The 41,434-nt window shown below is 62.1% G+C and carries 38 protein-coding genes; 20 read left to right on the plus strand and 18 right to left on the minus strand.

Features of this window, described 5'->3' with window-relative positions:
- Positions 1 to 106 precede the first annotated feature (106 nt).
- The 4 genes from AC1DX0_RS06180 to AC1DX0_RS06195 are packed head-to-tail and all read left to right on the plus strand — an operon-like array spanning position 107 to position 3,439.
- On the plus strand, positions 107 to 844 hold the full coding sequence (locus tag AC1DX0_RS06180; protein ID WP_477222870.1) for an ABC transporter ATP-binding protein: 738 nt from the start codon (positions 107 to 109) through the stop codon (positions 842 to 844).
- Positions 825 to 1,553 (plus strand): ABC transporter ATP-binding protein, encoded by a 729-nt coding sequence (locus AC1DX0_RS06185; protein ID WP_477222869.1) that lies wholly within the window; start codon positions 825 to 827, stop codon positions 1,551 to 1,553. The genes AC1DX0_RS06180 and AC1DX0_RS06185 overlap by 20 nt, the downstream gene beginning before the upstream one ends.
- On the plus strand, positions 1,550 to 2,446 hold the full coding sequence (locus AC1DX0_RS06190; RefSeq protein WP_477222868.1) for a branched-chain amino acid ABC transporter permease: 897 nt from the start codon (positions 1,550 to 1,552) through the stop codon (positions 2,444 to 2,446). Before AC1DX0_RS06185 ends, AC1DX0_RS06190 begins: the two co-directional genes overlap by 4 nt.
- Positions 2,447 to 2,467: 21 nt before the next feature.
- Positions 2,468 to 3,439, plus strand: a complete 972-nt coding sequence (locus tag AC1DX0_RS06195) for a branched-chain amino acid ABC transporter permease (RefSeq protein WP_477222867.1) — start codon at positions 2,468 to 2,470, stop codon at positions 3,437 to 3,439.
- 92 nt (positions 3,440 to 3,531) lie between these two features.
- Here the strand turns inward: AC1DX0_RS06195 and AC1DX0_RS06200 are convergent, their stop codons facing one another.
- The 5 genes from AC1DX0_RS06200 to AC1DX0_RS06220 form a co-directional block, all read right to left on the minus strand.
- The gene (locus AC1DX0_RS06200; protein ID WP_477222866.1) at positions 3,532 to 5,103 is read right to left on the minus strand and encodes a pilus assembly protein TadG-related protein; all 1,572 of its coding nucleotides are present in this window, start codon (positions 5,101 to 5,103) and stop codon (positions 3,532 to 3,534) included.
- A gap of 171 nt (positions 5,104 to 5,274) precedes the next feature.
- Positions 5,275 to 6,342 (minus strand): DUF3658 domain-containing protein, encoded by a 1,068-nt coding sequence (locus AC1DX0_RS06205; protein ID WP_477222865.1) that lies wholly within the window; start codon positions 6,340 to 6,342, stop codon positions 5,275 to 5,277.
- An 84-nt stretch (positions 6,343 to 6,426) separates the two neighbouring features.
- Positions 6,427 to 6,657, minus strand: coding sequence for a hypothetical protein (locus AC1DX0_RS06210; protein ID WP_477354656.1), 231 nt, complete (start codon positions 6,655 to 6,657; stop codon positions 6,427 to 6,429).
- Positions 6,658 to 6,836: 179 nt separating this feature from the next.
- Positions 6,837 to 7,961 carry a non-hydrolyzing UDP-N-acetylglucosamine 2-epimerase gene (wecB, locus tag AC1DX0_RS06215; RefSeq protein WP_477222863.1) on the minus strand — a complete coding sequence of 375 codons (1,125 nt, stop codon included), beginning with the start codon at positions 7,959 to 7,961 and terminating at the stop codon, positions 6,837 to 6,839.
- 58 nt (positions 7,962 to 8,019) lie between these two features.
- The gene (locus AC1DX0_RS06220; protein WP_477354659.1) at positions 8,020 to 11,316 is read right to left on the minus strand and encodes a glycosyltransferase; all 3,297 of its coding nucleotides are present in this window, start codon (positions 11,314 to 11,316) and stop codon (positions 8,020 to 8,022) included.
- A 357-nt stretch (positions 11,317 to 11,673) separates the two neighbouring features.
- Here AC1DX0_RS06220 and AC1DX0_RS06225 point away from each other — a divergent pair, with 357 nt between their 5' ends.
- The 3 genes from AC1DX0_RS06225 (at position 11,674) to AC1DX0_RS06235 (ending at position 14,482) form a co-directional block, all read left to right on the plus strand.
- The gene (locus AC1DX0_RS06225; protein WP_477222861.1) at positions 11,674 to 12,618 is read left to right on the plus strand and encodes a class I SAM-dependent methyltransferase; all 945 of its coding nucleotides are present in this window, start codon (positions 11,674 to 11,676) and stop codon (positions 12,616 to 12,618) included.
- A 182-nt stretch (positions 12,619 to 12,800) separates the two neighbouring features.
- Complete coding sequence (locus tag AC1DX0_RS06230; RefSeq protein WP_477222860.1) at positions 12,801 to 13,559, plus strand: SDR family NAD(P)-dependent oxidoreductase; 759 nt, start codon at positions 12,801 to 12,803, stop codon at positions 13,557 to 13,559.
- Positions 13,556 to 14,482, plus strand: coding sequence for a sigma-70 family RNA polymerase sigma factor (locus tag AC1DX0_RS06235; protein WP_477222859.1), 927 nt, complete (start codon positions 13,556 to 13,558; stop codon positions 14,480 to 14,482). The genes AC1DX0_RS06230 and AC1DX0_RS06235 overlap by 4 nt, the downstream gene beginning before the upstream one ends.
- An 84-nt stretch (positions 14,483 to 14,566) precedes the next feature.
- Here the strand turns inward: AC1DX0_RS06235 and AC1DX0_RS06240 are convergent, their stop codons facing one another.
- Complete coding sequence (locus AC1DX0_RS06240; RefSeq protein ID WP_477222858.1) at positions 14,567 to 15,601, minus strand: class I SAM-dependent methyltransferase; 1,035 nt, start codon at positions 15,599 to 15,601, stop codon at positions 14,567 to 14,569.
- 281 nt (positions 15,602 to 15,882) lie between these two features.
- Between AC1DX0_RS06240 and AC1DX0_RS06245 the strand changes: the two genes are divergently transcribed.
- Entirely contained in the window at positions 15,883 to 17,883 is a 2,001-nt protein-coding gene (locus AC1DX0_RS06245; protein WP_477354662.1) for a putative bifunctional diguanylate cyclase/phosphodiesterase, read from the plus strand.
- 16 nt (positions 17,884 to 17,899) lie between these two features.
- On the opposite strand, the gene AC1DX0_RS06250 is transcribed toward AC1DX0_RS06245, so the two are convergent.
- Together AC1DX0_RS06250 and AC1DX0_RS06255 are read right to left on the minus strand one after the other, a co-directional pair.
- On the minus strand, positions 17,900 to 19,048 hold the full coding sequence (locus tag AC1DX0_RS06250; protein WP_477222856.1) for an amidohydrolase: 1,149 nt from the start codon (positions 19,046 to 19,048) through the stop codon (positions 17,900 to 17,902).
- A gap of 367 nt (positions 19,049 to 19,415) precedes the next feature.
- Positions 19,416 to 19,859 (minus strand): SRPBCC family protein, encoded by a 444-nt coding sequence (locus AC1DX0_RS06255; protein ID WP_477222855.1) that lies wholly within the window; start codon positions 19,857 to 19,859, stop codon positions 19,416 to 19,418.
- Positions 19,860 to 20,118: 259 nt separating this feature from the next.
- On the opposite strand from AC1DX0_RS06255, the gene AC1DX0_RS06260 reads away from it, so the two are divergent.
- The 4 genes from AC1DX0_RS06260 to AC1DX0_RS06275 are packed head-to-tail and all read left to right on the plus strand — an operon-like array spanning position 20,119 to position 23,985.
- Entirely contained in the window at positions 20,119 to 20,979 is an 861-nt protein-coding gene (locus AC1DX0_RS06260) for an FAD binding domain-containing protein (RefSeq protein ID WP_477222854.1), read from the plus strand.
- Positions 20,979 to 21,455, plus strand: a complete 477-nt coding sequence (locus AC1DX0_RS06265; RefSeq protein ID WP_477222853.1) for a (2Fe-2S)-binding protein — start codon at positions 20,979 to 20,981, stop codon at positions 21,453 to 21,455. The genes AC1DX0_RS06260 and AC1DX0_RS06265 overlap by 1 nt, the downstream gene beginning before the upstream one ends.
- Positions 21,456 to 21,457: 2 nt before the next feature.
- Positions 21,458 to 23,719 (plus strand): xanthine dehydrogenase family protein molybdopterin-binding subunit, encoded by a 2,262-nt coding sequence (locus AC1DX0_RS06270; protein WP_477222852.1) that lies wholly within the window; start codon positions 21,458 to 21,460, stop codon positions 23,717 to 23,719.
- Between the two features lie 20 nt (positions 23,720 to 23,739).
- Positions 23,740 to 23,985 carry a MoaD/ThiS family protein gene (locus AC1DX0_RS06275; RefSeq protein WP_477222851.1) on the plus strand — a complete coding sequence of 82 codons (246 nt, stop codon included), beginning with the start codon at positions 23,740 to 23,742 and terminating at the stop codon, positions 23,983 to 23,985.
- 161 nt (positions 23,986 to 24,146) lie between these two features.
- Here the strand turns inward: AC1DX0_RS06275 and AC1DX0_RS06280 are convergent, their stop codons facing one another.
- From AC1DX0_RS06280 to AC1DX0_RS06310, 7 genes are all read right to left on the minus strand, one after another.
- Positions 24,147 to 25,400, minus strand: coding sequence for an alpha/beta hydrolase (locus AC1DX0_RS06280; RefSeq protein ID WP_477222850.1), 1,254 nt, complete (start codon positions 25,398 to 25,400; stop codon positions 24,147 to 24,149).
- 71 nt (positions 25,401 to 25,471) lie between these two features.
- Positions 25,472 to 25,798, minus strand: coding sequence for a hypothetical protein (locus AC1DX0_RS06285; RefSeq protein WP_477222849.1), 327 nt, complete (start codon positions 25,796 to 25,798; stop codon positions 25,472 to 25,474).
- Between the two features lie 59 nt (positions 25,799 to 25,857).
- Positions 25,858 to 26,640, minus strand: a complete 783-nt coding sequence (locus AC1DX0_RS06290; protein ID WP_477222953.1) for a transporter — start codon at positions 26,638 to 26,640, stop codon at positions 25,858 to 25,860.
- 73 nt (positions 26,641 to 26,713) lie between these two features.
- Entirely contained in the window at positions 26,714 to 27,241 is a 528-nt protein-coding gene (locus AC1DX0_RS06295) for a hypothetical protein (RefSeq protein ID WP_477222848.1), read from the minus strand.
- A gap of 217 nt (positions 27,242 to 27,458) precedes the next feature.
- Entirely contained in the window at positions 27,459 to 28,430 is a 972-nt protein-coding gene (locus tag AC1DX0_RS06300; RefSeq protein WP_477222847.1) for a SphA family protein, read from the minus strand.
- 50 nt (positions 28,431 to 28,480) lie between these two features.
- Positions 28,481 to 29,473 carry a formylglycine-generating enzyme family protein gene (locus AC1DX0_RS06305; protein WP_477354680.1) on the minus strand — a complete coding sequence of 331 codons (993 nt, stop codon included), beginning with the start codon at positions 29,471 to 29,473 and terminating at the stop codon, positions 28,481 to 28,483.
- A gap of 170 nt (positions 29,474 to 29,643) precedes the next feature.
- The gene (locus AC1DX0_RS06310) at positions 29,644 to 32,142 is read right to left on the minus strand and encodes an arylsulfatase (RefSeq protein WP_477222846.1); all 2,499 of its coding nucleotides are present in this window, start codon (positions 32,140 to 32,142) and stop codon (positions 29,644 to 29,646) included.
- 420 nt (positions 32,143 to 32,562) lie between these two features.
- Between AC1DX0_RS06310 and AC1DX0_RS06315 the strand changes: the two genes are divergently transcribed.
- A complete protein-coding gene (locus AC1DX0_RS06315) occupies positions 32,563 to 33,462 on the plus strand; it encodes a helix-turn-helix domain-containing protein (protein ID WP_477354665.1) in 900 nt (299 codons plus the stop codon).
- Positions 33,463 to 33,659: 197 nt separating this feature from the next.
- A complete protein-coding gene (gene greA, locus AC1DX0_RS06320; protein ID WP_477222844.1) occupies positions 33,660 to 34,142 on the plus strand; it encodes a transcription elongation factor GreA in 483 nt (160 codons plus the stop codon).
- A 37-nt stretch (positions 34,143 to 34,179) separates the two neighbouring features.
- Here the strand turns inward: greA and AC1DX0_RS06325 are convergent, their stop codons facing one another.
- Both AC1DX0_RS06325 and AC1DX0_RS06330 read right to left on the minus strand, forming a co-directional pair.
- Positions 34,180 to 35,352, minus strand: coding sequence for an NAD(P)/FAD-dependent oxidoreductase (locus AC1DX0_RS06325; RefSeq protein WP_477354668.1), 1,173 nt, complete (start codon positions 35,350 to 35,352; stop codon positions 34,180 to 34,182).
- Entirely contained in the window at positions 35,349 to 35,840 is a 492-nt protein-coding gene (locus AC1DX0_RS06330; RefSeq protein ID WP_477354683.1) for a hypothetical protein, read from the minus strand. Before AC1DX0_RS06330 ends, AC1DX0_RS06325 begins: the two co-directional genes overlap by 4 nt.
- On the opposite strand from AC1DX0_RS06330, the gene AC1DX0_RS06335 reads away from it, so the two are divergent.
- The 6 genes from AC1DX0_RS06335 (at position 35,736) to AC1DX0_RS06360 (ending at position 41,120) form a co-directional block, all read left to right on the plus strand.
- A complete protein-coding gene (locus AC1DX0_RS06335; RefSeq protein WP_477354686.1) occupies positions 35,736 to 36,245 on the plus strand; it encodes a hypothetical protein in 510 nt (169 codons plus the stop codon). The two genes, AC1DX0_RS06330 and AC1DX0_RS06335, sit on opposite strands and share 105 nt — an antisense overlap.
- Before the next feature lie 117 nt (positions 36,246 to 36,362).
- A complete protein-coding gene (locus tag AC1DX0_RS06340) occupies positions 36,363 to 37,433 on the plus strand; it encodes a type III polyketide synthase (protein WP_477222842.1) in 1,071 nt (356 codons plus the stop codon).
- Complete coding sequence (locus AC1DX0_RS06345) at positions 37,433 to 38,641, plus strand: sulfotransferase family protein (RefSeq protein WP_477222841.1); 1,209 nt, start codon at positions 37,433 to 37,435, stop codon at positions 38,639 to 38,641. Before AC1DX0_RS06340 ends, AC1DX0_RS06345 begins: the two co-directional genes overlap by 1 nt.
- A 9-nt stretch (positions 38,642 to 38,650) precedes the next feature.
- Complete coding sequence (locus AC1DX0_RS06350; RefSeq protein ID WP_477222840.1) at positions 38,651 to 39,265, plus strand: ABC transporter substrate-binding protein; 615 nt, start codon at positions 38,651 to 38,653, stop codon at positions 39,263 to 39,265.
- 16 nt (positions 39,266 to 39,281) lie between these two features.
- Complete coding sequence (locus tag AC1DX0_RS06355) at positions 39,282 to 39,995, plus strand: ABC transporter ATP-binding protein (RefSeq protein WP_477354671.1); 714 nt, start codon at positions 39,282 to 39,284, stop codon at positions 39,993 to 39,995.
- 3 nt (positions 39,996 to 39,998) lie between these two features.
- Positions 39,999 to 41,120 carry an ABC transporter permease gene (locus AC1DX0_RS06360; RefSeq protein ID WP_477354674.1) on the plus strand — a complete coding sequence of 374 codons (1,122 nt, stop codon included), beginning with the start codon at positions 39,999 to 40,001 and terminating at the stop codon, positions 41,118 to 41,120.
- 24 nt (positions 41,121 to 41,144) lie between these two features.
- Here AC1DX0_RS06360 and AC1DX0_RS06365 read toward each other — a convergent pair.
- On the minus strand, positions 41,145 to 41,434 hold a 290-nt coding region (locus AC1DX0_RS06365; protein WP_477354677.1), incomplete at its 5' end, for a hypothetical protein.

Here is a 41,434-nt window from a genome sequence, read left to right on the forward strand (position 1 = left end):
GCGCTGAGCGGCTGAAAAGCAGCGGGCGGGGGAGGCGGGTGCCTGATCGCGAAGCCAGGCGCCCGCCTGCCGACCTGCAAAACCTGATCGGAGACACGGAAACACGATGCAGCCTGACGAAACCCTGCTTCGCCTCGAGGCGGTCCAGAAGCGGTTCGGCGGGCTTGTCGTGCTGGACAATATCGACATCGCCGTCGGCGCCAATGAGCTGATCGGGCTGATTGGTCCGAATGGCGCCGGCAAGTCGACGCTGTTCAACCTCGTCACCGCGCTCTACACGCCGACGCAGGGGCGCATCCACTTCCGTGGCCAGGACATCACCGGCACGGCACCGCATCGCATCTGCCGGCTCGGCATTGCCCGCACCTTCCAATTGGTGCGCACGTTTCTCACCATGACCGCCTTCGAGAACATCATGGTCGGCGCCGTCTATGGCGGTGGCGGGCGTGTCAGGCATGCCGCGGCTGCCGCCGAGGAGGCGCTGGAACTGGTGGGGCTGACCGCCAAGCGCGATATCCGCACCGCGCATATGACGCTATCCGACCGGCGCCTCCTGGAGATCGCGCGGGCGGTGGCCTCCAGCCCCGCGCTGCTCCTGCTCGACGAGCCGATGGCCGGGCTGAACCCGACCGAGATCCAGCGCATGGTCGATGTCATCCGCCGGGTGCGCAGCGAGCGGGGCGTGTCGATCCTGTGGGTCGAGCACAAGGTCGACGCCATCATGAAAGTCTGCAGCCGGGTGATCGTGCTCGACCATGGCGAGAAGATCGCCGACGGCAGCCCGCGCGAAATCGTCGCCAACCGCAAAGTGATCGAGGCCTATCTTGGCGAACCGGCTGCTTGAAGTCACCAATCTCGAAGTCGCCTATGGCGATGTCGGCGCGCTGTGGGGCGTGTCGATCCATGTCGACCCCGGCAGCATCGTCGCCATCGTCGGCGCCAATGGCGCGGGCAAGACGACGCTTCTGAAGACCATCTCCGGCCTGCTCAAGCCGAAGCGCGGCGAGATTTTTCTCTCAGGCGTGCCGCTGGCCGGCAAGGCACCGGAGGAGATCGCCGGCATGGGCATCGCGCATGTGCCGGAAGGGCGCGGCCTGTTCCGGCAGATGACGGTACTGGAAAACCTCGAACTCGGCGCCTTCCAGCCCAAGGTGCGCAAGCGCTTCAAGCAGTCGCTGGAGAAGGCCTACACGCTGTTTCCGCGGCTGAAGGAGCGGGCAGGGCAGAAGGCCGGCTCGCTCTCCGGCGGCGAGCAGCAGATGCTGGCGATCGCACGCGCCACCATGTCGGACCCATCGCTGCTCATCCTCGACGAGCCATCGCTGGGCCTGAGCCCGATCGTGGTGCAGCAGATGTTCGCGCTGATCGAGACGCTGCACAAACAGGGCGTCACCATCCTGCTGGTCGAGCAGAACATCCACCAGGCGCTGAAAGTGGCCGATTACGGCTTCGTGCTGAAGACCGGCGAACTCGCCATGCAAGGCACGGGCTCCGAACTGATCGCCGATCCCGAAATCCAGAAGGCCTATATGGGCGTGTTGGAGGTGCAATGATGCAGGCCATTCCGCCTCCCGAAATCCTGCTGCAGCTGTCGCTCAACGGCGCGCTGGGCGGCGCCATGTATGGCGTCGCCGCCGTGGGCTTGAGCCTCATCTTCGGCACGATGCGGCTGATCTTCCTGGCGCAGGGCGCGATGATCATCCTCGCCGCCTATTTCGTGCGGGCGCTGTTCTATGGGCTGGGCATCGACCCGTTCCTGTCGCTGCTGATCGTCATTCCGGTCGGGCTCGTCGTCGGCTGGCTGATCTACCAGGGCCTGTTCCGCCGCGCCGCGGCCGCGGAGGACCGCAACATCTCGCTGCTGATTGCGGTCGGCCTGATGTTCCTGGTCCAGAATTTGATGACCGTGGTGTGGGGCGGCAACACCGCCGCAATCGTCACCTCCTACACGGCGAGCGGCATCGAGATTTTGGGCGTGCGCACCTCGTTCACGCGCTCGATGGGCTTTTTGATCGCGCTCGCCGGCACCGGGCTGGTGGTGCTGTTCCTGCGCAAAACGATTGTCGGCAAGGCGGTGCGCGCGGCCTCCGAGGACATGGAAGCGGCGACGCTGATGGGCATCAGCCCGCACCGGGTCAATGCGATTGCCTTCGCCATCGGTATCGCGCTGGCGGGAGCCGCCGGCGTCGCGGTGGCCACCACCTTCCCGTTCAACCCGTTCGCCGGGTTCATCTTCAGCCTCAAGGCGCTGGTGGCGCTGGCGCTGGGCGGCATCGGCAATGTCGCGGGCGCGCTGGCCGGCGGCATCCTGCTCGGCCTGATCGAGGCCTATGTGCAGTATTTCATCTCAGGCGGCTGGACCAACGCCATCGCCTACGGCGTGTTCCTGGCGGTGCTGATGTTCAAGCCGGAAGGCCTGTTCAGCCGGCCCTACAAGAAGGCTTGAGCGAAGATGTTGAAGCAAGCCTTGCCGAAACAAGCCTGGATGTGGATCGCAGCAATTGTTGTCGTGGCATTGGCGTTGCTGCCGCTGCTGCCCGGGGCGATCGACTCTTACACCTTCTCGTTCCTGTTCTTCGTCTTCATCTACGCTATCATGGCGCAGGGCTGGAACCTGGTCGCCGGCTTCGGCGGCCAGATCAGCCTCGGCAACCACGCCTTCTTCGGCCTCGGCGCCTACACCACCGCCATCCTGTGGACCAGCAATTATCTCTGGGGCTCGCTCTATGATGCGTATCCGCGCATCTACTATTTCGACCCGGTGACGATGGTGCTGGGCGGGCTGGTCGCGGCGCTCGCCGCCATCATCATCGGCCTGCCGCTGTTGTCCAAATTGCGCGGCGACTATTTCGCGCTCGGAACGCTCGGCTTCGGCGAGATCGTCAAGGTGATGTTCATCAATGGTGGCGACTTCACCGGCGGCGCCTTCGGCGTCGTCGCGCCCGCCGGCACCTTCGACACGCTGTTGCCGCACTATCTGGTCGGCCTCGGCCTGATGGTCGGCACGGCACTTGCCATCCACCTGTTGATGCGCTCGCGCTACGGGCTAGCGCTGATCGCGGTGCGCGACGACGAGATGGCGGCGTCGGCCAACGGCATCGATGTGCTCAAGGTCAAGGTCGCCGCCTTCGCCGGCAGCGCCTTCATCGCCGGCATCGCCGGCAGCCTCTACACCTACTACATCTTCCATGTCGGCCCGGACTCGGTGTTCGACCTCGACTGGATGCTGTTGCCGCTGATGATGACCGTGGTCGGCGGCACCGGCACGCTGCTCGGGCCGATCCTCGGTGCCTTCGTGATGTACGCGGTGTTCGACCTGGCGCGCATCGTGGTGCCGGATTACCACCCGGTGATCTCAGGACTGACGATCATCCTGGCGATGCTGTTCTTGCCGAAGGGGCTGATGCGGAGTTTTGGCGGCAGGGCAAGGACAGCTTGAGGGGTTTAGCGCATCGGCGGCGATCGCCGTCGCCAAAGGCGGATGACCGTTCAATTCCCTTGGCATTTTTAAGGGGGCTATCCCCATCCACCCTAGTTAACCAGATGGAGTGTCGTGAATTTTCCAGCGATTGTCTGGAACACATTCGGCAATTTGCTGGGATCGTTGACAGCGTAGTAGTCGGTCGAGTTCGTCGCGCATTTGCCGTAGAGTGTCCGGTTCGCAGCCGTGTCGGATTGCAGCGTGATGGTGTAGATTTGGACCTGCTGCGCCTTCAATTTATCGCAGACGTCAAGCGTCCATCGATCTACGGCGCGCGCCGCGTCCGTCTGGCTGCTCGTCCCGAACCGGCCGGATGCGAGGTAGCCATAGGACGTGTAATCCGACTTTTCCGGCTCGGCGCTCGCTCCATAGACGACATTCTCGCCATCAGTAAGCAGAACGACGATTTTGCTCGTATTCGGGGCCTTCCAGGGCGCGCCGTCGGTGTAGGGCGCGTCCGGTGAAAGCACCCGCATGCCCCAGGAGAGCCCTTCGGAGACATTGGTGCCAGATCCGTTCCATTCCTGCATCTGGGCGGCGGCCGTCCGCAACTTGTCCAAATCAGTGGTCAGCGGCACCACCGGAGTCGGGCAGGCTCGGTTGGGACCGACTGTCAGGGGAGCATATTTGTCGTTGATCTTCTTCGCCTTGGGGGTCTCGTATTTGGCGATCTTTTTATCTTTTCCCTTCGTGTCAGCGCCGTCCTGAACGTCATCGGAAAGATATGAGTTGTTGTAGACCTTGGCGTCGTTGCCGTAGCTCGCGGACGGGCCGGTTGCATCGCCGGGGTCGTCCGGAGCGAAATAGGGCACGAACAGGGTGTTACCGTCAGCCTGGTCCGGCGTTACGTCAGAAATAGCAGCGCTTCCCGGACGCGCCTCGACGCAGCCCTTCCAGCCCGTGCCTTTCCAACCGGCCCCCTGTGCCAGGTCCTTGAACAGGTCCATGTGATTGACGCGCTTGCCATCGGGCAGCAGGGGAAAATTGGCGCCGTTGTTCGGCGATTTGCCTTCCATGTCTATCCAGGAAGGGTCGAATTCATCGCCATTCACGTTAACGGCGGTGACGAACGGCACAATCGCCGCGGTCACCTTGCGATCGGGTGACTTTGCTCCATCCAGATTATCGAGAAGTGCTTTGGTGGCGTCCCTGAGAGCCTTGATCTTGGCGCCGGCCATCGAGCCGGTGTTGTCCAGCACGAGCACGACTTCGAGGTTGTTCGTCGCCTCCACGCCGCCGGCATCCACTTCGATGTGCTGGTTATTGCCGAACAGGAAAGCAAAATTGAGGTTCACGTCCGCGGAAGCGACGGCCCTGGTCTTGACGTAGTTGAAGCCCTTGTCGACGGACAAGGTCACTTTCGCATTGGAGAGTTCAGGGTGATTTGCGACGTTGGCCTGAAAATAGCCGTCAAATGCCAGCCTGCGGTTCGCTTCGCCATCTGACAGGTGCGACGAGGACAGCGTCGCAGCGTCCAGAGAGTTCTGCAGGTTGACCTTTGCTCGCATGACTGTGGATACGTCCAGCGCGAAACCGACGGCCGCCAGGATTGCAGGCGCGGCCAACGCAAACAACAAGGCGAAATTGCCAGCTTCCGACCGCCAGAACCTATTGATGACCATGACCCGCCCCTCGACTGATACGGCATATGACGGAGTGGTGGTTTACGGGCGGTTGATTTGTTAGCACTCGCGCATAAGGCGAACGAACTTGGTAAACTAAGTTCTGAGGCGGCCCGGGGGCGCGCCTTTTCGACAAGGCTTTCAGGGTCGCTGAGACGACGGATGTATCGCCTAGGGCAGYCGTACTTCGCATTTTCGCATCATCCAGGGATCGCCATGGGCCACGAGCTTCCCCTGATCGACAAGGGCCACGATACGGGTCAGCAACATCAAGTCGCCGACCTGGATATACGGCTCCATATTGTGTCCCATGGTCTCGGCGACGACCCGTGCAACCTTGCGCCAGTCCTTGGTGGCCCGCTCTAGAAGGAGCGCATCGAAGACATCCTCAGGCGCCGAGACGAGGCCGGGATCGGTGACGATACGGAACGGCGCGTTTTCGGATTTCAACGTCCGCCAGCGCCGCGCGGCATCTTCTCGTTCCTGGCTCGTCATCGCGCGTTCCGTGCCGAGCAGCAAGGCGAGTTCCTCCTCGTTGATGAGCGAAACGGCCTGTCTGGGGCTCGACAATTCCGCCTTGCCGCCGGGCCGCGTCACCGGCATTTGCAACCCGGTGACGTCGATGATGTCGTAGGGGCGGTCGCCGAGGCGATCCACCAGGGCCAGGAAGAAAGCATGCTCGTGGGCGCTGTGGCGCCCGAACCAGACGACGAGGCGGTCGGGGGTCGACATGATTTGCCGCCAGAAATCGTCGAAATCGATGTCGTGCTCGTCATACATCGACGCCCACCAGCGCAGGCGCGTCGAGGAGTCTTCGGCATCAATTGGGCCGCAGCTGAGATTGTCGTGAAAAATGATGACGTCGTCGGTACGCCCGCTCGTGCGGATCGCCTGGCGAAGCGAATGACCCGCCGAATGGCCGGGCGCGATGTGCAGTATGCCGCTGCGCCATCTGAGCGTCCCGTCGGAGTTCAGATCCCTCGTGAAAGTGTCGGAAAACGTGACATGGACGACCATCCGCCCCTCCGCCAGCGCAAGCCGGTAGGCGGTGGTTTTGCCTGATAACCAATGGGCGGCGAAACGGACTTCATTATTCCCGAAGGTCAAGCCTCGGATTTCTGCGAGTTCGCCGCTGGACCCATCGATGGCGCAGACGACGAGGTGGCCATCGACACTCTTGATCTCGATCGTTGCGGTCTTGTGCCTCCCGGCAATCCAGCGACCAACAAAATCCTTCATCGGCCTCGATCCTCGCCACTGCTCATGCACGGATTAGCTCAGCGGCCTCCCAACGGCGCGCTTTAGATCGCCCACCCTCGCGGGCTACTCCGAAAAACTCACGCTCACKCCGCGCTGSCGAAAATAAGCCTGCATCAACTTGYGGCCCGAKCGGTTGYTCTKCGCCAACTTGGTCGGATCGAACACCGCCTGTTTTATCCCCTCGCGTGTCAGCGCCGCCTTGAGTGCCGCGATATGGGCGTCGAGGTCGGCATTGTCCGCACGGAGCGAGGCATAGATATTTTCGGTCGCCTCGGCCACGGTCAGTTCGTTCACAGCTGTCGTCCTTTGGTTGGTTGATTGGGCGGCGGCTTAGCATAGATTCGCGGCTCCGCGATACCGATGGGAGCGTCAGTGCGTAGCGCCCGGGTTTTCGAGCGGCAATTCATCCGGGTGGCATCCGCGTCTTGACGCGCTCACGCTATGGGCAGCGATGATTACGGTGCCGATGACGCCTATGGAGCTAAACCTTCGGTCAGTCGCTGCCAGATATATTCCGAAATCTTTGCAGCAGCGGTACCATCTCCATAAGGAGACGGCTTGTGTGCCATCGACGCATGGTAATCACTGTCCAACAGCAATCGCTCGAGATTTGACTTGAGGCCTTCGCCGGCCGACCCGACCAGCACGGCAGAACCGAGTTCCACGATCTCTTCCCGCTCGGTACGGTCGCGGGTAATCAGAATCGGCACTCCCAGAAATTGCGCCTCCTCTTGTATGCCTCCGCTGTCGGTTACGACGACGAAGGCGCGTCGCATCAGATTGATCATCTCTGCGTAGCCGAGAGGCGGCGTCAGGATAATTGCAGGGTTGCCGCTGAGTTCCCGTCTAACCACCGCGCTAACGGAAGGATTGGGATGCACAGGCAGCACGATGACGATGCCTGGAACTGCGTCGGCCACGGCTCTCACTGCTCGCAGCGCAGCGGTCATCGCGACTCCCTGACTCTCGCGGCGATGCGTGGTCATGACGACCAGCCGCGCATTCGGGGGTATGCCCAGGCTCTCGACAATTGCCGCATCAAAGGGGACCAGCCGGGCGGCATCGATAACTGTATTTCCCGTTACAAGTACCGCCGACCGATCAAGGCCTTGGTTCAGAAGAGCGGCGCGCGCCTTCTCGGTTGGCGCAAAATGAACGGTCGCCGCTATCGAGGCGGTTATTCGATGGAACTCTTCTGGAAACGGATGCTGGAGATCTCCGGTCCTGAGACCAGCTTCGATGTGACCGAACGGAATGCCTCGGTAAAAGGAACATATCGCTGCCGCGAGAACCGAGCTCGTATCGCCTTGGGCCAAGATAAAGTCTGGAGATTCGATTGCAAGGTAGGAATCCAGCTCAGCCAGCAACCGACCAAGCAGCGGCGCAAGTCCCTGGCCGGGGACCAAAGCACCCAGGCGCTGGTCAAGCTTTAGCCCAAACACCGCAAGCGCCTGGTCAAGAATCTCTTCGTGCTGGCCGGTTCCGACCAGCCTGATGGCATGCTGGGCGGAACAGAACCTCTGCCTCAACGAGATGACAACGGGTGCCATCTTGATCGCTTCGGGCCGTGTTCCGACGATGCACAAGATTTTCGTCATTCGCTCAGTCGCATTCGAAAACGTGCCGTTGCCGACGTCGGAAACTGGTCAGTTACTCTCATGCATCACGGTGGCGGTGGGGCGTCCAGTCACCCCATTTGCTTTCGAAATAGGCTTGGTTGCGTTGCCAGATTTCGGTGTATTCCTTTTGCGGGAGCTTGCTGAAGCTAGCCCTTCCAACATGGTGGACGAAGGCGTCTTCGACGCAGACTGTGCGCAAGCCCTTGTCATGCATGCGCCGTGAATAGTCGTCGTCCTCGAACAGCCCCAGCCCGAATGCTTCGTCGAGCGGTCCCACCGCCTCCATCACGTCACGCCGCAAAGCGACACAGAACATGGCCAGCATGGCAATGTCGAAGCTTTGGCCCGCATGACGGGCAGCGTTCTCGTCCGCGAACACCTCCATGCTCTCGGCATCGAGGTAGTCGACCGAGATTTTTGCTTCGTTGCCAACTTCGTTGGTGACGGGACCGACAAGGCCGACAGAGGGGTCGTCGAGGTGGCGGATGAGTGGGTCAAGCCAACCCTTCGGTACGAGCGTATCGTTGTTCAGGAGAACGAGAACATCGCCCGTCGCCATGCTCAGGCCTTGGTTGTTGGCCGCTGCGAAACCACGGTTCTCCTGGTTCAGCTCGATCCTAATTGGCAGCTCCAGGCGGGACAGGTAACGCAGGTAGGACTGCGTCCCATCCTCTGAGCCGTTGTCGATCACGATGATCTCGTAGTTCGGGTGGGTGGTGTTGCGTATCAGGCTGTCTATACAGGCCGTCGTGAGATCAAGGTTGTTGTACGTAACCACGATGATCGAGACGGTGGGGAAGCCCTCACGGAGGGCCGCAAGCGTCACGTCGACGCGCGCTGCCCAGTCGTTCGCCTTCGCCAGTTCCCGCCGGCGACGGGAGATCGTCGGGTCGCTCTGGGCGAGAGCGGTCACTATAGCCTGCACGGTCTCGTCGGGGGTGGACGCGAAGGAGAGATAGTCCTTGTAGACTTGAAGTTCCGCAGTCGGCGTCGCGATTACAGGCTTTCCGGCGCTCATGTACTCGTAGAACTTCACCGGGTCGACCGCATGTGTGACGTTGTAGATCCGGAATGGGATCAGGCAGACGTCGAACCAGTAGAGAAACTGCGGCATCTCGCTATACGGACGAAGTCCAAGGAGGTGCACGTTTGGCAAGCTGTCGAGACCGGCGAGATCGGTGGAGAAATCGTCGCCGATCATCACGAAGGACCAATCGGGGCGCCGACGCGCGACGGCAGCGATCAGCTTGAAATCGAGCCATTCGGCCAGCGCGCCGTAGTAGCCGACGATGGGACCCCGCATGCTGGCCAAGAGATCGTTCGGGCGGCACTGCTCCTGGAAGAACGCGTAATCCACGCCATTGCGAACGAGGACGCAACGGCGCGCTCTGGGTTGCCATTTCTCCAGGAGCAGGGCGGCTGTAACGGTCACGAGGTCGGCTTCGCGGACGAGCGTCTCCTCGTCATCGAGTAGGTCTTTGCCCATGTTCGGGAAATTATCCCACTCGTCCATGCAATCGTACTGCACGTGCCAGCCGCGTGACGTCCGCAGTCCGAGTGCCAGCGGTGTCCAATAGGTGAGGTGCACGACAGAGATCGCCGTCTTGATCCTGAGATCGCGCGCGAGCGCGGACATCGCCTCCCCGAAGGCAGCCTGGTTCTCCCTGCTCATCGACGTGCTGTAGAAAGCCTGGACGCCGTGGGCTCGTATCGATACCTCGAAGACGCCGCGCTTGACCTCCACGATGTCGTAGCTCCGACCCGGCGGAGGCGTGCGCGAGGGAACGATGTAGAACACGCGGTAGCCACGGGCGGCGAGGTTCGACATGAGTTGCTGCGGACGCTGGTAGCGCGCCGACCAATCGATGTTGGCGAAGCATACTATGTCCATGAGCCCGGCCGCGGCCTGTTCTGGCGGCCCGCTGGGCGTACCGGCTTTGGCGACGCGTGGAGCCGCTGCGGGACGCGGTTGGGCTCCCGTACGACTTATGAGGGTCAGCATCGGCGAAGAATTCGCCCGGGCCACGATCTTGAAGCGCAGACGGCGCGGAATGAGGGCCTTTCCGATCCCGTTGAGCCACGGCCATYGCCGCCGAATCAAGAGAATCAGGTCGGCCAGAAGGATGCGAAAACTTGTACGTCGCCGCTCGTATTCGCCCGCCAAGACATGGATCTCGCCCCGCAGCCAGGCAATGCCGTCGTCGCGCGCCTGGACGAGGCTGCGCAGCGTCTCGATCTCCTTGTCCTTGGCGCGGAGGAGCGCGGAATTAGCCGGCCCCTCGAGCCGTGCCGCCACTGGCGAAGGACGCTGGGCAGGCCGCCCCTCAACGCTGGCGGCCCCCACAAGCTCGGCTACTCTGGATCGCTCGACATTCGCCGCATGGCGCTCAGCCGATAGTGCGTCGCTTAGCCGTGCAACCTCGCCGGCGAGCGTAACGCGCATCCGCTCGGCATCCTCCGACACTTCAGCGATACGGCGCTTCGCCGCAGCGTGTGTCACTTCTGCTTCCGAGCGTTCGATCCTGGCGCTGCTGAGTTCGGCCGCCAGCCTGGCGACCTCGGTGCTCCATCGCGAGCGTTCGTCGATGAAGCTCCTGGCTCGCGCCTCGTCCTCCGTCTCGAGCCGCCGAAGCGTGAGCGCAGCATCAGCCGGCTTGGCAGTTCGAGCGCTGGACATGTCATGGTCGACCACGAGGTCGGCAAGGCGGAGCCCTCGTTCTGCAAGACCTTGCGGCCGAGCGTAGACGAGCAGGATTTGCTCGCCCGCCCAGTATGTTGGCTCGCTGACCCGGGTGTCGATCACCTTCGATGCGGCGAGCACCAGCTCGCCGCCCGCAAGCGTCGCCACGATGTTCGATGGCTCGAACGTCGCCTCGTGCTCGGCTAGCCGCAAATATTCCCGGAAAGGAACAAGGATCACCAAGGCCTTGGTCGCCATTCCGCCGAGCCGCTCGAGCACCGCCACGGGATCGTCGAAATGCTCGAGCGTGTTCGACGACACGACCACATCGAAACGCTCGTCGAAGGGCTCGTGCAAAAGGTCGGCGTGCAGGAAAGTCGGCTTGCGGAATGTCGCACGCGCGGAGGCGATCGCCGGCTCGGCGAAATCGATGCCGGTGACCGGACCGGGGAAGATTTGGGCCAGGACGTCGGTGCCGTCGCCCAACGCGCAGCCCCAATCACACAGCGTCCAGCGCTCATCGCGCAGCGCGCGGGTCAGCCATTCCGGCAGGTTGTCGACAATGACCCGGCCGAAGAAGACCGATTGCTCCCGACCGTGGTTTGTGACCCAGTCGGTCTCGAAGCGCCGTGACCAATAAGCCTCGCTGTTCACGAGGGCTGTGGGCTCTTGTTCTGCCTCGCCACTGGGCAACATCAGGACGTGCCGCCAGGTTGGACGGCACCGGTCTCGTCCACCATGAGCACGCAGGGCATATCGCTCTGGTGCGGTGCCGGCTGAACGGCAAGGGCTGTTTCTGCAGACGGGTCGAGCGCGGGCATGATGACACTGGCACCTGTTTGGACGCTGGCCGCTACAAGTATTCCTCAATGGCGAAGATGCGCTGAGGTGTCAACTGAACAAAGATTGCAAGTGGAACCATGCTATGTTGATTGGGTAGTAGGCAGATCAACCTCGGAGTTGGTCCAGACCTTTTGAAACGGTTTCGAGACCGCATGGAGAAGTCCAAGTATGTCGGTTGTGGTAGAGATGACCAACCAGGACAAAGCCCGTGTCGCGGAACGCTGGTCCGAGATCGGCAGCGGATCATACGAATTCTCGGCAAACGTCTATTGGCTCGCAGTTCCGACCGTTATGACCCGTCACCAGCGCCGAGCTGCGGCGGGCGGGAATTATGCATCGTGGGTGGAGTATTGCCTCGGCTCCTTCATTCCGCGGGGCGATAAGCGCAGAATGCTCAGCGTTGGCTGCGGCGACGGCGACCTCGAGCGGCACCTCATGCGGATCGATACGAGTACGACGTGCGACGCGTTCGATATAGCGCCTGCCGCGATTGACCGCGCGATCGCGGCAGCCGCCGCAGAAGGGTTCGGTGGCATCCGCTATCGCTGTGCAGATATCGAGACGCTGCAGCTAGAGGAGGGCGTCTACGACGCGGCCTGGTTCAACGGATCCCTGCACCACATCCAGGCCCTCGAGCGCGTGCTGGATCGTGTCCGCTACAGCCTCAAGCCTGGCGGTCTCCTGTTCGTCAACGAGTATGTCGGCGCTAACCATTTCAACTTTCCGCCCGTCCAGCGGGAGGCGATCCTGCACGCCTTCCATCTGATCCCACAGCGTCATCGACTGAGCTTCATTCCGGCAACTTTTGGCCAGGTTGCCACCCAAGCCCCTATCCCTGACCCGGAAGAGGTTCGGCGCGCAGATCCGTCGGAAGCCATTCGGTCGCAGGACATCGTTGCCGTTATCGCGAGCATGTTCGATGTCGTTGCGATGAATGCTTGTGGGGGCACCATAATGCAGTTCCTGCTGAGTGGCATCGCCGGCAACTTCCGTGAAGAGAATCCGTCTTCCATGCTGGTTCTCGACATGCTGCTTAAGATCGAGGACACACTTATTGATACTGGGGCGCTCGGAAGCGATTTCGTGGTGATAGCGGCCAGGAAGGGGAGCTAGCCTGTTTCCGTCTCTGGACAGAAACGGTCCGCTTCGCCCCTTGGCGTCGGCGAGCATCCAGCCCATCGTCGACGTTGCCGTCGCGTCACGGACCGCGGTCGCATCTCGATCCCAAACGCCCCCTGACTCCTTTCCAGGCCCTCAAACGTCTTAGCTTCAGTGAAGCAATGGAGCAGGGTCAAATGAGCCTCAAGGACAAGAAAATCGTTGTCACCGGCGGCAGCCGGGGGCTAGGCCTCGGATTGGTCGAAGCGCTGGTCGAGCAGGGCGCCAGCGTCACGGTCGTTGCGCGTGGCGCCGAGGCGCTGGAGGCGGTTGAGGCGCGGCTTGGGGTCGCCACCATCTCAGCCGACGTCACGGACGAAGATGCGGCCTATCGCATCCTCGGCGAGATCAGCCCCGACATAGTGGTTCTGAATGCTGGTGCGACGCCTCGGATGGGGCGGCTGGATCAGCTGAAGTGGGCGGATTTTTCCATTGCCTGGGAAACAGACGTCAAGGCCGGGTTCTATTGGCTGCAGGCGGCGCTGAACCTGCCGCTGAAGCCTGGCAGCCGAGTGCTGGTTGGGTCGAGCGGTGCCGCCGTCACCGGATCGCAGATGTCGGGCGGCTATGGCGGCTCCAAGCGCATGCTCTGGTTCATGGCCAAATACGCCAATGGCGTCGCGCAGGAGAAGGGACTCGGCATCCGCTTTCAGGCGATCCTGCCCAGACAGATGATCCTGGGAACAGGAACCGGTGATGTTGCGGCCGGCGCCTATGCCGGTTCTATTGGCATCACGCCGGAGCAATTCATCACCCGCTTCGGCGCGCCGATGCCGCCCCGGGCGTTCGGCGACAGGGTGGTTTGCGTGCTCGAAGACCCGCAATATGCGGAGGGAGTCGTCTTCGGTCTCAACGGCGATGACGGCGTAACGATCATGGAGGGTAAGGCGGCTTGAGCGACGGAAAGCCTGAAGTGGACCGCGACCGACAGGAGGGGCTGCTTGCCTTGGCCGCGGCGCTGCGTCCGGAATTGCACCGCTATTGCGCGCGACTGATGGGATCGGTCATCGACGGCGAGGATGTGGTGCAAGACACGTTCGCGCGGGCCTTCGTCGCGCTGGACGAGTTGTGCGAGGTGCCGCAGCTCAGGCCCTGGCTGTTCCGCATCGCCCACAATCGTTCGCTGGACCTCTTACGCAGTCGCGCGATCCGCGTCGCCGAGCCGATCGAGGCTGCGCTTGAAATTGCCGACGACGGCAAAGCCGATCCGGTGGAGGTACTGATGCGCAGGCAAGCGATGGAAACCGCTGTGTCGCGCTTCGCGGAACTTCCGGTCAACCAACGCAGCGTAATCATCCTGAAAGATGTGCTCGACGAGCCGCTGGCCGAGATCGCCACTTTGCTAGGCATTTCGGTCGACGCGGTGAAGGCGCATCTGGCGCGTGGCCGCGCCCGGCTACGGGAGATCAACGCTCGGGCCGACCCGCTTCCCGATGCGCGCATCGCGTCGGCCGCGGTGGTCCGCTACATCAGCCTGTTCAACCAGCGCGACTGGGATGGCCTGCGCGCGCTGCTTGCCGATGAGGTAAGACTTCAGCAGTCCATGCATCCGCCGCGCTCGGGTGCCGCCGACGTTGGCACGTTCTTCGCGATCTATGCCAAGAGCGAGGGCCTGTGGCTCAAACCGGCCTGGGTCGAGGGCCGCGAGGTGATCGCGGTGTTCGAACACCGGGCGGCCGCGAAGCCAATTCATTTCATGTGGCTGGAATGGCGGGACGGGCGGATCAGCTTCATCCGTGACTATCGCTATGTCGGCTATGTCGCCGACGATGCCGGGTTGGTGCTGGCAAGGGATATCAAGGGGATGGCCGGTTCCTGAACCGGCTATCCAATCGTTGTCCGCCCACTGCGATCGGCTGCAACACTTGACGCAGGCCGCTCGCCGGAAGTCCGCGCCGCTCGCCTACCCCCGCTTCTCAATCACCGCATACAGCACGTTGCGGTTCTCGCCAAAGTACACCTGCGCCTCGACGGTGTTGCGGTCGACGCTGGCGTTGACGATGTTCCACATGTCGACTTCCGAGCGCAGCAGCAGCACCCAGTCCATGAACGTTTCCCGGTAGCCGGCGTCGGGGGTGCCTTCGGCGTAGTTGGCGAACAGGAATTTGCCGTTCGGCTTCAGCATCTGCAGGCAGGTCTTGGTCAGTTTCACGGCGACGTTGTGCTGGAGGTAGTCGTAGAGGCCGGAGGCGTAGATGAGGTCGAACTTGCCGAGCTTGTGGCCTCTGGTCAGCACGGTCCGCACCGAGCCGTCGATGGCTTCGACCGCGGTGCCCTGGAAGTCGCGTGCGATCAGCCCGACGCTCTGCGGGTCCTGGTCGAGTGCTACCCAGCGCTTGAGGCCGCCCTCGGCCAGCGCGACGGAGCGATTGGCTTCGCGCAGATGGCCGGCGGCGATCGCCAGCACCTCGGTTTCCGGTCCGTTTTTGGCGGCGGTCTCATCGACATAGCGGGTCAGGAGATCGCGCCGTTCGCGAGCCGCGACGCATGACGGAACGTTCTGGGTGTGGCTGTAAAGCGCTTTGCCGATCTCCGAGGCGCTCGCCACGCTCTCGGCGACGTGCGGGTCGCAATAGATGAAGTCGAGCAGCTGCGCGTCGCCGGAATAGCCCCTGGGCTTGGTGAAGGACCAGTGCGTCAGCGGATCCTGAAGAAAGTAGTTCAGGATCGGATGGTTCTGCGCCACCGGGATCAAGGCCTGCCAGACGTCGGGATGCACCTTGGCCCGCAGCGCACTGAGCAGCGACAGCAGGCGGCGAACGATCTCGGCGGGAAATTTCTGCTGCTCGACCTGCTGCTGTGTCGCATGCAGGATGAGGGCCAGCTCGGCGCGGGCGGTCTCGAACGCTTCACCATGATGTTCAAGCGTGCCTTTACGCAGACTGCCGGCGATCATCTCTGCGGTGATCAGGCTTTGGCCATCGAACACTGTTTGCACGCCAGGACTCCTTGGTTAACAGTCGGTTAACTTATTGCGTAGAATACCGCATTTGCCAACGCGCCTCGGGGGCATTTTATTGTTATGATTAATTTCTCGCTAACCATCTCAATTTATTAGCGATCTTGCAGATAAGATTCTGGGTTCGAGTTAACGCAAACTTGTCTGGCGCCGTCGCATTTTACCGCGTGGCAATCGTGTCTCGTCCCAAGGAGTCGTCCTGCGTGGGGGCAGAAGCTGGAAAAGAGTTCGGAGCGCAAAATCCCCCATCGCGGGGATTTGTGAGCGAACGCGCATCATCCAGACTGGCCGATACGGTGGATGTCGAACCGTATGATCCGCGCCAGGAGCTTGGGGCGGCGGAACTGCGCATCCTTTACCGCCGGGAAGCCCAGGCGAAGCGAAGGAAAGACGCCAGGCCCGGGCTGTGGATCGCCGTCGTCATCTATGTGCTGTTTTCGGTGTCGGACCTGATGCTGATACCTGACGTGGCGGCCTATACGATCACGGCGCGCTTCGGGGTCGGACTRACGGCGCTGCTGGTCCTGGAAGCACAGCTTCGCCGGGGAGCCGCCACCGATTGGCTCGACGTGACCTGCGCCGCGGCCATCATCTTTGGCTATATCGGCTGGTTGTGCCCGGCATTCCTGGGTGAAAACWAGGAAAGCGTCGCCTACTATATGGTCTTCGGCACCATTTTCATGATGAGTGCCAACCTGTTCTTCACGTTCAGCTTCAAGGTCTCGATCATAACGTCGACAATCATTTTGTGCATCCTGTACGTGGTGAACTACTTCGTGCCGGCGTCGCTGACGTACAAAATGGTGTTCGGGACGTTCTACGTTTCATGCTTCACCTTCACCTCCTATGTGAACTGGAAGCTGAACGAAGAGCGCTACAACGTCTTCCTGAACGCGCTGGAAGCCAAGATCCAGCACAAGGAGGCCACCGAGCGCGGCAAGGCTTTGCTCAGGCTGTCGCGGACGGATCCGCTTACGGGCCTGGAGAACCGGCGCGCCATCGACGAGAAGCTGCGCGATTACTGGAACGACTGGCAAAAGCTTGGCAGCAAGTTCGCGGCGATCCTCATCGATGTCGACTTCTTCAAGAAATTCAACGACTGCTACGGCCACCAGGAAGGCGACCGCTGCCTGATCCATGTCGCCAATGCGCTCAGCGATCTGATCAAGAACTACAATGGCTCGATCGGGCGCTACGGCGGCGAAGAGTTCATCGTGCTCGCCCGGATGGACAAGAAGGACCAGGTCACTGAGCTGGCGGAAGCCATCTGCCGCACGGTGGAGAACCTGGGGATCACCCATGAGCTCAGGCGCGACGGGGTCTCGATCGTGACGGCGAGCGTCGGCGCCGCGTTCACCAGGACGCAGGCCGGCGCCAAGCTGGAGAAGATCATCCACGAGGCCGATCGTGCGCTCTATCTGGCCAAGGCCAGCGGCCGCAATTGTGTGCGGCTGTTCGACCCGACCGATCCGCAGAGCAGCGACGAGAGCGAGAACCTTGCGGCGCTGCTGAAGATCGCGATCGCCCAGAATCTCGTTTCACTGGTCTACCAGCCCATCCAGGATGTCGTGTCGGGGCGTGTCGAGGCGGTGGAGGCGCTGATGCGTCTCAAGATGCTGGACGGAACCCTGGTTCCGCCGAGCCTGTTCATTCCCGTCGCGGAACGCACCGGGGCGATCCTGGAGCTGGGGCGCTGGGCAATACGGACGGTCTGCGCCGAACTGCTGGCGGACGATCACGTGCGTGTCGTCAGCGTCAACGTCTCGCCGATCCAGCTCAAGACGCCAGGCTTCGCCGCATCCGTTGCGACCATCCTGGGCGAGACCGGCGTGACCGGCAACAGGCTGGCCTTCGAGATCACCGAAGGTCTCGAGATGGAGATGCACTCGGACATCCTGCGTTGCATCAGCGACCTGAAGCTGCTCGGCATCAAGATCTGGCTCGATGATTTCGGCACCGGCTTTGCCGGCCTTTCGTGGCTGCGGCTGATCGATTTCGATACGGTCAAGATCGACCGCTCGTTCCTGCACGATTGCGGCACGCCGAAGGGCATGGCGATGCTGCAGGACATCATCGCGCTGGTGCGCAATCGCGGCCACCAGATCCTGGTCGAAGGCGTGGAGACCGACGAGCAGATCGCGCTCATGCGCGAGTTCGGCATCGACAGGATCCAGGGTTTTCGCGTCGGCCGTCCGGTTCCCGCCGCGAACTACCAGGCCAAGCGGACCGTCCACAAACGCCCGTACCTCAAATCCGCATAACCGCGCGCGACCAAATTCACCCCAGCAGATTGCGCGCCGTGCGCATGAAAATCTTCGAGCCGATCGGGATCAGGTCGTCGGGAAAATCATAGTCCGGATTGTGCAGGGAAGGGTACCGTTCGCCGGCGCCGAGGAAAAACATCGCCGACTTCGCACTGTGGCCGAACAGGCCGAAATCTTCCGAGGCGCGCATCGGCAGGGCTTCTTGCCCATGCACGACGCCTTCTTCGTCGAGGGCGCGTTGCAGGTGCTCGACCGCGTCCGGGGCGTTGACGCTGGCGACGAAGATCTCGTGATAATCCCAGCGGGCGGCGAGGCGATGCCGGGCAGCGATCTCCTTGACCAGCGCTTCGGCGGCGGCGCACAGATCGGCCATGCGCTCGTCGCGGCGGGTGCGCAGCGTCGCCCAGACCTGCGCATGCGCTGGCGCGATGCCGAACACGGCTTCGCCCATTTCGGCATGGGTGACGGTGACCATGGAGAAATCGTCGTCGGCGAAGGTGGCGCGGCCGAGCGCGGGCAGCGCCGGCATCAGCTCTGAGATCGCCGGCATGGGCGAGATTCCGGTCTCGGGCATGGAGGAATGCGCGGTCTTGCCCTCCAGCACGATGCGCATGCCGCGCGAGGCGCAATTGACCACGCCGGGCTTGAGCCTGACCTCGCCGAACGGCACGCCGGGCAGATTGTGCAGCGAGAAGGCGAAGTCGGGCGCGATCTCGCCGTAGCGCGGATCGGCAACGACGCCGGCCGCGCCATTGCCGGTCTCTTCCGCCGGCTGGAACATCAGCACGACACGGCCGCTGGCCGGCCGCTGGCGCCCGAGCTGGCGGCCAAGGGATGCCAGGATCGCGGTGTGCCCGTCATGGCCGCACATATGCGACTTGCCCGCCACTTGCGAAGCATGCGGCACGCCTGACAGCTCCTCGATCGGCAGCGCGTCGAGTTCGGAGCGGAACAGCACGGTCGGTCCGGCCTTGCCGCTGTCGTAGACCGCCGCCACGCCATGCCCGCCGAGACCGGTCAGCACCTTGTCCGGGCTGGTGTCGGCGAGGAAGGAGACGACCTCGTTCGCCGTGTTCTCCTCCTCATTGGAGATTTCCGGCTGCCGGTGCAGCTTGCGCCGCCACTCGGTGATCTCGATGATATCCCGGTTGGTCAGGGTCATGTTTTTGCCTCCGCTGCGTTCTTCGTGACATGCCGGTCGCAAGGCGAGGACAATCGCATAGGGCGCTCCCCCTCTCCGTCTCGGCTTCGCCGAGCCACCTCTCCCCCACTTTTGTGGGGGCGAGGAGCCCAAGCCTCCCAAAGCCGCGACTTCGGAGATTGGCGTTTCCTCGCCCCCATGTAATGGGGGAGAGGTGGCCGCGAAGCGGACGGAGAGGGGGCCGGCGCTGCCATATGCGATTGCACTGCCCTTTGGCCGGAGAGGTTTCACGCGTAAGATGGCGCGTCAAGGCCCTTGGTTATCGCCGCACGGAGCCGTTGGCGCCGCCGAAGAGGATGTCATCGGCGGCGGCGCTGCACTCATCGATCTATTGGTTGATCTCGGGCTCGACCAGCTTTGCGAGGTTTCTCAGCGATTCCTGCCAGCCGAGATAGCAGGCCTCGACCGGGATGACGTCGGGGATGCCGGCCTGGGTGATGTCGATTTCGGTGCCGACCGAGACCTTTTTCAGGATCACGGTCACCTGGATCTCGCCGGGCAAATTGGGGTCGTCGAACCTGTCGGTGTAGCGCAGGCGCTCGCCGGGAACGAGTTCGAGATACTCGCCGCCGAAGGCATGGCTGCCGCCGGTGGTGAAGTTGCGGAACGACATCTTGAACGTGCCGCCGACCTTGGCCTCGAGGTGATCGACCGTGCAGGTGAAACCATTCGGCGGCAGCCACTTGGCCAGCGCGTCGGCTTCGGTGAAGGCGCGATAGACCTTTTCCGGGCTGGTGGTGAGAACGCGGTGCAAACGTACGGTACCGGGCATATGCTGTCCTTTCATGATGTCTGTTCGATGCCCCAAGGACGAACGGGGCCTGACCCGTCCGACATAGGGTCTCAAATTTTTTTGAGAACCCGGCCGCAGGCCTGTCCGACTGTGCTGCCCCTTGGCGTACGGCAATTCAGGCCGATTTGGGACTCGATTTTCCGCGGCTGGCCCAATCGTCGCAAATGCGGAACCGGATAGCCATTATGAGGCGATTGTTTATAACGGTCGCTCAGATTGCCATATCCAAGGGGAGACGATGCGCTACATACGTCCGCTTTCAATCGAAGATGCCGTTGGCCAATTGGCCGGATCGGCTGGCATAGCAGCCATTCTGGCCGGAGGCAGTGACCTGCTGGTGAGGATGAAGGGCGGTTTTGTCGAACCCGACCTGATCATCGACATCAAGTCGATCGCTGGTCTGAGCGAAATCCGCGAAACAGCCGAAGGCTTCAGCATCGGTGCCACTGTCCCCTGCGCCGTGCTGGGCGAGAATGCTGCACTGAAGAAGGCATGGCCTGGCGTCGTCGAGGCAGCCAAGCTGATCGGCTCGAAGCAGGTGCAGGGCCGTTGTACGATAACCGGGAACCTGTGCAATGCCTCGCCGGCGGCGGACAGCGTGCCGGCTTTGGTCGCGGCTGGCGCCAGGGCGGTGATTGCCGGACCCTCGGGCAAGCGCACCATCGCCGTCGAGGCCGTGCCGATCGCGCCGGGCAAGACCTCGCTCGTCAAGGGCGAGATCATCGAGGCGATCCTGCTCGACAAACGCTCCCCGCATTCGGGCGATGCCTATCTCAGGTTCATTCCGCGCACCGAGATGGACATCGCCGTGGTCAGCGCCGGCGTCAACCTGACGATCGATGGCGCTGGTGTCGTCACGGCCGCCCGCGTGGCGCTGGGCGCGGCGGCACCGACCGTGCTGCTGGTGGAAGAGGCCGCCGAGGCACTTATCGGCAGGAAACTCGATGAAGCCGCCCTCGAGCGGCTGGCAAAAATCTGCGCCGGGGCCTGTCGCCCCATCGACGACAAGCGCGGTACCATCGATTTCAGACGCAAGGTTGCGGGTGTGCTGGCCAAGAGAGCCGCAACAACCGCCTACGCACGTGCAGGAGGCAAATGATGGCTGGTATAGCAGTCTCGACGACAATCAACGGCGACATAACAGAATACCTCTGCCAGCCTGACGAGACGCTGCTCGACGTGCTTCGCGACCGGCTCGGGCTGACCGGCGCCAAGGAAGGCTGCGGCACCGGCGATTGCGGCGCCTGCTCGATCATCCTCGACGACCGGCTGGTCTGCTCGTGCCTGGTGCTCGGCGCCGAGGCCGAAGGCCGGCGCATCGAGACCGTCGAAGGCATGGCGCAGGGCGACCAGCTGCACACGCTGCAGCAGAAATTCCTCGAGCATGCGGCGCTGCAATGCGGCATCTGCACGCCGGGTTTCTTAATCGCGGCCAAGGACTTGCTGGCGAAAAACCCCGACCCGACCGAGGAGGAAATCCGCTTCGGCCTGGCCGGCAACCTCTGCCGCTGCACCGGCTATGACAAGATCGTGCGCGCCGTCCAGGACGCCGCTATCGTGATGAAGGGAGCCTAAAGATGAATTTCGATCCGCGTTTTTCCGGGCGTAAATTCACATCCGTCGGCACACGCCCCATCCGCCCCGACGGCGTCGACAAGGTGACGGGCCGCGCCCGCTATGGCGCCGACTTCAACATGGCCGGCCAGCTGGTCGGCCGCGTGCTGCGCAGCCCGCATGCGCACGCCGTCATCCGCAAGATCGACACCTCGAAGGCGGAAAAGCTTCCCGGCGTGAAGGCGGTGATCACCGCGGCCGACCTGCCTGACCTGACCGATGGCGATGCCGCCATGTACGACATCCTCGACAATTGCATGGCGCGCACCAAGGCGCTCTATGACGGCCATGCGGTGGCCGCGGTCGCCGCCGTCGATGCCCGCACGGCGCGGCAAGCGCTGAAGCTGATCGAGGTCGACTACGAGATCCTGCCGCATGTCACCGATGTCGACCTGGCGATGGAGCACCACGCACCGCTGATCAACGACACCATCTTCACCGAGGGCCTCGAGGAAAAGCCGGTAAAACCCTCCAACGTCACCAAGCGCAGCCAGTTTGGCCATGGCGATGTCCATCAGGGCTTTGGCCACGCCGACTTCATCGTCGAGCGCTCCTTCAAGACCGAGCAGACGCATCAGGGCTATATCGAGCCGCATGCCTGCGTGGCGAGCGTCTCGTCCGACGGCACCGCCGACCTCTGGGTCTGCACGCAGGGCCATTTTGTCTACCGCCAGCATTGCGCCCAGCTGCTCGGCATGGAAGCCTCGAAGCTGCGCGTCACCTCGTCGGAGATCGGCGGCGGTTTCGGCGGCAAGACTCATGTCTGGGCCGAGCCGGTGGCGCTTGCCCTGTCGCGCAAGGCCGGACGCCCGGTGAAGCTGGTGATGACCCGCGACGAGGTGTTCCGCGCCTCGGGTCCGACCAGCGCCACTTCGATCGACGTCAAGATCGGCGCCCGCAAGGATGGCACCATCACCGCGGCGCAAGCGACGCTGCGCTACAGCGCCGGCCCCTATGCCGGCTCCTGGGCCGAGATCGGCGCCATGACGGCGTTTGCCTGCTACAAGCTCGATAACGTCGAGACGGTCGGCTACGAAGTGCTGGTCAACCGGCCGAAGACGGCGGCCTATCGCGCGCCCTCGGCACCGATGGCGGCGTTCGCGGTGGAAAGTGCCGTCGACGAGCTCGCCAAGGAGATCGGCATGGATCCGGTCGACTTCCGCATCAAGAACGCCGCGCAGGAAGGCACACGSTCGTCCTACGGCCCGGTCTATGGCCCAATCGGCATCGGCCCGACGCTGGAGGCGGTGAAGAACCATCCGCACATGAAGGCGCCGCTCGGAAAGAACCAGGGCAGGGGCATGGCCTGCGGCTTCTGGTTCAATTTCGGCGGCCAGACCTGCGTGGACCTCAACATCGGCATGGACGGCTCGGTATCGCTCGCCGTCGGCACGGTGGACGTGGGCGGTTCCCGCGCGTCGCTGTCGCTGGTGGCGGCGGAGGAGCTCGGCATCGACTATGCCCAGCTCAAGGCGGTCGTCGCCGACACGTCTTCCCTCGGCTACAACGACATGACCGACGGCAGCCGCGGCACCTTCTCGTCCTCCATGGCGACTATCTCGGCCGCCCGCAACGCGATCAAGATCCTGCGCGAGCGCGCCGCGCAGATGTGGGATATTGCCGTCGACGACGTCGTCTGGGAACAGGGCCACGCGGTCGCCAAGGGCGAGAAGCACGGCAATCTCGGCAAGCTGTCGCTGAAGGAGATCGCGCTGCAATCCGGCAAGACCGGCGGGCCGATCGCTGGCCATAGCGAGCTCGTCGCCGACGGTGCCGGCGTCTCCTTCGCCACCCATATCTGCGACATCGAGGTCGACCCCGAGACCGGCTCGACCCGGGTGATCCGCTACACGGTGGTGCAGGATGCCGGCAAGGCGGTGCACCCGACCTATGTCGAGGGCCAGTACCAGGGCGGTGCCGCGCAAGGCATCGGCTGGGCGCTCAACGAGGAGTATATTTACGGCAAGGACGGCCGGCTGCAGAACGCCGGCTTCCTCGACTACCGCATCCCGGTCTGCTCCGACCTGCCGATGATCGACACGCAGATCCTSGARATCCCCAACCCCAACCACCCCTATGGCGTGCGCGGCGTCGGCGAAACCTCGATCGTGCCGCCGCTGGCGGCGATCGCCAACGCGGTGTCGAACGCGGCCGGCGTGCGCATGACCCACATCCCGATGTCGCCGCCACGCATTCTGGCGGCCATCGAGGCGGAACGGGGCTAGGGCAGGGAGAGCTCGGGCCAGTGGTCGAAGTCACCCTTTGGGGCGCGCTCGGCCAGCTTGCCGGCGGCAAGAGCAAGGTCGAGGTCGAGGCCAAGGACATCAGGGAACTGTTCAGGAAACTGGCTGAACAGTATCCCGGCTTCGAGCCGTGGATTGATCGCGGGATCGCGGTGGCGATCGATGGGGTGATTTATCGGGATACGTGGAGCAAGGAGCTGCCGGCGGGGGCGGAGATTTTTTTGCTGCCGCGGCTGGCGGGGGGGTAGGTGGATAAGTGGCTCGCTGGCCTCGCTTCGCATCGAACGTCTTGGTATGGCCGCGAAAGCGGCCCGTCGGCTAAGGAGGGGGTTTGTCCATAAGCAGCCACTCACTGTAAGCAAAAATCCCTTGCACAGTGAGACCTGCTAATAGCAGCGGATCATCATCATTACTTACTGCACACTTTGGCAGGATCGCACGTCTGACGACCGGCCGCTGTCTTTCCGCCCTCTTTCGTGCCAGTCAGGATATCGACTTCCTTGCCATAGTTTTCCCGGGTGTTCTGATCGACGACTGCAACAGGTGCCGCGATCACCAATCCTGCGGCGCTGCCAGCCGCCGCCGCCGCGCCTGTCGTTGCTTGCACGATGGTGTCGCCCAAGCCGATCCTGTTGTCGGTCAATGTCTGGCCGTTGGCCATCCGTGCCCCAATCAGTTGCACGATCTGCGGAGACGATGCGAACTTGCCATGATTCAGGCTGTCTCCGGATTTGATCTTCGTCAGGTCGATGACGGTTACATTGTTATCAGCGAGTTCTTCCTTGTAGGGAGCTTGCTCAGGATCGATGGATCCGAGCCGCGGGATATTGCCCCAAACCCGCCGCGAAACCTTGAGAGCGCGATCGTCCTGCGAGACAAAGAGCGTAAACTGGGGATGCTGTTTCCCCATATCGGCGATTTGTGTGCGAAACACATCGACATCAACGTCCGGAGCAGCAAGCATGACGTTTTTGAACTTCGCTGGCAGGCCGCCATTGCGGATGGCCATCTGCCGCAAGGATTCCAACGCAAGCCAGTTGCCCATTGAATGAGCCAGGATCGAAACCTCTTTTACTTCGGGATCGCGAGCGAGGTACTGGAACAACAACTCGACCGCATCTCGGGTGTAGTTGGTGCTTTCGCGATCATAGCCATAGGCCAGCGCGCTACCCCGCGACGGCCAGGTGACCAGGATCGGGGCGCTGTTCGTGCCGGTATCCTTGGCGATCTGGGCGAAGCGATAGACCGCGTCCTCGAACCGATTGTTGAACCCGTGAATGAAAACCAGGACACTGTGGTCCGGGCTCTTCTTGACAGAGGCGTGCAGCCAGCCCTTGGCCGACTGCACGGTAAGTTCCTCCGCTTGCAGAACAGCGAAATCGGTTGCCGGATTCGATGGCAGCTTCTTCGGCCATGCGACTTCGCCGACTTTGCGAACCGATGGAATCGACACTGTCATGTCGGCAAAAGAGGGGGTCATTCCGCGCTCGCCCGTGTACATTTCCGCCGGATTGGAAGACCGGCTACGGGTGGTCGCAATCAGCATGTTTATCTTGCTGGATGACGGCGATGTGTCGGCGACAGGYAACAGCACGTTGGTGGGACGCGCCGCGCATCCTGCCAGCAATGCGATGACTGCCGACAAAATCAGAGCCCTCTTCATACGCGTGACCTTGGACCTGCTTACTTTCACGCGTACTCCCCGTGCTGTTTGAGCTCTGTCGCCGACCAATCTCAGTTGATGTGAACGACCACGTATTTGGTGCCCGTGTGCTGGTAGTAAGTGGCGCCACAGTGCCAGTAAGAGGCGCCGTTGACCGAAACCTTTGCGCAGCCAGCGGGAAGCCTTGCCACATACACGCTCGTTCTGCGGACTGTTCGCCGCGCCGTGCGGCGTGCCACGCCTGCCACGCTTCTGGGCGTGTGAGGTCGGCCAACCTTTGCCATCGCTTCAGATGACACCGAATTTCCTGTTGCCAGCGAGACCGGGTCAACTTCGACAAATGTTGCCAGCGCCACGGCAAAAATAAGCGCACTACGCAAGCTGAACTTCGATTTCATGATTTCCTCCATTGGCTAGTTGTCGTCATTACCTCCGGCTATTGGCCGGTTATCGAAATCTATTTCTTCGGAAAGAGGAATGTGACGCCGGTTCGGAACCCAAAACCGTCGGGTCCATTTTCCGGACTCTCCGCCCAGTAGCGGACACTCGCACTCAGGCTGACCGGCTGTTTGCCGAGAAGCACCAGCTTGGAGGCCTGGAGGCCGATGGGAACCGACCATTGGTTTGCTCCCCAATCGTATGTGCTCTCGGTGCTGAGCGTGAACGTCCAGGCGTCCTTGGTCGTGTAGGATATGAAGGGCTGCAGGTAAGTCGCGCTGATTTCGTTGCGGTTTTCGTCACCAGCAAACGACCAGATATGATTGGCCAATAGGCCAACCGTCCACCCGTCGAATTGCTTGAGGACGACGGCCGTGGGTCCGGCTCCCCATTTTTGTCCGCCGAGCAGCGGGTCAGTCGCGGTAGGCAAGAGGAACACCGGCCCGACACCCCAGACGATCCCGCTCGCGCCGGTCTTAGAGGGCGAGAGGAAGAGGCTTTGAGATATGTCTCCGAGTCCGAACTGCGCACCGGATGGACCCACGATGTCGTGCTGCCAGGCGATCGGCACGACCGTGCGAGAGATCAGGTTCCAGTTGTCGTTGAGCGTTAACGGGATTACCGGTTGAACGTTGACATAGGCCTTATCGCCATTGATGGGCCCGTAGCCCCTGTCGTAGTTGAATTGGATCGGCACGCTGATCAGCGAGGCGATCGGGTTGGACAGCTGCTTTGCCAATTCGTCGGCGTCTTGCGCCCAGGCGTTCCCGATACCCGGACCGGTGCTTGCCAGAATGGCCATCGCACCTGTGAGGATATATCCTTTCATTGCGTCCTCCTGGGCCAGAAAGGCAATGAATGGTCAGAGCGGAAGGTCATTGGGCCAGGCACTTCCGCCCTACCGCCATCGCCTTGAAAGTTCCATTCAGGTCGACGACAAACGTTCCTTTCGTGTCCGGAAACACTGTCATTGCGTATTTCTTCGCCACGTCGCGCTTGAAATTGGGGTCGTCGGTCAAGATGTATCCGCCTGAGTATCCGCCCTTCAGTTCCCCGCTCGTGCTGGTGGCAACGCCCTTATAGAGATGGCCGTCGAGTGAGACGAAGATAGCCGAATTGGTCCCGTTCTTGAGGCCAATATCCGCCTTCGTGAACACGCCCAGATAGCCAACCTGCTGGTTTGCCGTGACGCCCATTTGCACCGCGCTTGGACCATCTGTGCGCACGATCAAACAGTCTCCGCGCGTCTTGTTCGCGTAGACGGTCCAACCTTCGACATCGTCCCCGTATCGGACGAGGACGTCGCTAGCCTTGGGAAGGGGATTCTGGCTTTGCGCGTAGACCGCAACCGCGGATGAAAGTACGACTGACGTTGCCGCGATGAGAGTGATGAAATTCCGCACGATAGTCTCCCTATTTGAGTGTTGTTCGTCGCCGTTTCGTTGCCTGCTGCTAGGAGGGCTTGTCTTCTGTGGCGTCACCTTGCCGGCGAAGCCGTTGCTACCCGGCCGTTTCGAGCTCGCCGAGGCGCCGGGTCCTGTCGGCCAGCTTGCGCGGCGCGAGTTTGTCATCCCGGCAGCCGGCGCGACGAAGACGGTTCGACTCCGCCCGGTCGCAGCGCTATTGGCTCTTTGCCGCGGCGGGCGAGAAGGCGAACCCCACCCAGAGGTTCCAGCCTGAAGCTCGGTTCTCGCGCGCAAATTCCCAATAAGCCTTGGCGTTGAAAACGCCCTGCACCTTATCGCTCACCGGGAACAGGTAGCCGACCTGCGGACCRATGCCGACGACCCGCGATTTGAAGTCCCCAAGCACCGCGCCGCTGCCACTGTCTCCGGTAAGCTGCTGGTAGTAATAGCCGCCTGCTCCAACGAAAAATTGCTTGTTCAGGAACTGCGCGGCGGCCCAATCGATGTGCATATCGACACCGTTCTGGTAATCCGTGTCGGGGTTTTTAAAGTTGTAGGTAAACCCGAGAACGGCGGAAGCTTCCCTGCCGTTTGCCGGATTGAAGTAGGTGTAACCGCCGCCGGCATCGATGGCGGCATGGCCGAGGCCGAGATTGGCCAGGCGATTGACGTCGTAGGCGCCGACCGGGATATCGCCGGCAAGATAGGTCATGTAGTTGTTGACGCCGGCGTTCCATTTGAGTGTCGCCGTTGGATAGATATCGCCGAAGCCCGTAACCGGGTCGCTCCTGCTGCCGGAAACGGGCACCCCTCCCGGGCCGGAAAGCACGGTGTCTACGCCGACCACGCTGCGGCCGCCTGCGGTCAACGCGCTCAGCGTCAATTGCGCGCTCCCCAGCACTGGCGTCTCGAACGTATAGCTTGGCCCGAAGATGACGAGGTTGGCCCGACCTTTCAGGCCGACGTCGACCTGACCACCGCGCGGGAACTCCTGACCTCCGCCTGCCCCAACGGACCCGTGGTAGTAAATCGTCGCCCAAGACCAACCAGGGGTGCCGGGCGTTGCAGCAAAGCTGCCATACTGGCCTGGCAGCCAAAAGCTGACGCCGTTCTCATCGGCATGAGCAATCGCCGGTAGAAGAACCGAACTTGCCAGCGCGGCAAACAAAACGCGATGATAGATCATTTGTACCCCTCGACTTTCATTGCTTCGCCGTCCCCAGGCGTTATTGAAGTTCAGTCGTCGCCGGTCTCAGGCCGGAATGTGCCCCCGATGGTCTCAGCATTTCCGCTTTCGGCTTTCGCCGCATCGCGGCCAATGTCGCGGCTTCGTGCGATGAGCCGAAATCCAAGATGTGAGATCGAAGTATCTATCGGCTGTGCCATGCGGGCGGCGGGCCGATAGCGTCTGCAATAGTTCGGCGCACACAGATGCGAACCGCCCTTGGTGACCTTGCGCGGTATCTTCACCTCGGTCTCGCGCGGATCGTAGCTTTGTTYCCGGTCCCCGCCGCGTGGATTGGTCCCCGTACAGCATGGGCTATCAATCGCGCCGTGGTCCCGATACCAGTCCGACGTCCACTGCCAGACATTGCCGGCCATGTCGTAAAGGCCGTATCCGTTGGGCGGAAACGACCCAACCGGAGCGGTATATTCGTATCCGTCATCGACGGTGTTGCGATAGGGAAAATCGCCCTGCCAGATATTCGCCATATGCCGTCCGCCCAGGGTGAGTTCTTCACCCCAGACATACTCGGCGCCTTCCAGCCCGCCGCGTGCCGCGAACTCCCATTCCGCCTCGGTCGGCAATGCTTTGCCGGCCCAGACTGAGTAAGCCTCGGCATCCTCATAGGCGATGTGGACGACGGGGTGGTCCTTCAGCTTCTTGATAGTACTCGCCGGTCCGCGTGGATGGCGCCAGTTTGCCCCGCCGACATACATCCACCAATTATAGTGGTTACGCATATCCACCGGCCCTGCCGGTTTCTTGAAGATGGTCGAGGATGGCAACAACCTGTCCGGCAACGCGCCAGGATATTCCGCCGGATCTACCGGCCTCTCGGCAAGCGTGACGTATCCGGTTTCCGTGACGAAGCGTTCGAAATCGGCATTGGTGACAGTGCAGCAATCCATCCAGAAGCCATCGACACGGACGCGGTGTGCCGGGGCTTCCTCGGCATAGCCTCTGTCCGAACCCATCAGAAACTCGCCGCCTGGAATCCAGATCATCTCCGAGGAGAACGGCGTGGCCTGAGACGCCCGAATATCGGGGTAACTCACAACAGGGTTGGTGCTGGTCATTTGATCCGAGTATTCTTTCCCATCTGCGGTTTGTCCTCGCTGGCGTCCAGCTTCGCGAGGACAGGCCTTCTTCACCGGCAAACGCAACAGGGGTCACGTCAATCCGGGTTCGGCGCGCCGGCGTCTTGCTTGCTACCGCCCCCAGGGTTCACATCGATCGTCACTTTCTTGATTGTTCCGGTAAAGCCGTTGTCGCCCTGGGCGTAGTCAGGCGTCACCGGGCTGTAGAGGTCCACGCCGACATCTGCGGTCTCAACGCCGTAGATAAACGGAATGGTGCGCTCGATCTTGCCCGAGGCGACCTTCTTCCCGCCGATAGAGAGCGTTCCTGTGCCGCCTGCCCCGAACTTGCCGCCGTCATAGGCAAACTCGTAGACGAGTGTGACAGGGCCGGCAGGCAGCGGCACGTCGGAAGCGATAGTCGTCACGACGCCGAGGAAGTTGTAGGCGAATTTGGGCTTGCCCTCCTTCACGTAAAGGCTCCAGCCCGAGTGCGAACCGCCCTGTGCCAGGATGACTCCCGAAGCGCCGTTCTCCGGGACTTCCAGTTCGGCCGTCACCGAGGAACTCCGGTTCTTCACGTCGATGAAGGCATTCTCCTTCATGCCAACCATGCCCGGATAGACGGCTAGTGACGTGCGGCCTCCCATATAGTCGGGACGCCCCGCCAGTCCGGCATTGAATCGCTCCTGGGCGCGGTCGTCGAGTGGGAGCACACTGTACTTCACCGCCTCGGTGAGGAACGCATCCTGCAGCTCCCTGAGCTTTTCGGGAAATTTCTCTGACACATCGATGGCGCAACTAAAGTCTTCCGCCGTGTTGAACAGTTCCCATTTGTCCTCGGCATAGGAACTGCGGGGCTTTGGCTCCCACGACACCTTGTGCAGCGTCGCGGCGTACCATCCATCCTTGTAGATGCCGCGATTCCCATACACTTCGTAGTACTGGATTGTGTGAGACGACGCCGCCTGAGCATCGTTGAAGGTATGAAGCATGCTGCTGCCTTCGATCGGCTTTTGAGGCACACCGTTTACCGTCTTGGGCTGCGGCAAACCTGCCGCCTCCAGCACGGTAGGTACGATATCGATCAGGTGCTGGTAATGCGTGCGTATCTCCCCTTTCGCCTTGATTCCCTTGGGCCAGCTGACAATTGCAGCGTTGGTGGTGCCGCCGTACTGGGTGTGGAGTTGCGAAAATGCAAACGGGGTATTGTCGGCAAACGACCAGCCGGCCGGTGGCGTCATCGCGGAGTGCGGCCCCCCTACCTCATCGAGGTGATCAAGCTGGAATTGAAGTGTCTCCGGCGATTGGTTGAACGTACTCATGGTGTTGTGCACGCCAATGCGTCCGCCGTTGGGGCTCGCACCATTGTCGCCGGTGACATAGATGATCAGCGTGTTGTCCAGCGCCCCCATGTCATCGACAGCCTGGATGACCCTGCCGATCTCGTAGTCCGTCAGCTCGGCGAATGCCGCAAAGAGTTCCTGATAGCGGACACAGACCTTCTTCTCATCGGGGCTCAAACTGTCCCAGTCGTCGGCAATAGGGGCTTTTGGCGTGAGCTGGGTGTTCTCCGGGACGATGCCCATCTTTTTCTGGCGCGCCAGGATCTCCTCACGGTACTTGTCCCAACCTTGATCGAACTTGCCCTTATACTTGTCCTTCCAGGAGTCTGGCATCTGCACTGGATCATGCATGCCTTGTGCTGGGTAGTACACAAAGAAGGGTTTGTCGGGGTTGAGGGTTTTTTGTGCCTTAATCCATTCGATGGCACGGTTCGCGATATCGGTCTGGTAGTAGTAGTTCGGGTCTTTCGATGTGGGAACCAGCGTCGTGTTGTCGTGAGCTACCGGATAGAATTGATCCGATTCTCCAATTACGTTGCCGTAAAATCTTTCGAATCCGAGGCCGGTGGGCCACTGGTCGAACGGTCCTGTGAGGCCGCTTTCCCAAGCGACGTATTCGTGGCACTTACCGAACATCGCCGTGCTGTAGCCGTTGTGTTTCAAAATCTTTGCGAGCGGCGCAACGCTGTTCGGGAGCATGGACGTCTGACCGGGGAACCCGGTCGACATCTCTGAGATGGTCCCCATGTTCGCACTATGACAATTGCGCCCCGTCAGCAGCGACACGCGGCTCGCCGAGCAGATCGGATTCACGTGGAAGTTGTTGTAGATCAGCCCCTCCTTGGCGAGGCGATCCAGGGTCGGCAGGTTTATGACACCACCCATTGTCGTGGAGCCGGCGTAGCCGAAATTGTCGAGCAGAATCACGATGACGTTGGGAGCGCCGACCGGAGCCGTGACTTGGAATATCGGCGGTGCCTTCACGTTGCGGGCGTCGAGTTCGGTGATCGGTGGATAGGTCGGTTCCGCGATCGGCAGGGCGGTCCGGTCGACTGTTGTATCGACGGCCGGACCCGGCGTCGGCTTGGTCTCCTGTGCCGCTACTGGCGTCGTCGACACGGCCACGGCGCCACCTGACATGGCCGCGGCGGTCAGCAAAGAGGCACCACTGAGCAGGAGATCGCGGCGCCTTATGCCTTCGCGCTGCGGCGAACTGGATTTTGGTTCCTTGTCGGAATGGTCATTGCTCATGGTGCGTCCTCCCTCAGTGATGCAGTCGAAGCTGCAGCGAGTGTCGTTGTCCGTTGCCGAAAAAGTGCGGCTCCGGATGAGTCAAGTCTCCTCAATTTGCAGGCAACGCTATCTACGGCCGAAGAATAGCTGACGCCAAAATTCGGTTAGCCGGAAATTTATCTAGCAGCATCCCTCATGCCACCACGACGAAAATATCGTTTATCTGCGGGCAGCGGAGGGGAATTTACAAAGAGACTCCAGCGAACGTACAGCGTTGATGTTGTTGAAGCTTAACGATCCGCTGGAATTTGACTATCCAGATTCTGCAATTTCATATTATACTATTCGCATGCGGGAAGAATTGGGTTTTCCAAATTGAACAATGAGTTTCCGGATATACCTCTGGTTGTCGAAGGTAGATTCGAGGATATGGATGCCATGGCTGCGAGCCCGCATGCCTGGGATCAGAAATTTGAACAGATCGGCCCCGGGCGTTTCCACGGCGATCTGACCCAGCTAGTCATGGGCCAACTCCAACTGGGCCGCGAGACGCGCTCAACGGGCGTGCTGCAACGCGGAAGCGCACCAGCTGGTACGTGGGTCTTCGGCCTGCCGCTCGCGGTAGAAGGCTCGCTCCATATACGCCGCAGGCCAGCGCCTCCGGGTCAACTCCTAGTGGCCACCTCGCGCGACGACGTAGGTCTGTCGGCGACCGGTCCGACCTCCATGATGATCGCCGTGCTGCCGACCCAGATGATCAACCACTGGATGCAAGTCCGGCGCGGCGCAGAAAAAGTCGATGTCGATCTCCCGTCGCCGCGATGGCAGGTTACGGCGACAGAGATGACCCAGCGAGCCGAGACTCTGTCCAGCTTGCTGCAAACACTGACAGCCAAGTCGGACGATATGTGGAGCGCGCGCACCCTGCCTCATGTCGAAGCGCAGATAGCGGATGTCATTTTAGGCCTGATCCCGTCCGCCGAGATTATTGAGCCGTTCCACAGCCGAGCGCGCATCGCACGTGCGGTGCTTTCGTTGCTGCTTGAGCGTCTTGATGAGCCTCCAACCGTCACCGAGTTGTGCGAATCGGTTGGCGCAAGAGAGCGTACGCTGCACCTCAGTTGCGTCGAGGCCTTTGGACGCCCGCCCTTACGGCTTTTGGGGGAGCTGCGCCTGAACGCTGCCCATAGGGCGCTTTTGCACCCTGGTAAGGATAYGAACGTCACAGCGGTCGCCGCGCTCCTTGGCTTCACCCATTTTGGGCGCTTCTCTTCCGCCTACAGGCTGCAATTTGGAGAGTTGCCCTCAGCCACAATTGCCAAGGCGCGCGGGTATTAGGAGGATCCGCTAGCTGCACTCCGGCTCCAGCACCGGCTGGTGGCCGACTAGGCGCCTGCAGCGCGCCGACTTCGCGCAGACCTGCCGTCGACCCTTTTTGGACATTCCGCCGAAGCCGGCCGTCGGATTGTTGAAGCTTTGTTGTCGCCCATGGGTTATCCCCTAACCAAAAGTCTTCGAAACGGAGTTGCGACCCATTGAGCGTAGCCTTTGCCAAGGAGGAAAGTGCGGAGGCGGCATCGGAAACCATCCTGCCGGCTCGCCCCATCTCGGATCGGATCAACCTCGTCACCGAGGCGGGTCTCACGATGCTGCACGATGAATTGGCTCGCGCCCGGCAGGCTCTCGAGGCCGCCAGCGTGCTGGACGATATCAATGAGAGGCGACGGCAGTCGGCGGTTCCGGTTCGAGATGTCAGCTATTATGCCGAACGCGTGCGTACGGCTCAGCTCATGTCGGTGCCGACGTCCAATGAAGTGATCGGCTTCGGGCACACCGTTACCTTCGCGCGCGATGATGGCCGCACCCAGACCTTCCGCATCGTCGGTGAGGATGAGGCCAACCCGGCGCAAGCTTCCATTTCGCATGGTTCACCGGTTGCCATCGCGCTGATTGGCAAGAGCGTTGGCGATGTTGTCCAGCTGGGGCAGCGCGAACTCGAGATCCTGTCCATTTCCTAGTGGAAGATCGGTGTCAGTGAGCCGCGCTGCTCTGACGTCAGAAACCCGGGACAGGCCGGGTCTTTCCACTCAATCGAGCGCCAAGCGTCAAGGCCGCCGGAAAATTCTTGATCACGGCGCGCATCACCGTCCTGCTSCCAGGYCGGAGCGCTATKCGGGCAATCAAGGCCGAGGCACGCAARCGGGTCGAGAAYTGCCGGCGCCAYTCSCTTTCGTAGCGGCGTCCGGYCTCGTCGTGGCCCTCGTGACCTTTRCCCGATGCGACCAGTTCTCGCGCAAGCAGCCAGCCGGATTGCAGCGCCATCGAAATCCCTTCGGCGATGACAGGATGTGACTCACCGGCGATGTTGCCGACGCGGAAGATGCCCTTGTCATAGCCAGGTCGAATACCGGGATGAATCGGTCCCGCGGCGAGCCATGGGCCGTCCAGTTCGGCACCGGCCAGCACCGTTTCCACGCCTCGGCACGAGGCCACGACGTGGCGCCACAATGCATCGGCGGCCGCAATGTTTCCCCAGCGCTGGCGCAGACCGGACAGCACATCCCGGCGGATACAGCAGGAGATGGAAACCCGGCCCTGGTCCGCCGTTACCATTCCGCCATAACCGCCCGGGAATACCAGCAGCGGCATCAGGTCGGGCGCAAGTGCCGCGCCGGTAAAATGCGCCTTGAAACCGAAAAGGTCGGARGGTTGGCTCGTTCGTTCAATCTGGCTTGGCAGTTTGCCGGTTTCCCAGGATCCGTGCGCGGCAATTATGACAGGTGCGCTCAAAACCTGCTGTTGCTGGTCCGTCTCCACGGTCACGGACTGAAGATCCTCGTGCCGACGAATGGCGACAGCCTTGCAAGGCTGGAGAATTTCGACACCGGCACGTTCGGCGGCCTGCAACAGGATGGTATCCAGACGATCGCGGCCGAGAGCGCGGCCGGGACCTGTGCTGGCGCGCGGCATTGGCGCCTGCGCCGAGACATCGCAGGAAAAGAACCCGACGCGGCGTATTTCGGGGCCGGCTTCCGCCCGCCAGGTGTCGCCGACACCCAACCGGTCGAGCAAGGCAAGGCTGGTGCCCGACATGAATTCGCCGCAGACCTTTCGGCGCGGAAACGCGACCTTCTCCACCATCGCCACCGACCAGCCATGCTGGGCCAGCGCAATGGCGGTGGAACTGCCGGCAGGGCCGGCACCGATGATGATTGCGTCGTGCGTCATCTGGCGCCGGGCATGCTTGTGCGGGGAAAACTGGCACCGACAAAACCTTGAGTGAACAGGCCTTTGCGGGCCTCCATCACCGGGGTTCCCCCTGACGCCTGCCACAATTGCGAAAGTTCCGTGCCGCGAAAACCGGCGCGGACACTTTGCGTCGCATCGTTCAGTGTCACCGCACCGGCGCCGATCAGTCGCAGGAACCGCGTCGCGACAAGTGGACCCCTGGCCCTGAGCGGCTCGGTCGCTACGAGCAGCGGGGCCATCGYCATGATCCGGGMAAACAGMTSCWGYAGGCGSGYGTCGTCGAAGTGRTGGAGGATMAGGTTGGCGCAGACAAGATCGAAGGGCCTGTCTCCCGTCCAATCGAATATATCGGCGGTTACAGGTTGCGCCCGCCAACCAAGTTCAGCGAAAGCGTCGCACACATCCTTGCCGATCAGGTCGATCCTGTCGACCATGACGATCTCCACATCGGGCCAACGCCGCGCCATCAGCCGCGCCACGCGCAGCATGAACTTTCCGTCACCGGCGCCCAGTTCGAGGATGCGCAGCGGCGGCGTTTGCACATTGGCCCGCATGAGCGAGGCCATGAACTTGGCCTGGAACATCAATGCATTGATCCAGACGAGGTCACGACGGGATGCAATCGCACGGGGATCGTCGGCCGGGAGGCCGTCGAGGAGTTCTGGCTCCAGATGCCGGATGTTGATGTCGGTCATGCGATGGATCGGAATTTTTGGGGGCTTCAGCCGGCAATCCGGCACATGGAATTCGGTCGTACCTTCATGGCCGCGCGCTGTTCATTTGGGAATTCGCATATGAACCCGATCCGGATGGCGAAGCCGAATTTCGGTCCCTTTCATACAGGATTGGAGGCTGGTATGACAGTTTGCTAAATAAGAAATATCGGCGCCACGCAATAAAATGCTTTATGGCGACGTTTGCCTTAGAAAACGCTTCCCCAATTCCCAGACCTCTTATGAGACCCGATCGGGCTCATTGTCGGAGCAATTTTGGCCCCTCAAGCGTATCTGAACCGCATTGCCACGTCAGTTCCAGAACACGACGTGCATGAGTTCTACCTCCGCTATGGAGCTTTGCTGCTTGAAGACAATGCCCAGCGCCTTACGGTCTTCGAGCGCATGGTCGCTCTTGCCGGCATCGAACATCGCTATTCCTGCTTTGCGCCGGCCGACGATCCGCGCGGCGGGGCAATCGACCGCGACGGCACCTCGGTCAGGGGCTCGTTCGCCAGCACCGCGATCCGCATGGAGATGTACGAAGCCGCGGCACCTGAGCTCGCGCAAAAGGCCGTCGACGAGCTTCTGGCCGACGAAGACCGCTCGCGGATCACGCATTTGATCGTGACGAGCTGCACCGGCTTTTCGGCGCCTGGCATCGACCTGGAGCTGGTGGCGCGATGCGGCCTGCCGAATTCGGTCGAACGCACCATCGTCGGCTTCATGGGATGCTACGCCGCCATCAACGCCTTGAAGCTGGCACGCCATATCGTGCGCTCCGACCCGAACGCCCGCGTGCTGACGGTCAACATCGAATTGTGCACGCTGCATTTCAGGGAAGCCGCCGAGCTTGAGAAGCTGATCTCGTTTTGCCTGTGGGGCGACGGTTGCGCGGCCTCGCTGGTAACGGCCGAACCGCACGGCATCTTGCTGGAAAGCTTCCACGCCATCGTCACGGCGGAGCGCAAGGAGCTGATGAGCTGGCACATCCGCGACGACGGCTTTGACATGGTGCTGTCCGGCCAGGTTCCCGGCGCGGTTCGCGAGACGCTGCGCAACGAGCATGCGGCCATCCTCGGCGGCAGGCCCGCCAGCGAGATCGACTTGTGGGCGGTGCATCCCGGCGGCCGCTCCGTGCTCGACGCGGTCGAGCGGGCGCTCAAACTGGAGCCGAGCGCGCTCGCCGCATCGCGCGAAGTGCTGCGGCGATACGGCAACATGTCATCGGCAACCGTGATGTTCGTGATGGCCGAAATGCTGAAGGAGCCGTCAGGCCTGCTCGGCTGCGGCATGGCGTTCGGGCCGGGATTGACCACCGAGACCATGATGTTCCGGACTGCCTGATGAAGGCCCTTTACGAAAACATCTCGCTCGCGGCCCGTCGGCTGGCGCCCTATTTGCCGTATCCGCACTTCATGTGCGTTGCGCCTCTCGACGCCGTGCTGCGGGTCCTGTGGCGCGCGCAAGGCCAGATTCCGCCCGCCTACTGGCCGCGCCTGGTGCTGCTGCTGCTGCTTTCGGCCATCAACACCGTCGCCTCCCTGCCGGAGCGCGCGATCGTTGCGGCATGGCTGCGGCTGCGACCTCCGCGGATGGGACGGGATAATGCCCCCGTGTTCGTCCTCGGCTACTTCCGGTCCGGAACGACGTTTTTGCAGAACCTGCTGGCAGCCGACCCGGACCTGAGATCGCCGAGCTGGCCGCAGGTCCTGGCCCCTCAGGCATTCGTCCCTGGCTGGTTTCTCCTGCGCTATTTTTTCGTGCCCTTGCTGCCGTTGACGCGCCTCGGCGCGGTCGTGCCSGTRGGCGCCAGGCTGCCGGGGGAGGACGACTTCGCGTTGAACAATCTGGGCGGGATGTCCGTGCTTGCGGGACGCGCCATCCTTCCCCGCCGGCAAGCCTTCTTCAATCGATTTCACGATCTCGACGCGCTTTCGAAGGACGAGTTCAGCCGCTGGCGTTCACATCAGCTCGCTTTCGTCCAGAAGCTTGCTCTCGTTGCGGGCGGGCGGCGACTTCTGCTCAAGTCGCCGAGCCATACGGCGCGCGTCCGCTACCTCCAGGAATTGTTTCCAGGCGCCAAGTTTGTCCACATCTCCCGTTCGCCCGAAGCGGTGTTCCGGTCCAACTTGCTTCTGGCGCGCGAATTGCARCGTGCATTCGCCCTGCAGCCGCCACTGCCCGAGGAYGAGCAGGAGGAGATCATCACCCGCGAATATCTCGCGACAGAGATGCACTATCTGGCCGACAGAGCCCGGATTCCAGCTGGCGACCTSGCCGAAGTGCGGCTGCAGGATCTCACCGCCGATCCCGTGGGCGAGATGAAGCGGATCTACCATGAATTGGGCCTGCCATTTTCGCGCGGCGGCGAAGAGCGGGTGCTGCAGGTCGCCGCGACGTTCGGCAAGCAGGTGCGCAGCAGCCATCCCGACCTGAGCGAAAGGCAGAAAGCGCGGGTCGCTCGCCTCGAACCGTTGGCCGCCGCTTTCGGGCATGCGCCTCTACATGCTCCCGAGACGCCCGATGTTGACAGCCAACAACGCATTGGATGACATAGGATCATGACAGCACGCCTATGGTCGCACGCAAGCTGGGTAGCGTTGGCCCGGCTGTTGGTTGTCCCCGTGCTACTCGCGATTTGCGCCTCATCGCTTCCGGCAGCCGCCGATGAACAGAGTGACGCGGTCAAGTTGGTCGAGACCGTGCGCCAGGCGGCGATTGCGCTTGGGCACGGTGGATCCGCCGAGGGGCAGCTCCGCTCGGTCTCCGCTGCGTTCGACGGCAGGGGGATCGCGCAAGCCGTGCTCGGGACGTATTGGCGTCGCGCAAGTGCGGACGACCGCGCCTCGGTGACCGATGCGCTGCTTTATGCGATTGCACACAGGCTCGCCGACAGGCTGGAACGGACGCAAGACAAGACTTTCACCGTGCTCGGCACAAAGGCGCTGGCTAATGGCGACATCCTGGTGCGCAGCGAATTCCGCCGGCCGCTCCACGGCCCGACGTCCGTGGACTGGCGCATCCGCCACTGCCGCGGACAACTCTGCATCGGCGATGTCCTTGTCGACGGCGGCTCCGTGACCGTGCAGCAGCGGGACCGCGTTGCCCAGCTGCTTGCTGGCAATGGCGGCTCGATCCCGGCACTTGTCGCCGATCTCAGGAAAGGCCGGGTATGACGCCTCGCTTGTGCTCATGTCCCTCCTCGTCGAATTGAGCAACGTCGGCCGCGACTTTGACGGCGGCCGCATTGTCGCCGTCGACGGTGTGTCGCTTGCGATCGAGGATGACGAGACCGTGGCCATTGTCGGCCGCAGCGGGAGCGGCAAGTCCACGATCCTGAACCTGGTCTGCGGGCTCGACCGGCCGACGCGCGGCGAAGTCCGGTTCGAAGGACGGGCCATCAGCGGGAGGGCCGCATGGGCGGCCGTGCGGGCGAGCAGGATCGGGATCGTTTTCCAGAACTTCTTCCTGCTCCAGTCCTTRTCGGCGMGCGARAACATCGARGTGGCKTTGYTGGGAAACCTCRGCGGAGCGCGGCAGCGTCGCGTTCGCGCGCTCGAACTTCTGGCCCATTTCGGTCTTGCCGAACGCGCTACGCTGCGGCCGGCCGAGCTTTCGGGCGGCGAGCGCCAGCGGCTTGCCATTGCGCGCGCACTTGCCAACCGTCCGAAACTTCTCGTTGCGGACGAGCCGACAGGAAGCCTCGACGTGCAGACGAGCCAGTCGGTGATGAGCATCATTGGCAACGCGCATCGCGAATTCGGTACCGCGGTGATCGTGGTGACCCATGACGAGGACGTGGCCGCGCTGTGCGGTCGGCGTGTCGAGATCTCCGACGGCCGCATCCGTTCGGACAGCCGAATGGCGGCGATGCCGACGCCCGCGCCGGCGTCGGGGATCAGCTAACCCATGACAGAGCTGACCCTTCCCTTGCGCGGTCTCCTTGCGCGTCCGCTTCGCACCCTGCTCACGGTTCTCGGCATCGCTCTGGCGGTCGCGGGGTTTGTGGCGCTTACCGGCCTGACCGCCGGCGTCCAGCGCTCGTTCGCATCSGGAATCGATGARAACGGYGCGGACCTGGTGGTAAGCCAGCGCRGYGCSTTCAACCTGGTGAGCAGCACCGTGCCCARMTCGYTGGGCTCYGGKCTTTCCGCGGTGCCRAACGTCGAGGCCGTGTCGGGCGTTCTCYTGAACATCACCACCGCTGACGACGCCGCGAATATTGTCATGGCCGGCTGGCCGAGCGACAGCTTCCTGTGGAAAGACATGCACCTTGTGGCGGGGCGCCCCCCTGCATCGGGGGACCCGTGGCCSGTGATCCTTGGCSAGTCGATCGCCACCGCAYTGGACAAGCGGGTCGGTGATACMGTCGAGCTGCAGTTCCAGCCCTATCGGATTGTCGGCATCGCGTCGTTCTCGTCGGTGCTGAACCAGAACAGCGCGATCGTTCCGCTCGARGGGCTGCAGCAACTCCTGTCGCGGGCGGACGTGTTTACCTTGTACGAGGTGAGGTTGAAGCGCCCGCTCGACAAGAACGACATCGCCGTTGCCCGAACCAGGCTCATCGCCGCCGCACCGGGATTCGCGGTGGGCGATACCGAGCAGTTTGCCAACAGCATCCGCATCTTCGATCTGCTTCGGGCGATTGCCCAGACCATTTCGCTGGTTGTCATGGCGATGGCCTCTGTCGCCGTTGCCAATACACTCCTGATGGCGGTGAACGAACGGACGTTCGAGATTGGAGTTCTCGCTGCGCTAGGCTGGTCTCCGCGGCGAATTCTTCGGCTCATTCTCATCGAAGGCATGATCATGAGCGCAGCCGGCGGGATTATCGGGATCATTCTCGGCGCCCTTACCATGGAGATGGCGGCGAGGACAAAGTTCGCGGCGGGCCTGATCGTGCCTTATTTGTCAGGCTGGTCGATCGCGCAGGCGCTGATCTTCGTCTTCATCGCTGGGCCTCTCGGTGCGCTTTACCCAGCCTGGCGCGCCACGCGCCTTCTTCCTGCTGACGCGCTCCGCAGGATCTGACGCCGGCTCGATGGGGCGGGCGCCTCACAGCAAAAACGTCTGCCTCTCCCGCAACGTCGCCGTGATCGCCGCAATCCCCACCTCGATCTCGCGCCTGCCCGCCAGCATCGCATCCCCCGCCACGCCTTCCAGCATCGAGCGCAACAACTCCGCCTGCCCAACCAGCACTGCATCCTTCTCCGCCAAGGCCGCGAGCGTGTTCGTTTCCTGGCGGTAGCGTTGGCTCATGCGGTCGTTTTCCGGTACCGGCTGGTGGCGGATCAGGCCTTCCAGCGCGCCGACCTCGCGGCCCAGGCGCTCGAGCGCCTGGGCGT

The organism is Mesorhizobium sp. P3_A9, assembly GCF_056402975.1.

What these genes read in the sequence shown, in the direction of transcription:
- AC1DX0_RS06310 (WP_477222846.1), bottom strand. Translation starts at nt 32,142, where the DNA reads ATGAGCAATGACCATTCCGACAAGGAACCAAAATCCAGTTCGCCGCAG.
- AC1DX0_RS06265 (WP_477222853.1), top strand. Translation starts at nt 20,979, where the DNA reads ATGGCTGGTATAGCAGTCTCGACGACAATCAACGGCGACATAACAGAA.
- AC1DX0_RS06230 (WP_477222860.1), top strand. Translation starts at nt 12,801, where the DNA reads ATGAGCCTCAAGGACAAGAAAATCGTTGTCACCGGCGGCAGCCGGGGG.
- AC1DX0_RS06190 (WP_477222868.1), top strand. Translation starts at nt 1,550, where the DNA reads ATGATGCAGGCCATTCCGCCTCCCGAAATCCTGCTGCAGCTGTCGCTC.
- wecB (WP_477222863.1), bottom strand. Translation starts at nt 7,961, where the DNA reads ATGACGAAAATCTTGTGCATCGTCGGAACACGGCCCGAAGCGATCAAG.
- AC1DX0_RS06350 (WP_477222840.1), top strand. Translation starts at nt 38,651, where the DNA reads ATGACAGCACGCCTATGGTCGCACGCAAGCTGGGTAGCGTTGGCCCGG.
- AC1DX0_RS06285 (WP_477222849.1), bottom strand. Translation starts at nt 25,798, where the DNA reads ATGAAATCGAAGTTCAGCTTGCGTAGTGCGCTTATTTTTGCCGTGGCG.
- AC1DX0_RS06200 (WP_477222866.1), bottom strand. Translation starts at nt 5,103, where the DNA reads ATGGTCATCAATAGGTTCTGGCGGTCGGAAGCTGGCAATTTCGCCTTG.
- AC1DX0_RS06255 (WP_477222855.1), bottom strand. Translation starts at nt 19,859, where the DNA reads ATGCCCGGTACCGTACGTTTGCACCGCGTTCTCACCACCAGCCCGGAA.
- AC1DX0_RS06180 (WP_477222870.1), top strand. Translation starts at nt 107, where the DNA reads ATGCAGCCTGACGAAACCCTGCTTCGCCTCGAGGCGGTCCAGAAGCGG.
- AC1DX0_RS06225 (WP_477222861.1), top strand. Translation starts at nt 11,674, where the DNA reads ATGTCGGTTGTGGTAGAGATGACCAACCAGGACAAAGCCCGTGTCGCG.
- AC1DX0_RS06260 (WP_477222854.1), top strand. Translation starts at nt 20,119, where the DNA reads ATGCGCTACATACGTCCGCTTTCAATCGAAGATGCCGTTGGCCAATTG.
- AC1DX0_RS06250 (WP_477222856.1), bottom strand. Translation starts at nt 19,048, where the DNA reads ATGACCCTGACCAACCGGGATATCATCGAGATCACCGAGTGGCGGCGC.
- AC1DX0_RS06290 (WP_477222953.1), bottom strand. Translation starts at nt 26,640, where the DNA reads ATGGCCATTCTGGCAAGCACCGGTCCGGGTATCGGGAACGCCTGGGCG.